General features: G+C 68.1%; 52 protein-coding genes (1 of these 52 cut by a window edge). 16 read left to right on the top strand and 36 right to left on the bottom strand.

Annotated elements, in window-relative coordinates; translation table 11 throughout:
* Both hpnE and DTS01S_RS23465 read left to right on the top strand, forming a co-directional pair.
* Nucleotides 1-202, top strand: partial view of a hydroxysqualene dehydroxylase HpnE gene (hpnE, locus tag DTS01S_RS23470; RefSeq protein ID WP_061289097.1) — the 3' portion only. It extends 1,172 nt beyond the left edge of the window; only the last 202 of its 1,374 coding nucleotides appear in the window; the start codon falls outside the window, past its left edge; its stop codon occupies nt 200-202.
* A 125-nt stretch (nt 203-327) separates the two neighbouring features.
* The gene (locus DTS01S_RS23465; protein WP_016449594.1) at nt 328-1,347 is read left to right on the top strand and encodes a Bug family tripartite tricarboxylate transporter substrate binding protein; all 1,020 of its coding nucleotides are present in this window, start codon (nt 328-330) and stop codon (nt 1,345-1,347) included.
* Nucleotides 1,348-1,392: 45 nt separating this feature from the next.
* On the opposite strand, the gene DTS01S_RS23460 is transcribed toward DTS01S_RS23465, so the two are convergent.
* Nucleotides 1,393-2,076: a GntR family transcriptional regulator gene (locus DTS01S_RS23460; RefSeq protein WP_016454064.1), complete on the bottom strand. Its 684-nt coding sequence runs from the start codon at nt 2,074-2,076 to the stop codon at nt 1,393-1,395.
* 167 nt (nt 2,077-2,243) lie between these two features.
* On the opposite strand from DTS01S_RS23460, the gene pcaC reads away from it, so the two are divergent.
* From pcaC to DTS01S_RS23445, 3 genes are all read left to right on the top strand, one after another.
* Nucleotides 2,244-2,642 (top strand): 4-carboxymuconolactone decarboxylase, encoded by a 399-nt coding sequence (gene pcaC, locus DTS01S_RS23455; protein ID WP_016449596.1) that lies wholly within the window; start codon nt 2,244-2,246, stop codon nt 2,640-2,642.
* 10 nt (nt 2,643-2,652) lie between these two features.
* Nucleotides 2,653-3,516 carry an NAD(P)-dependent oxidoreductase gene (locus tag DTS01S_RS23450; RefSeq protein WP_046240875.1) on the top strand — a complete coding sequence of 288 codons (864 nt, stop codon included), beginning with the start codon at nt 2,653-2,655 and terminating at the stop codon, nt 3,514-3,516.
* Between the two features lie 132 nt (nt 3,517-3,648).
* On the top strand, nt 3,649-4,632 hold the full coding sequence (locus DTS01S_RS23445) for a tripartite tricarboxylate transporter substrate binding protein BugD (RefSeq protein ID WP_061289080.1): 984 nt from the start codon (nt 3,649-3,651) through the stop codon (nt 4,630-4,632).
* A 7-nt stretch (nt 4,633-4,639) separates the two neighbouring features.
* Here the strand turns inward: DTS01S_RS23445 and DTS01S_RS23440 are convergent, their stop codons facing one another.
* Genes DTS01S_RS23440 through DTS01S_RS23425 form a run of 4 tightly spaced genes read right to left on the bottom strand, consistent with a single transcriptional unit; the run spans nt 4,640 to nt 7,152 of the window.
* The gene (locus DTS01S_RS23440; RefSeq protein WP_046240877.1) at nt 4,640-5,230 is read right to left on the bottom strand and encodes a class I SAM-dependent methyltransferase; all 591 of its coding nucleotides are present in this window, start codon (nt 5,228-5,230) and stop codon (nt 4,640-4,642) included.
* 19 nt (nt 5,231-5,249) lie between these two features.
* Nucleotides 5,250-5,462, bottom strand: a complete 213-nt coding sequence (locus DTS01S_RS23435) for a DUF2788 domain-containing protein (protein WP_046240878.1) — start codon at nt 5,460-5,462, stop codon at nt 5,250-5,252.
* A gap of 55 nt (nt 5,463-5,517) precedes the next feature.
* On the bottom strand, nt 5,518-6,351 hold the full coding sequence (locus tag DTS01S_RS23430) for a DUF2189 domain-containing protein (RefSeq protein WP_016449601.1): 834 nt from the start codon (nt 6,349-6,351) through the stop codon (nt 5,518-5,520).
* Nucleotides 6,352-6,381: 30 nt separating this feature from the next.
* On the bottom strand, nt 6,382-7,152 hold the full coding sequence (locus DTS01S_RS23425) for an HAD family hydrolase (protein ID WP_016449602.1): 771 nt from the start codon (nt 7,150-7,152) through the stop codon (nt 6,382-6,384).
* Nucleotides 7,153-7,243: 91 nt separating this feature from the next.
* On the opposite strand from DTS01S_RS23425, the gene hemH reads away from it, so the two are divergent.
* From hemH to DTS01S_RS30955, 4 genes are all read left to right on the top strand, one after another.
* Nucleotides 7,244-8,341 (top strand): ferrochelatase, encoded by a 1,098-nt coding sequence (hemH, locus tag DTS01S_RS23420; protein ID WP_026062182.1) that lies wholly within the window; start codon nt 7,244-7,246, stop codon nt 8,339-8,341.
* A gap of 146 nt (nt 8,342-8,487) precedes the next feature.
* Nucleotides 8,488-9,462 carry a sulfurtransferase gene (locus tag DTS01S_RS23415; RefSeq protein ID WP_017404609.1) on the top strand — a complete coding sequence of 325 codons (975 nt, stop codon included), beginning with the start codon at nt 8,488-8,490 and terminating at the stop codon, nt 9,460-9,462.
* A 93-nt stretch (nt 9,463-9,555) separates the two neighbouring features.
* A complete protein-coding gene (locus DTS01S_RS23410) occupies nt 9,556-10,653 on the top strand; it encodes a YeeE/YedE thiosulfate transporter family protein (RefSeq protein ID WP_017407528.1) in 1,098 nt (365 codons plus the stop codon).
* An 11-nt stretch (nt 10,654-10,664) separates the two neighbouring features.
* On the top strand, nt 10,665-10,838 hold the full coding sequence (locus DTS01S_RS30955) for a hypothetical protein (protein WP_169804702.1): 174 nt from the start codon (nt 10,665-10,667) through the stop codon (nt 10,836-10,838).
* A gap of 19 nt (nt 10,839-10,857) precedes the next feature.
* On the opposite strand, the gene DTS01S_RS23405 is transcribed toward DTS01S_RS30955, so the two are convergent.
* The 10 genes from DTS01S_RS23405 to DTS01S_RS23360 all read right to left on the bottom strand — a co-directional run bounded on the left by DTS01S_RS23405 (nt 10,858) and on the right by DTS01S_RS23360 (nt 22,112).
* A complete protein-coding gene (locus DTS01S_RS23405; RefSeq protein WP_016449606.1) occupies nt 10,858-11,853 on the bottom strand; it encodes a rhodanese-like domain-containing protein in 996 nt (331 codons plus the stop codon).
* A gap of 110 nt (nt 11,854-11,963) precedes the next feature.
* Nucleotides 11,964-12,884: an alpha/beta fold hydrolase gene (locus DTS01S_RS23400; protein ID WP_061289077.1), complete on the bottom strand. Its 921-nt coding sequence runs from the start codon at nt 12,882-12,884 to the stop codon at nt 11,964-11,966.
* 62 nt (nt 12,885-12,946) lie between these two features.
* The gene (locus DTS01S_RS23395) at nt 12,947-15,151 is read right to left on the bottom strand and encodes a 3-hydroxybutyrate oligomer hydrolase family protein (RefSeq protein WP_061289074.1); all 2,205 of its coding nucleotides are present in this window, start codon (nt 15,149-15,151) and stop codon (nt 12,947-12,949) included.
* Between the two features lie 52 nt (nt 15,152-15,203).
* Nucleotides 15,204-16,271 (bottom strand): branched-chain amino acid ABC transporter permease, encoded by a 1,068-nt coding sequence (locus tag DTS01S_RS23390; RefSeq protein ID WP_016449609.1) that lies wholly within the window; start codon nt 16,269-16,271, stop codon nt 15,204-15,206.
* A 13-nt stretch (nt 16,272-16,284) separates the two neighbouring features.
* Nucleotides 16,285-17,277, bottom strand: a complete 993-nt coding sequence (locus tag DTS01S_RS23385) for a branched-chain amino acid ABC transporter permease (protein WP_016449610.1) — start codon at nt 17,275-17,277, stop codon at nt 16,285-16,287.
* On the bottom strand, nt 17,274-18,017 hold the full coding sequence (locus DTS01S_RS23380) for a branched-chain amino acid ABC transporter ATP-binding protein (RefSeq protein WP_046240153.1): 744 nt from the start codon (nt 18,015-18,017) through the stop codon (nt 17,274-17,276). The genes DTS01S_RS23385 and DTS01S_RS23380 overlap by 4 nt, the downstream gene beginning before the upstream one ends.
* Entirely contained in the window at nt 18,014-18,796 is a 783-nt protein-coding gene (locus DTS01S_RS23375) for an ABC transporter ATP-binding protein (RefSeq protein WP_043791655.1), read from the bottom strand. The genes DTS01S_RS23380 and DTS01S_RS23375 overlap by 4 nt, the downstream gene beginning before the upstream one ends.
* A 3-nt stretch (nt 18,797-18,799) precedes the next feature.
* Complete coding sequence (locus DTS01S_RS23370) at nt 18,800-19,993, bottom strand: substrate-binding domain-containing protein (RefSeq protein WP_061289071.1); 1,194 nt, start codon at nt 19,991-19,993, stop codon at nt 18,800-18,802.
* A gap of 337 nt (nt 19,994-20,330) precedes the next feature.
* A complete protein-coding gene (gene msuE / locus DTS01S_RS23365) occupies nt 20,331-20,912 on the bottom strand; it encodes an FMN reductase (RefSeq protein WP_061289067.1) in 582 nt (193 codons plus the stop codon).
* Nucleotides 20,913-21,209: 297 nt separating this feature from the next.
* The gene (locus tag DTS01S_RS23360) at nt 21,210-22,112 is read right to left on the bottom strand and encodes a LysR family transcriptional regulator (protein ID WP_016449615.1); all 903 of its coding nucleotides are present in this window, start codon (nt 22,110-22,112) and stop codon (nt 21,210-21,212) included.
* A 111-nt stretch (nt 22,113-22,223) separates the two neighbouring features.
* Here DTS01S_RS23360 and DTS01S_RS23355 point away from each other — a divergent pair, with 111 nt between their 5' ends.
* The 3 genes from DTS01S_RS23355 to DTS01S_RS23345 all read left to right on the top strand — a co-directional run bounded on the left by DTS01S_RS23355 (nt 22,224) and on the right by DTS01S_RS23345 (nt 25,321).
* On the top strand, nt 22,224-23,198 hold the full coding sequence (locus tag DTS01S_RS23355) for a Bug family tripartite tricarboxylate transporter substrate binding protein (protein WP_047327060.1): 975 nt from the start codon (nt 22,224-22,226) through the stop codon (nt 23,196-23,198).
* A gap of 54 nt (nt 23,199-23,252) precedes the next feature.
* Nucleotides 23,253-24,098, top strand: coding sequence for a substrate-binding domain-containing protein (locus tag DTS01S_RS23350; protein WP_047327059.1), 846 nt, complete (start codon nt 23,253-23,255; stop codon nt 24,096-24,098).
* 119 nt (nt 24,099-24,217) lie between these two features.
* Entirely contained in the window at nt 24,218-25,321 is a 1,104-nt protein-coding gene (locus tag DTS01S_RS23345) for a porin (RefSeq protein ID WP_061289065.1), read from the top strand.
* Nucleotides 25,322-26,023: 702 nt separating this feature from the next.
* Here the strand turns inward: DTS01S_RS23345 and DTS01S_RS23340 are convergent.
* The 3 genes from DTS01S_RS23340 to DTS01S_RS29955 all read right to left on the bottom strand — a co-directional run bounded on the left by DTS01S_RS23340 (nt 26,024) and on the right by DTS01S_RS29955 (nt 28,773).
* On the bottom strand, nt 26,024-27,085 hold the full coding sequence (locus DTS01S_RS23340) for a TraB/GumN family protein (RefSeq protein WP_254788051.1): 1,062 nt from the start codon (nt 27,083-27,085) through the stop codon (nt 26,024-26,026).
* Between the two features lie 62 nt (nt 27,086-27,147).
* A complete protein-coding gene (locus tag DTS01S_RS23335) occupies nt 27,148-27,882 on the bottom strand; it encodes a hypothetical protein (RefSeq protein ID WP_026062403.1) in 735 nt (244 codons plus the stop codon).
* Between the two features lie 213 nt (nt 27,883-28,095).
* A complete protein-coding gene (locus DTS01S_RS29955; protein WP_139223891.1) occupies nt 28,096-28,773 on the bottom strand; it encodes a LexA family transcriptional regulator in 678 nt (225 codons plus the stop codon).
* A gap of 107 nt (nt 28,774-28,880) precedes the next feature.
* On the opposite strand from DTS01S_RS29955, the gene DTS01S_RS23325 reads away from it, so the two are divergent.
* Complete coding sequence (locus DTS01S_RS23325) at nt 28,881-29,567, top strand: hypothetical protein (RefSeq protein WP_017405483.1); 687 nt, start codon at nt 28,881-28,883, stop codon at nt 29,565-29,567.
* 355 nt (nt 29,568-29,922) lie between these two features.
* Here the strand turns inward: DTS01S_RS23325 and DTS01S_RS23320 are convergent, their stop codons facing one another.
* The 15 genes from DTS01S_RS23320 to DTS01S_RS23250 all read right to left on the bottom strand — a co-directional run bounded on the left by DTS01S_RS23320 (nt 29,923) and on the right by DTS01S_RS23250 (nt 49,154).
* On the bottom strand, nt 29,923-31,089 hold the full coding sequence (locus DTS01S_RS23320; RefSeq protein WP_017405484.1) for a DUF4272 domain-containing protein: 1,167 nt from the start codon (nt 31,087-31,089) through the stop codon (nt 29,923-29,925).
* Between the two features lie 96 nt (nt 31,090-31,185).
* Nucleotides 31,186-32,718: a sigma-54 interaction domain-containing protein gene (locus DTS01S_RS23315; protein WP_061289062.1), complete on the bottom strand. Its 1,533-nt coding sequence runs from the start codon at nt 32,716-32,718 to the stop codon at nt 31,186-31,188.
* A gap of 42 nt (nt 32,719-32,760) precedes the next feature.
* A complete protein-coding gene (locus tag DTS01S_RS23310) occupies nt 32,761-33,081 on the bottom strand; it encodes an ArsR/SmtB family transcription factor (RefSeq protein WP_016449629.1) in 321 nt (106 codons plus the stop codon).
* A 140-nt stretch (nt 33,082-33,221) separates the two neighbouring features.
* A complete protein-coding gene (locus DTS01S_RS23305) occupies nt 33,222-35,744 on the bottom strand; it encodes a TonB-dependent receptor (RefSeq protein ID WP_017405486.1) in 2,523 nt (840 codons plus the stop codon).
* Between the two features lie 86 nt (nt 35,745-35,830).
* On the bottom strand, nt 35,831-36,871 hold the full coding sequence (locus DTS01S_RS23300) for a siderophore ABC transporter substrate-binding protein (protein ID WP_017405487.1): 1,041 nt from the start codon (nt 36,869-36,871) through the stop codon (nt 35,831-35,833).
* Between the two features lie 65 nt (nt 36,872-36,936).
* Nucleotides 36,937-37,899 (bottom strand): iron chelate uptake ABC transporter family permease subunit, encoded by a 963-nt coding sequence (locus DTS01S_RS23295; protein WP_017405488.1) that lies wholly within the window; start codon nt 37,897-37,899, stop codon nt 36,937-36,939.
* The gene (locus DTS01S_RS23290; RefSeq protein WP_016454035.1) at nt 37,899-38,903 is read right to left on the bottom strand and encodes an ABC transporter permease; all 1,005 of its coding nucleotides are present in this window, start codon (nt 38,901-38,903) and stop codon (nt 37,899-37,901) included. Before DTS01S_RS23290 ends, DTS01S_RS23295 begins: the two co-directional genes overlap by 1 nt.
* Nucleotides 38,900-40,705, bottom strand: a complete 1,806-nt coding sequence (locus DTS01S_RS23285; RefSeq protein WP_017405489.1) for an ABC transporter ATP-binding protein — start codon at nt 40,703-40,705, stop codon at nt 38,900-38,902. The genes DTS01S_RS23290 and DTS01S_RS23285 overlap by 4 nt, the downstream gene beginning before the upstream one ends.
* Nucleotides 40,699-42,513: an ABC transporter ATP-binding protein gene (locus tag DTS01S_RS23280; RefSeq protein ID WP_017405490.1), complete on the bottom strand. Its 1,815-nt coding sequence runs from the start codon at nt 42,511-42,513 to the stop codon at nt 40,699-40,701. Before DTS01S_RS23280 ends, DTS01S_RS23285 begins: the two co-directional genes overlap by 7 nt.
* Nucleotides 42,514-42,675: 162 nt before the next feature.
* Complete coding sequence (locus DTS01S_RS23275) at nt 42,676-43,758, bottom strand: FecR domain-containing protein (protein WP_061289059.1); 1,083 nt, start codon at nt 43,756-43,758, stop codon at nt 42,676-42,678.
* Between the two features lie 9 nt (nt 43,759-43,767).
* Nucleotides 43,768-44,286: a sigma-70 family RNA polymerase sigma factor gene (locus DTS01S_RS23270; RefSeq protein WP_017405492.1), complete on the bottom strand. Its 519-nt coding sequence runs from the start codon at nt 44,284-44,286 to the stop codon at nt 43,768-43,770.
* Nucleotides 44,287-44,389: 103 nt separating this feature from the next.
* Nucleotides 44,390-45,694, bottom strand: coding sequence for an SGNH/GDSL hydrolase family protein (locus tag DTS01S_RS23265; RefSeq protein WP_017405493.1), 1,305 nt, complete (start codon nt 45,692-45,694; stop codon nt 44,390-44,392).
* A gap of 200 nt (nt 45,695-45,894) precedes the next feature.
* The gene (locus tag DTS01S_RS23260; RefSeq protein WP_016449639.1) at nt 45,895-47,409 is read right to left on the bottom strand and encodes a tripartite tricarboxylate transporter permease; all 1,515 of its coding nucleotides are present in this window, start codon (nt 47,407-47,409) and stop codon (nt 45,895-45,897) included.
* Entirely contained in the window at nt 47,409-47,978 is a 570-nt protein-coding gene (locus DTS01S_RS23255; protein WP_016454030.1) for a tripartite tricarboxylate transporter TctB family protein, read from the bottom strand. The genes DTS01S_RS23260 and DTS01S_RS23255 overlap by 1 nt, the downstream gene beginning before the upstream one ends.
* 216 nt (nt 47,979-48,194) lie before the next feature.
* Nucleotides 48,195-49,154 carry a Bug family tripartite tricarboxylate transporter substrate binding protein gene (locus tag DTS01S_RS23250; RefSeq protein ID WP_016449641.1) on the bottom strand — a complete coding sequence of 320 codons (960 nt, stop codon included), beginning with the start codon at nt 49,152-49,154 and terminating at the stop codon, nt 48,195-48,197.
* Between the two features lie 100 nt (nt 49,155-49,254).
* Here DTS01S_RS23250 and DTS01S_RS23245 point away from each other — a divergent pair, with 100 nt between their 5' ends.
* Genes DTS01S_RS23245 through DTS01S_RS23235 form a run of 3 tightly spaced genes read left to right on the top strand, consistent with a single transcriptional unit; the run spans nt 49,255 to nt 51,944 of the window.
* A complete protein-coding gene (locus DTS01S_RS23245; protein WP_016449642.1) occupies nt 49,255-49,977 on the top strand; it encodes a response regulator transcription factor in 723 nt (240 codons plus the stop codon).
* A 25-nt stretch (nt 49,978-50,002) separates the two neighbouring features.
* Complete coding sequence (locus DTS01S_RS23240; protein ID WP_016454029.1) at nt 50,003-51,490, top strand: sensor histidine kinase; 1,488 nt, start codon at nt 50,003-50,005, stop codon at nt 51,488-51,490.
* Between the two features lie 4 nt (nt 51,491-51,494).
* Nucleotides 51,495-51,944: an RNA-binding S4 domain-containing protein gene (locus tag DTS01S_RS23235; RefSeq protein ID WP_016449644.1), complete on the top strand. Its 450-nt coding sequence runs from the start codon at nt 51,495-51,497 to the stop codon at nt 51,942-51,944.
* A 100-nt stretch (nt 51,945-52,044) separates the two neighbouring features.
* On the opposite strand, the gene DTS01S_RS23230 is transcribed toward DTS01S_RS23235, so the two are convergent.
* The 3 genes from DTS01S_RS23230 to DTS01S_RS23220 are packed head-to-tail and all read right to left on the bottom strand — an operon-like array spanning nt 52,045 to nt 55,638.
* Nucleotides 52,045-53,418 (bottom strand): uracil-xanthine permease family protein, encoded by a 1,374-nt coding sequence (locus DTS01S_RS23230; protein ID WP_026062410.1) that lies wholly within the window; start codon nt 53,416-53,418, stop codon nt 52,045-52,047.
* A gap of 47 nt (nt 53,419-53,465) precedes the next feature.
* Entirely contained in the window at nt 53,466-54,875 is a 1,410-nt protein-coding gene (guaD, locus tag DTS01S_RS23225; RefSeq protein ID WP_017405496.1) for a guanine deaminase, read from the bottom strand.
* Nucleotides 54,876-54,894: 19 nt separating this feature from the next.
* Complete coding sequence (locus tag DTS01S_RS23220) at nt 54,895-55,638, bottom strand: 16S rRNA pseudouridine(516) synthase (RefSeq protein ID WP_016449647.1); 744 nt, start codon at nt 55,636-55,638, stop codon at nt 54,895-54,897.
* Nucleotides 55,639-55,756 lie beyond the last annotated feature (118 nt).

The following is a 55,756-nucleotide window of genomic DNA, read 5'->3' as shown; positions in this document are numbered from 1 at the left end:
GCGCACCGTGATCGACAAGCGCGCCACCTTCGCCTGCCTGCCCCAACTTCAGCGGCCCGGCCTGGAGCTGGGCCACGGCCTGTGGGCCTGCGGCGATCATGTGGACGGGCCGTATCCGGCCACCATCGAAGGCGCCGTGCGCAGCGGCATGCAGGCTGCCGAGGCCGCAGCCGCAGCCCATCGCACAGCACACACCGACTGACCCCCGGGTATCTCCGTAGCCTGCGGACCCCGGTTTGACAGCAGATTGACAGCCGCCAGCGCCACCATCGCTGGCGCCGCATCTGCTGCGGACCATCCACTACAACGATATCCAGGAGACCAGACATGCCTTCGCGCGACTTTCTTCACCACGCAGACCTGCCCCCGCTCAGCCGCCGCCAACTGCTGGCCGGCACGGGCGCCATGGCCCTGTCTGGCCTGCTGCCTGCGGCCGCGCTGGCGCAGGACGCCTGGCCCACACGGCCCATCCGCTTTGTCGTGCCCTTTGCGCCGGGCGGAAGCTCGGAAATCGTGGCGCGCTCCACGGCCGCCGAGCTGTCCAAGACCCTGGGCCAGAACGTCTTCGTGGACAACAAGCCCGGCGCGGCCGGCAACATCGCCATGCAGGAAGTGGCGCGCGCCGATGACCAGAGCACCGTCATCCTGGGCCACATCGGCACCCTGGCCGTCAATCCCTACATCTTCGACAAGCTGCCCTACGACGCGAACAAGGACTTCCAGCCCGTCAGCCTGCTGGCCAAGGTGCCCAGCCTTTACGTGGTCCACCCCGACGTGCCGGTCAAGAACCTGCGTGAACTCATCGCCTATGCCAGGAAAAAACCCGGCCAGCTCAGCTACGGCTCGGCCGGCAATGGCAGCGCCGGGCACCTGGCCTTCGAGTACCTGAAGATGACGGCCGAGATCTTCATGCTGCACGTGCCCTATCGCGGCACGGGGCCGATGATGACGGACCTGATGTCAGGCCGCCTGGACGCCGCCTCGGTCGGCGCCGCCGCTCTGCTGCCCTTCATCAAGGCAGGCAAGGTGCGCTGCATCGCCACGGGATCGACCCAGCGCCTGCCCCAGTTGCCCGATGTGCCCACCGTGGCCGAGCAGGGCTTCCCGGGCTTCGAGATGACCCAGTGGTACGGCATGCTCGCCCCCTCCAGCATGACCCGAGCCCACGTGGACAAGCTGGCCGCCGAATGCGCCAAGGCCGTCAAGGCGCCGGACGCGCTCAAGCGCCTGCAGGGCGATGCGGCAGAGCCCATCGGCAGCACGCCCCAGCAGTTCGCGCAGTTCATTGCCACCGAGCAGACGCGCTGGCAAAAGGTGCTCAAGCGCGCCCAGGTCAAGCCGGACTGAGCGCACACGGACTGACACTCCCAGGTACAGGCGCAGGCCCCGGCATCAGCTGGCCGGGCCAGCCTTCTCGGCCATGGCGCGCAACACGCCCTGGCTGGCCTTTTGCACATGCTCGGCGCTCAGGCGCGCAGCCTGGTCCGCGTCGCCCTGCTCTATTGCCGTCACGATGGCATCCAGCTCGGCCAGCGTCTGCGGCAGGCGCCCGGGCTGGGACATGGAGATGCGCCGCAGCACCGTCACGCGGTTGTTCAGCTGCCGCAGCATCTGGCCGGCCACCAGATTGCCGCAGCCCTCGATCAGGATGTCGTAGAACTGGTTCTTGATCGCCAGCAGGGCCACCTTGTCGCTGGCCACGGCGGGCACGGCCAGCTCGCCCAGCTTGGCGCGCAGCGCGGCGCGCTGGCCTGCCGAGGCATGCAGCGCAAAGCCCCGGCTGGCCAGCCCCTCCAGGCTGGCCCGCACCTCGTAGATATCGCGCACCTCCTGCACCGAGATGTCCGTGACCTCGGGACCGCGGTGCGGAACGATGGTGATCAGCCCCTCGGCCTGCAGGTGCTGCAGCGACTCGCGCAGGCACGAACGGCTCACATCAAGGCTCTCGCACAGTTCGCGCTCGGACAGCTTCTGGCCCGGCGCAAACACGCCATCGAGGATGGCCGTGCGCAGGGTCTGCGTCGTGCGCAGGCGCAGCGACGTTTCTTCGCGGGGGACACGCAGCATCTGGTTCATGGGATGAATCCTACCCGCCAATCCAGGGGCCGGACGGACTGACGGATTGTCATACACACACCTGGCGCGGCAGGCAATCCCGATTTTCATCAAGTAGGATTGTCTGACAATCTGATTAAATCCATTCCACCGAAAGACACCTTCACCGCCTTCCATCAGGAGTTTTCATGACCCGAGCCTACGCCCCCAAGAACCCCGCCCTCTTCGACCAGGGCCTGTCCACCCGCCGCGAGGTGCTGGGCGCCGAGTATGTCGATGCGTCCATCCAGAACGCCACGGACTTCAACATCGACATGCAGGAGCTGGTCACGCAGTACTGCTGGGGCGATGTCTGGAACCGCCCGGGCCTGGACCGCAGGACGCGCTCCTTCCTGAACCTGGCCATGATCACGGCGCTGAACCGCCCGCATGAACTCAAGCTGCATGTGCGCGGCGCCATCAACAACGGCCTGAGCAAGGACGAAATCAAGGAGGTCTTCCTGCAGACCGCCATCTACTGCGGCGTGCCGGCCGCCATCGACTCCTTCCGCGTGGCTTCGGAAGTCTTCAAAGAGATGGACATCTGAGGCACGCAGCATGACCACCATAGGATTCATCGGCCTCGGAATGATGGGCCAGCCCATGGCCCACCTGCTGCACGCCGCAGGGCACGCCCTGGTCATCCGGGACGCCGTGCCCGCTGCCACCGCACGATTCGCGCAGGAACATGCGGGTGTGGCCGTGGCATCCGGCGCGGCCGACTTTGCCAGCTGCAGCGTGGTCTTCACCATGCTGCCCGACTCCCGCATCGTCGATGCCGTGGTCGGCGAACTGGCCCCGCACCTGCCGCCCGGCGCCTGCATCATCGACATGAGCTCTGCCGACCCCAACCGCACGCGTGCGCTGGCCGGCCTGCTGGGCGAGCGCGGCATCGGGCTGCTGGATGCGCCGGTCTCCGGCGGCGTCAAGCGCGCCATTGCGGGCACGCTGTCCATCATGGTCGGGGGCGATGCGGACCTGCTCGCCCAGCACCTGCCCCTGCTGCAGCGCATGGGCCAGGCCATCACCCATGTCGGCCCCGTGGGCGCGGGCCATGCGCTCAAGGCGCTGAACAACTATGTCTCGGCAGCGGCCCTGATCGCCACGGCCGAGGCCATCCACGCAGGCGCGGCCTTCGGCATTGCGCCGGCCACCATCGTGGATGTGATCAATGCCTCCACCGGCAAGAACAACACCACCGAAAACAAGGCCCACCAGTTCATGCTGAACGGCGCCTTCAACTCGGGCTTCTCGCTGGCGCTGCAGGCCAAGGACGTGGGCATCGCCCTGTCGCTGGGCCAGGCCATGCACACGCCCATGGCACTGGCCGAACAGGTCAGCGCCATGGCGGCCGAGGCCTCCAGGTCCCTGGGACCCGCCGCCGACCACACCGAGCTGTACAGGTACGTGGCCCCGGCCTGAGCCTGCGCCGTCTCGTCGTCGTCAAGGGCCGCATGCGGCCCTTGCCTTCCTGCCCCACGCCACCAAACACGCCACCGACAACCGGCCGCACAGAGCCGGCGGCCCCTGCACGCGCCTCCAGGAGACAAACCCATGCGCCCCCTCATCCGCAATCCCCTCGCCCAGACCCTTCTCGCCGCCGCGCTGGCAGCAGCCAGCCTTGCCGCCCAGGCCTTCCCCAACAAGCCCGTCACCATCGTCGTTCCCTACGCGGCCGGAGGCTCCACCGACGTGCTGGCCCGCGTGCTGGCCGAGGCCATGACGCGCGACCTGGGCCAGCAGGTCATCGTCGAGAACCTGGGCGGCGCCGGTGGCACCATCGGCACCAGCCGCGTCACACGCGCCCAGGCCGACGGCCACACCCTGCTGCTGCACAACATGGGCATCGCCACGGCGCCCGCGCTCTATAGCAAGCTCTCTTTCGATGTGAGGCGCGACCTGGAACCCATCGCGCTGGCCGGCGACGTGCCCATGATCCTGGTGCGCAGCAAAGGCTTTGCGCCCGCCACGCTGGTGGACTTCATCGCCCACATGAAGGCCAAGCCGGGCGAAGTGCGCTTCTCGCATGCCGGCGTAGGCGCCACCTCCCACCTGTGCGCCATGCTGCTGCTGCAGACCACCTCCACCGAGGCCACCCTGGTGCCCTACCGTGGCACGGGTCCGGCCCTGCAGGACCTGGTGGCAGGCAATGTCGATGTCATCTGCGACCAGCCCGTGGCCACCGGCCCGCACATACAGGCGGGCATGCTCAAGGGCTACGCCGTCGCCACGCGCGAACGCCTGCCCTCCCTGCCCGATGTGCCCACCTTCGCGCAGGCCGGCCAGCCCGGCTTCGAGCTTGCCGTATGGCACGGCCTGTACGCTCCGCGAGGCACGCCCCAGGCCGTCATCGAGCGCCTCAACAAATCCCTGCGCACCGCCCTGGCCGAACCCGCCCTGGTCAAGCGCTTCACGGACATGAGCGTCATCATCCCGCCCGCAGACCGCCTTACCCCCGACGCCCTGCGCCAGCACACCGCCGCAGAAATCAAGCGCTGGGACCCGGTGATCAAGGCTGCGGGGGCCAAGGCCGAGTAACGCCGCACTACGACGACACCGGCCTGCGGGCCACGACATCAAAGCGATGCCAGTGCTTGGGGCCTCGCATGCTGGGGGCCATGCCATCGAACTCCTTGAAGGCCACCAGCTCCATGCCATCCAAAAGGTGCAAGACCTGATCACGCGAATGAAAGCTCATGGACTGCGAATCGGCCCAGGCATCGCGCGGCCCGAAAAAATGACCGGCGAACACACCGCCCGGACACAGCGCAGAACGCACCAGCGACCAAAACGCATCGAAGCACTCAGGATGGCAAAAGGGCAGGCTCAGTCCAGCGTGGATCAGATGCGCTGCAGGCAAAGAGGAAAGATCCTCGAAACGGCAAGCCTGCAGCGTCAAAGCGCCGGGCGCCGGCGATGCCAGGGGGCGCAAGCCCTCGATGGCCGCAGGTTCGCTGTCGATGGCGTGGACGCGCCAGCCGGTACTGAGCAGCACGCGGCACTCATGGCCCGCGCCACAGCCCAGATCGATGGCCGCTTTATCTGCCGTATCACCCGCCAACGCGTCAAGCGCCTGCACCAGCAGAGGAGATATCTTGCGTCCCCCGGTAAAGCGGTAGTAGTCCGTCCAGCTCATGGGTGTGACGCCTGCGGCGTCATCTCTCCATCCACCACTGGATGACGATCTTGGCGATGTAGCCGACAAAGCCCACGCCCAGGCCCAGGAAAATCACGAAGGTGCCGAACTTTCCTGCCTTGGACTGGCGTGCCAGCTGCAGGATGATGAACACCATGAAGAGGATGAAGGCCCCCACGCCGTAGGTGAGGAAGAAATGGGCGATCTGTTCTTCTGTATACCCGAATATCACGACAACACCGTCCTACCTCCTCCCCTGCAAGTCCGGTCAGGCCGGGCGGTCAGGCTCAGCGCGCCGCAAAGGTCGACGCATCCACCAGGTCGCGGTACGCATGCCAGCTCGCGTGCCCCAGCAGGGGCATCACGGCCACCAGTCCCAGCAGCCAGCTGCCCAGGCCCAGCAGGGTCAACAACACAATGAGGGCGGCCCACAGTGCCAGAGGCACAGGGTTGGCCAGCACGGCCAACCAACTGGTCAGCACGGCCTGGCGCACCGTCACCCGCCTGTCCAGCATCAGCGGCATGGCCACCACGCTGGACGCAAAAATAGGCGCTGCCAGAAAACTGCCCAGCGCCAGCCATATCGCAAACAACTGCCCGTCGCGGGCCAGCACCACGTGCTGCACGAAATCCGCCGGAGTGGCAATGCGCACGGGCGAGAGCACGGTGATCAGCGACGCCGACACCAGCACCCAGCCCGTGGCCGCCAGCGACAGCAGCAGCCCGAACTGCACCAGGCACCAGTAGCCGCCCTGCCCCTCGGCCTTGGCCGCATGGCCGTTTTGCCAGCGCGTCCAGGTACGCCGCACCAGGGACAGATCGGCAGCCTCGCCGCGCTCCAGCGCACGGCTGATGGCGTAGAGGCTGGTCGCCACGACAGGGCCGATGATCAGGAACCCCGACAGGGCCCCGGCCATCAGCCAAAAGCGATTGTGCCCGAGCGTCAAGATCAAAAACCCGATCAAGGTCAAGACCAGGCCATGTGCCAGGCTCAGCCAGGGCGCCCTGGCCATGTCGCGCGCGCCACGCGCCAGCCAGCTCAGGGGGTGTTTCCAGCCGATGCTGCGCACGGCGGGGAGGACGGGGGGGTGGAGGAAAGCTGTGCTGTGGCTGATGGGCATGGCGTGGCGCGGCTTCGCGGGCAGGCAGGGTCAGCTGTCAGCCAGCCCCTGGCACAACTGCGCAAGGCTGGCCACCGTGACGTGGGGCGTGGACCCCTCGTGAGGCCATGCTACGCCCGTGCGGTTGAGCCAGACTGCGTGCATACCCGCATCCATGGCGCCCAGCGCGTCGAGCCGCGCGTCGTCGCCAATGTGCAGCACCTCGTCAGGCGCCACGCCAGCCGCCGCCGCTGCCGCGTGGAAAAAGCGCACATCGGGCTTGGCCATGCCGGCCTTGCTGGCGCTCAGCGCGGCATGGAAATGCTCGCCGATGCCCACCACATGCACGCTGGCGTTGCCATTGCTCAAGGCCACCACGGGCCAGCGCGCGGCCAGGAACTGCAGGGCGGGCAGCGCGTCCTCGTACAAGTCCACGCGCTGGCGCTCGGCAAAGAAAAGATCGAAGGCCGGCTCGGCCAGCGCGCCGTCGTCGCCATTGCGCTGCAGCGCCAGGCGGATGGACTCGCGGCGCAGGCCGCTCAGGTCATGGGCCAGGTCGGGACGATCGCGCTCGATCTGCACGCGGATGGCGCGCACGGCGGCCACGTCGCGCAGCGCCGCGGCCGTGGCCGGCGCATGGGTGTGCAGCCAGTCCAGCAGCACCTGTTCGGCACGCGAGATGGCCGGCCACACAGGCCACAGCGTGTCATCCAGATCGATGGATATGGCGCGGATGCGGCCGCTGCGGCGCAACTGCTGCAAGGCGGTCAGTGCAGGGGCAAAGGAGGATTCGGCGAGGGGAGCGGTGGTGGCTTGGGACATGGTCCGAGCATAGCGAAGGCAGCCGCTGCAGGCTGCCGCCGGGTCATCGGGCTCGCATGGCAGGCCGCCGCGTCCTGCCACAATCGGGGCCATGCCATCCCGCTTTGCGCCAGAACCCCCATTCCGCCACGACCAACCCCAGCGCACCGCCGTGCTGCTGTGCAACCTTGGAACGCCCGACGCGCCCACGGCCCCGGCCGTGCGCCGCTACCTGGCGCAATTCCTGGGCGACGACCGCGTGGTCGAGATCCCCAGGATTGCCTGGTTGCCCATCCTGCACGGCATCATCCTGCGCACGCGGCCGGCCAAGTCGGCTGCCAAGTACGCCACCGTCTGGCATGAGAAGGACGGCTCCCCCCTTCAGCACTGGAGCGAGCGCCAGGCCCTGCTGCTGCGCGGCTGGCTGGGCGAGGCCGGGCACAACGTGCTGGTGCGCCATGCCATGCGCTACGGCAACCCGTCCATCCCCAGCGTGCTCGATGCCCTCAAGGCCGAGGGCGCCACGCGCATCCTCATCCTGCCGCTGTACCCGCAGTACTCGGGCACGACCACGGCCAGCGTGTTCGACGCGGTCTACGACTGGGCCCGCACCCAGCGCCACATCCCCGAGCTGCGCTTCGTCAACCGCTACCACGACGACGCTTCCTACATCGACGCGCTGGCCCAGCGCATCGAGGCCCATTGGCGCGGCAACGGCCGTGGCGAAAAGCTGGTCATGAGCTTTCACGGCGTGCCCGAGCGAACGCTGCACCTGGGCGACCCCTACCACTGCGAATCGCGCAAGACCGCACGCCTGCTGGCCGAGCGCCTGGGCCTGTCGCCCTCGCAATACCTGGTGACCTTCCAGTCGCGCTTTGGCAAGGCCAAATGGCTGGAGCCCTATACCGAGCCCTCGCTGATCGAGCTGGCACGCAGCGGCACCAAGCGCGTGGACGTGGTCTGCCCCGGCTTCACCAGCGACTGCCTGGAAACGCTGGAGGAAATCAGCCAGGAAGCGCGCGAGGCCTTCATGCATGCGGGCGGCGAGCAGTTCGAGTACATCGCCTGCCTCAACGACAGCGCGCCCTGGATCACGGCGCTGAGCCGCATCGCCCAGCAGCACCTGCAGGGCTGGCCCACGCAGAAGGCGCCGCAGGCCGAACTGGACGCCAGCCTGGAGCGCGCCAAGGCCGTGGGCGCACAGCGCTGAGGCCGTCCTGCATCCTGTGCACCGCGCCATATAACCCTGCCTCATGAGCAGAATGCATAAGCGTCTTTGTATATAGATGCTGCAAGCGGGACAATTGCACCTCTGTTGCTTGTCCCGCCGGTCTTCCATGGCCGGCCCCAGCCATCATGACCAAGACCTTTTCCCCTGCTCTGCGCCTGGCGGCCCCGCTGCTGGCGCTGGGCCTTGCCTGCACCGCCCTGGGCACGGCCCACGCCGCCGAACCCCTGCTCACGCCCGCAGGCGTGCAGGCCGCCGCCGGCCAGGACGCCGTGCGCATCATCGACATCCGCGATCCCAAGGCCTATGGCGAGCGCCACATTCCCGGTGCGCTCAACGCTCCCTACGGCAAATGGCGCGGCCCCGCCACCAATCCCGGCGAACTGCCCGAGCTGCCCAAGCTCACCGAACTCGTGCAGTCCCTGGGGCTGACGCCGGCCACCCACGCCATCGTGGTCTCCACGGGCGCTGACGCCACCGACTTCGGCGCCGCAGCGCGCGTGTACTGGACGCTCAAGCTGCTGGGCCTCAAGGAGCTGTCCGTGCTCAACGGCGGCATGAAGGCCTGGAACGAGCAAAAGCTCCCGCAGGACAACGAGGCCGTCAAAGTGGCCCGCAGCAGCTACCAGCCCCAGCTCGACACCAGCCTGATCGCCACGCGCGAGGATGTGGGCCAGCACGTCAGGCTCAGCAACGCCGCCCTGGTGGACTCGCGCCCCGACGCCTTCTACCAGGGCAAGACGCGCGCGCCGGCCGCCAAGCTCTCGGGCACCCTGCCCGGCGCGCAGCAGCTGGACTTCAACCAGTGGTTCGTGCCCGGCACCTCCACCTTTGTCGATACCGCCACGGCCAAGCAGATCGCGGCCAAGGTCAAGCGCGAGCAGGGCCAGGACATGGTGGCCTTCTGCAACACCGGCCACTGGGCGGCCACCGACTGGTTCGGCCTGTCCGAAGTCGCGGGCCTGCCGGGCGTCAAGCTGTATGCGGGCTCCATGGTGGACTGGACGCAGCAGGCCGATGCGCCGCCCATGGCCAACCAGCCCGGCCGCGCCGAATCCCTGGCCTACGACGCCAAGCAGTGGTGGGAAAAAAAGTTCAAATAAGCACTCCCTGAGGCGCTTGCGCGCCTTCCCCCCGTGGCACGGCGCCTCTCTACCCGCTTCGCGGGGGAGGGCGACTGCATGGAGAAAAATGATATGAAACGACTTCCTCTTGCGGCCATCCTGGCCGTTTTCTTTGGCTGGCTGCTGTGGAGCGTCTCGGTGCGCCAGGCCGCGCTGTTCGCCGTGGGCCTGGGCCTGGGCGCGGTGCTGGCCGGCAAGCGCTTCGGCTTCACCACCGGCTGGCGCATGCTGATCGAGGACAAGGACGCCAGCGGCGTCTTCGGCCAGTTGCTGCTGCTGGCGCTGGCCGCCGCGCTGGCCATGCCGCTGCTGGGCCACTATCCCGAACTCACGGCTGCCCTGGGCCCGCCCAGCATCAGCCTGCTGGTGGGTGCCTTCGTCTTCGGCCTGTGCATGCAGATCGCGGACGGCTGCGGCAGCGGCACGCTGTACAAGGCCGGCATGGGCATTCCCATGAATGCGGCCATCCTGCCCGTGTTCGCCATCGGCAGCTTCCTGGGCAGCCTGCACCTGGGCTGGTGGCTGGACCTGGGCAACACCCAGCCCGTGGGCCTGATCACGGCCTGGGGCTGGGCCCCTGCCCTGCTGGCCACGCTGGCTGCGCTGGCCGTGGTCGCGCTGGGCGTGGCCTGGTATGTGCGTGGCGCCAACGTGGCACTCAAGCGCCCCGCCAAGCCGCTGTTCGTGCGCAAGTGGGTGGTGGGCGCCGTGCTGCTGGCCGTGCTGGCCACGCTCAACCTCATCATTGCGGGCCAGCCCTGGGGCGTGGTCTACGGCTTCGGCCTGTGGGCCGCCAAGATCGCCAACGCCACAGGCGCCGTGGACCTGGCCGGCAACTGGTTCTGGAGCCAGCCCGGCAACGCCGCGCGCCTGCACGAGACCGTGCTGCTGGACGTGACCAGCATCACCAACATCGGCATCCTGGGCGGCGCCCTGTGGGTGGCTGCCGCCAAGCCCGTCAATGCCAAGCCGCTCACTGGCACGCAATGGATGGTGGCCCTGGTGGCAGGCCTGGTGCTGGGCTACAGCTCGCGCCTGGCTTTCGGCTGCAATGTGGGCGCCATGCTCTCGGGCATCTCCACGGGCAGCATCCACGGCTGGATCTGGGTGCCGCTGGCCTTTGCCGGCACCATCTTCGGCCTGCGCATCCGCCGCCACTTCAACTTCTGAAAGGACCCGCCATGACACAACAGAACAGCCTGCGCGCGGTCTTCTGGGCCGTGCTCGTCCCCTTCCTGGCCTGGGACCACCTGCACTCGCCTCCCGTGGACCTGCGCTTCGAGGCACCGCTGATCGCGGCCGGCTCGGGCAAAGCCACGCAAGGCGGGCACTGCTCGATGCCGGCGGGCAAATAGACCAAGACCAAGGCCAAGGTCAGGGGACGCTGGGCGCCGGCCCCTCATCCGCGCCAGCCGTCACGGGCAGCGGCGCGGTTTCCACATCGAAGCCGGCCGCCTGCCAGGCCTTGAGGCCGCCCACCAGCGGGCGCACGTTGGCGAAGCCCGCGCGCTGCAGCTGGCGCGCCAGCCGCGCGGCCGAGATTTCATTGGGACAGTCGCAATAGACCACCACCCCGTGGGGATGGTCGTGCTGGGGCAGCAGGTGCGCATGCGACTCGCCGCCATCGCGCGGGCGCAGCTCCCAGGACTGTGCACCCGGGATATGGCCCTGGCGGTACTGCGGCAGGGCGCGCACATCGATCACCGTGGGCTGCATGCCCTGGGCATGCAGGCCCGCCAGCTCGCGCACCGACATGCGCGGCATGCGCAATGAACGCACCATGCGGTGGCGCTGCCACCACTTGCGCACGATGAACAGCCCCAGCGCCACGGCCAGCAGCAACAGGCCCCACTGGCCCAGCGCGGTGAGCACGCCCAGCAGGTCTTCCACCGTGGAGCTGAACAGCGAGCCCAGGTACACGGCCGACCCTACCCAGATCAGCGCACCCAGCCCGTCATACAGCACGAAGCTGCGCAGCGGCGTGCCCATCACCCCGGCCAGCGCGCTGGCGATGGAGGCGAAGCCCGGCACGAACTTGGCCACCAGCAGCGACCTTGCACCCCAGCGGCCGTAGACGGTCTCGGTCTGGCGGATGCAGGCATCGGGTGACAGCGAGATGCGGCAGATGCGTCCCAGCACACGGTGGCCGTAGGCCTTGCCGGCCTGGTACCAGAACAGATCGGCAATCAGCGCCGCGCTCACGGCCACGGCCACCAGCCACAGCAGGCGCACCCAGTCGGCGCCTTCCAGCGCACCGGTCACGACCAGCACCGGGTAGGCCGGAATCGGCGCGCCCAATTGCTCGACGAACACATTGAGAAAGACGATGCCGAAGCCGTACTCGCGGATCAGCTCCACCAGAAAACCCATGTCAGGCCTCTCTTGCCCAGACGGTGCCCGCACCCGAAAAAGAAGGCGAGGCTGCACCCGTCGCAAATGCTAGCGCGGCTGCAACATCCGCGCCCGGCCCGGGTTGATGCTCAGCCGCGCTGCAGATGCTCCAGCACCCATTGCCAGTGCGCGGGCACGTTCAGCGCCGGCGCATGGCCGCAGCCGGGCACCTCCTGCCAGTGCAGCAGGCCGCGCGCGCCGGGGCCGCGCGTGGTCATTTCCCTGGCCACCTCGGGCAGCACCAGGTCCGAGTCCACACCCCGCAGCAGCAGCACGGGGATCTCCAGCGCGTCGTAGTGCGGCCAGATGCCGTAGTCGTCGTCATGGGCAGTGAACTGCTCGATCATGGCCGGGTCGTAGTGCGGCGTGACGCGCCCATCGGGCAGGCGGCGCACGCTGGTTTCGGTGAGCTTGCGCCACTCGGAGTCGCCGAGCCAGCCATAGGGCTGGTAGGCCTGGCGAAAGAACGCCTCCAGCTCGCCCACGGTGTCGAAGGCCGGCGGCTCGCCCGCATAGGCCTTGATGCGCGCCAGCGCTGACTCGGCCAGTTGCGGCGCATTGTCGTTGAGCACCAGCGTCGCAATGCGTGCGCGCAGCGAAGGCTCGAACAGGCCCGAGGCGCAGACCGTGCCGATGGCCCCGCCCATGGACGTGCCCACCCAATGCGCGCGCTCCAGCCCCAGCGCATCGAACAGCCCGCGCGCAATGCGGGCGTAGAAGCCCAGCCGGTATTCCTCGCGCGGCGCGCGGCTCCACTGGCTCAGGCCCCGGCCCAGCGTGTCGGGGCAGACCACGCGCCAGCCCTGCCCCGCCAGGAACTGCGCCAGCGCATCCATGTCGCGCCCCGTGCGTGCCAGCCCGTGCCAGGCGATGACCGTACCTGCAGGCTCCGCGCCGGGCGCAGGCTGCCAGTCCATGTAGTGGATCTCATAGCCCGAGCAGTGCGCGTAGCGGGAATCCGGCACGGCAACAAAAGGGGATGCGGACGAGGGTGATGCTGTGGAAGCCATGGAAGAAATCTCTGTGCAGGAGCGGCCGGCCGCCGTGGCAGCCGGCCGCCCCGGGGCCTGGCTCACTCAGGGATGCGGATCAGCCCGTCGCTGACCTCGATGGTGTTGGCCGTTGCGGGCCGCGTCACGAAGGGCGGCACCTGGGCCGCCGTGATGGCAGGCGCCGCGCCCGGCTGGCCGCCGCGCGGTGTGGTGCGCACCACCTGGCTGGCGGGCAGCGCGGTGCTGCTGCGCAGGTTGGCCCACACGGCATCCATGGCCTGGTTGAAGTACGGGTGCAGCGGCACGAAGCGCGTGTCGAAGCCCGAGAACGGCAGGAAGGCATCGAAATGCTGGGCATTCACCACCTCGATATAGCGCAGCCGCGTGCTGGAGCCATCCAGGCCACGGTTGAGCACCGTGTAGGCGCGCGCATTGTGGTTGACCGGCACCAGCGCATCGCTGCGGCCCGCCACGATGATGGTGGGCTTGCCGCGCAGCCTGCCGGTATGCAGCACCTCGTTGATGCCGGCGCGCACGGCGTCGCTCTGGGCGCGCGTGGGCACGCTGCTCTCGGACAGGTTGAAGCCGGTCACCGGATCGAAGCCCGTCACCAGCGCGTGCTGGCACAGCGCGTTGTCCAGCCCGAAGTCGGCCACGCGCGTGGAGGGCGACACGGCAAACTGCCAGGCCTTGGCCCCGCCCACCGAGTCGTTGTAGACCACCGTGGCGGGCGTGCCGTTGGCCGTGCCATTGGCCGTGGCAAAGCTCTGGGCCAGCGCGGCCCCCGTGGCGGGCACCACGTCGCCCGTGGCATTGGCGGCCGCAAAGCTGGTGCGGCACAGGTTGGCATCCACGCCAAACCGGCCATAGGCCATGGTGTACATGGCCGACAGGATGGGGCCGTTGCCCAGCGCGTAGTGGGCGTTGTGCATGCGGTCGTGGTCACGCGTCCAGCCGTACAGGCGCAGCTTGCTCAGCGCATTGGCGGCGCGGTCGGCCGTGGTGGCGCCGATGACCAGGCCCTTGGCGGCCAGGCTGGTGCAGCGTGCCTCGGCACGCGCCGTCATGGCGGTGAGGCCTATGTAGTTGAAGATGGATGTCTCGGTCAGCGCCGCATCGGGCGCCAGCGCCGCGCAGGGCTGGTAGATGTTGCCGTAGGTGGTGTACTCGGCCAGCGTGCGGCCCGGGTTGGGCATGGTCGCATTGCCCACGGCAATGGTGTAGCCCTGGCGCGTGGGCATCTCGGTCACGGGTTCGGAGGCCACCACGCCGTCGATCAGGCCGTCCGTATCCAGCTCGGCCGCGCGCAGCACGGCCGCGCCGCCGTTGGAGGCCGAGCCCGCCAGCACCAGCGTGTTGTCCTTGCCGAAGGGCACGGGGTCCTGCGTGGTGCCATAGCGGGCATTGAGCACGTACAGCGCATAGCGGGCCGCGGCCAGCGTGTCGTTGCCCCAGTCCTTTTCAGGGTTCTGCTGGGAATGCGCGTGCTTGATGGCAATGCGGTTGGGAAACGCCGCGTTGTAGGCGGCGCGCGCCGCATCGGTCAGCCGTGCGGCAAAGAAGGACAGGCTGCCGGCATCCGTGCGCGTGGCGCGGGTGCCGTCCAGCTTGTTGACGGTGTCGTCGCTCAGGTTGTGCAGGCCCACGCCCTTGCCCGCGTCGGTCAGCGCCACGGCGCAGCCCTTTTTCAGGCCCCACTCGCCCGCCGTGCCGATGGCGCCATACACGCCGCGCGAGCCCGAGGACGGGCCCAGCACGATGCAGGGCCGGTTGCGGTCAAAGCTGTCCGGCACCTGCACGGCCACCATGGTCTGCTTGCGGCCCGTGCCGTCGTCCAGCACGGCCAGGTACTCGCGCCCGGGGATCAGCCCTTCGCCCGCAGTCACCTGCCCGTCTGCCGTGATGTTGGGGCCGTACAGCGTGCCGTAGCCGCCGCCCGCCGTGGGGTCCAGGATGCCCCGGTAGTTGGAGTACAGCGCATTGCGCCGCAGCTCCGCCGCCGTGGGATTGGCCGGGTCCGCGTACAGGGGCGCAGCTGCGGCGCCCAGGCCCGTCTTGCCCAGGCCGCCCGTCAGCAAGTCCTGCGTGGCTGCCGTGGCACCCGTGCCGGTGGCCGTGGCCGGATACACCGTGGCGCCCAGCTCGGTAAAGCCCTTGGGCAGGTCGTTGCTGGGCTCACGCTCGCCGCTGCCGCAGGCCGCCAGCGCGGCCGCCGCCAACGCCGTGACGGCCCAGCGCCACGGGGTTGCAGGAATCGACGACACCATCTCTTCACGCTTCAACATGCCCATCTCCTTGTGGTAGTTCTCTGATGCACGAATGCGCCAGGGGCCCTGGTCAGGCTCCGGCGCGGGAAGAACGCAGACGCCCCACGACGCCCGTGGGGAAATAGTAGACCGACAACACGAACAGCACGCCCAGCCACAGCAGCCAGCGGTCGGGCGACAGCAGCGCGGCCAGCCAGGGCAGGCTGTGCGCGGCCTCGCTGGCCACGCGCAGCAGGTCCTGCAGATAGCTCTGGGCGATGAGGAACAGCACCGAGCCGATCGCCGCGCCATAGATGGTGCCCATGCCGCCGATCACCACGATCAGCAGGCAGTCCATCATGATCTCGAACGACAGCGAGGTATCGGGCCCGTTATAGCGCAGCCACAGCGCCAGCATGGCACCGGCCACACAGGCGAACAGGGCCGACAGCACGCTGGACAGGGTGCGGTACACCACCACCCGGTAGCCGATGGCCTCGGCACGGAACTCGTTCTCGCGGATGGCCTGCAGCACGCGGCCGAACGGGGAATTGACGATGCGCAGCAGCGCCAGCACCAGCGCCACGGCCAGCACGAACAGCAGGTAGTAGGTGATGATGCGCCCGTCGATCAGCACGCCCAGCACCTCGTTCTCGAAGGGCTCGAAGCTGGGCGACAGCCACTCGGGCAGCTTGAAGCTCAGCCCGTCCTCCCCGCCCGTCCATTCCGACAGTTGGGAGGCCAGCGTCTGGAACGCCGCCGCCACGGCCAGCGTGATCATGGCAAAGAAGATGGCCCGCACGCGCAGCGAGAACAGGCCGATGGCCAGCGACAGCAGCAGCGACACCAGCAGCGCCGCGCCCAGGCCCAGCGCCAGCGCACCCCAGCCCGCGCCCATGCGCGACGATGCAATCGCAACGCCATAGGCGCCAATGCCGAAGAACATGGTGTGCGCAAAGCTCACGATGCCGGTGTAGCCCAGCAGCAGATCGAAGCTGGCCACCAGCACCACGAAGATCAGCACCTTGGCCGCCACGTTCAGCGCCTTCACGCCAGGGAACACGAACGGCGCCGCCGCCAGCCCCAGGAAAATCAACAGCAGCAGCACCGCCAGCACGCGGCTGCGCGGCAGGTCGCCGGAAAGCAATCGGTTGAGCATGTCGATCACTCCTTCAGCGGTTCGCCACGGGATAGACGCCCTGAGGCCGCCACAGCAGGATGGCCACCATCAGCGCGATGTTGGAGAACAGCGCCACCTTGGGCACCAGGAACCCCGTGTAGTTGGCCATCAGCCCCACCAGCAGCGCGCCGATCAGCGCCCCGCCCGTGCTGCCCAGCCCGCCGATGATGATCACGATGAAGATCAGCACATTCACCTGCGCCCCCATCTGCGGCACCACGCTCTGCTGGTACATGCCCCACATCACCCCACCCAGCCCGGCCAGGGCCGAGCCCGCCACGAACACGCCCACGAACAGGCGGCGCACGCGGTAGCCCAGGGCCTCCACCATCTCGCGGTCCTGCACGCCTGCGCGGATCAGCAGGCCGATCTTGGTGCGCGACAGCGTCCAGGCCAGCAGGGCAAACACCGCCAGCCCCACCAGCACGGCCACCACGCGGTACTTTTCCACGGCGGCATCGCCCAGCAGCCAGGCGCCCTTCATGCCCTGGGGCAGCGGCAGCGGAATCTGCTGCGGGCCCCAGATGAGCTTGATCAGCTCCTCCCCGATGATCATGCCGCCCATGGTGATCAGGATCTGCTTGAGATGCTGGCCGTACACGGGCCGCACGATGAAGCGCTCGAACGCCAGCCCGATGGCGCCCGCCACCAGCATGGCCACCACCATGGCCGGCAGCACGGCCAGCAGGTTGCGCCACAGCTGGTCCGACCCCGTCCAGTCGCCCATGGCGCCCAGCACGCTGGTGGCCACGAAGGCGCCCAGCGCGATGAACACGCCGTGGCCGAAGTTCAGCACATCCATCAGCCCGAACACCAGCGTCAGCCCCGAGGCGATGATGAACACGATCATCCCCATGGCCAGCCCCGCCACCGTCAGCGTCAGCCAGGTCGAGCCCGAGCCCACCAGCGGCAGCGCCGCCAGGGCCAGCACGGGCACCAGCAGCAGCGGCTTGAAATCCACATCCAGCCTGTTCAGCTTGTTCATAGCGAAAGCCCCAGCAGCGACTGCTGCAACGCCGCGTCTGCCGAGAACTCGGCCATGCCGCCCGCGTGCACCACGCGGCCGTTGTCCATCACCGCCACGCGGTCGCCCAGGCGGCGCGCAAAGCCCAGGTTCTGCTCCACCAGCACAATCGTCGTGCCGCCCGCCTTGAGCTGGGCGAAGGCCGCGATCATGTTCTCGATGATGGCCGGTGCCAGGCCCTTGCTGGGCTCGTCCACGATCAGCAGGTCGCGCGGCTCCACGATGGCGCGCGCCACCGCCACCATCTGCTTTTGCCCGCCTGACAGCTTTCCGGCCGGGTGGTTCCAGAACTTCTCCACGGCCGGGAACATGCCGAAGATCCACTGCAGCCGCTGCGCGTCCATGCGGTCGGCGCGCGAGGCGCCGCGTGCGGCCAGCAGCAGGTTCTCCTGCACCGTCAGGTCCGCGAAGATGCCCATGTTCTCGGGCACATAGGCAATGTTCAGCCGCGCGATCGCCGGCGTGGGCAGGGCCGTGATGTCGGCCCCGCCAAAGGCGATGCGCCCCTGGCTGGCCCGCCACAGGCCCATGATGGTGCGCAGCGTGGTCGTCTTGCCCGCGCCGTTGCGCCCCAGCAGCATGGTCAGCTGCCCGCGCGGCACGGCCAGGTCCACGCCATGCAGGATGTGATAGGCCCCGATATGCGTGTGCACGCCCGACAGTTCGAGCAGGTTGGGGTGGGAACTGTGGTCGAGCGTCATGCGGCCTCCTTCACAGCGCCCTGCTCCGGCATCACACCCAGGTAGGCCTGCTGCACCACAGGCGAGGCAATGACCTCGGCCGGCGGCCCATCGGCCACCAGCGTGCCATTGGTCAGCACGATGATGCGGTCGGCCAGCTCGCGCACCACATCCATCTTGTGCTCCACCAGCAGGATGATCTTGCTGCGGTCCTGCTTGAGCTTGCGTATCAGGTCCAGGATCACCGGCGCCTCGTCATGGCTCATGCCCGCCGTGGGCTCGTCGAACATATAGACCTGGGGTTCCAGCGCCATCAGCAAGGCCACCTCCAGCTTGCGCTGGTCGCCATGCGGCAGCGCGGCCACGGCCTCGTCGCGCCGGGCGGACAGGGCCACCTGGTCGAGGATGTGCAGCGCCCGCTGCGTCAATGCCCGGTGGTCGCTCCAGATGCTCCACAGGTTCAGGCCGCGCCGGTGCGGCCCCTCGTCGCGCGCCTGCACGGCCAGGCGCACGTTCTCCAGCACGCTCAGGTGCGGGAACAGATTGGTGAGCTGGAACGCTCGCCCCAGCCCGGCCCGCGTGCGCGCCGAAGGGGCCAGCCCCGTCAGCTCGCGCCCGCCCAGCAGCACGCGCCCGGCCGTGGCCTTGAGCTGCCCCGAGATCAGGTTGAAATACGTGGTCTTGCCCGCCCCGTTGGGGCCCACGATGGCCGTCAGCGTGCCCGGCTCGAAAGCGCAGCTCACGCCGTTGACGGCCACATGGCCCCCGAAGCGGATGGTCAGATCCTCTGTGCGCAACATTGCTCAGCGGCCGTTGCGGATGGGAACCTGCATCTCCTCGGGCTTGATCTCGCGCACCAGTTCCGGCACGCCCCAGGCCAGCGCCGGGTCCACGCGGATCTTGAAGTGGTACATGCTCTGCAGGGCCTGGTGGTCTTCCTTGCGGAAGGTCATCTGGCCCTTGGGCGTGTCGAAGCTCATGCCCTCCATGGCCTTGATCAGACCGTTGGTCTTGGTGTCTCCACCTGTCTTCTTGAGCGCCGTCACGATGGCCATGGCCGCAGAGAAGCCGCCGGCCGTGAAGAAATCCGGCGGCGTCTTGTACTGCTTGTAGTGCATGGACACCAGCGCCTCGTTCACCGGGTTCTTGGGAATGCCGTAGTAGTAGTACGTGGCGCCCTCCATGCCCGGCAGATTCTTGTAGGCCGCCATGGCGGGCAGGATGTTGCCGCCCGTGGCGATATCGATCCCGTAGCGCTTGAGGTCCAGGTCCGCGATCTTGAACGGATTGCCCGCCCCGGCCCAGACGATCCAGATGATCTTCCTGCCCGGCTGGTCCTTGAGCTTGTCGATCAGCCGCTGCGCCCCTGCCGTGAAATCCGTGGTGGCGGCAGGCAGGTACTCTTCATGCGCCAGCTTGCCCTTCTTGATGGCGTCCTTGAAGGCCTTCACCCCGTCGCGGCCGAAGGCGTTGTCCTGGGCCAGCGTGGCAATCGTCACGCCCGCCCTGTCGATGGCCACCGCATTGCTGATGGCGTCCTGGCTGGAGTTGCGGCCCGTGCGGAAGATGTACTTGTTCCACTTGTCGCCCGTGATCGAATCGGCCACGGCCGGCTCCACCAGCAAAATCTTCTTGTACTCCTCGGCCACCGGCAGCATGGCCAGCGCCACGCCGGACGACGTGGGCCCCACGGCCAGATCGGCCTTGTCATCGGAATACGCCGTGGCCAGCAGGCTCTTGCCCAGGTCGGGCTTGCCCTGGTCGTCCTTCTCGATCACCACCAGCTTTTTGCCATTCACCGCCATGCTGCCGCCCGTGGCGTACTCCAGCCCCATCAGCAGCCCGGCCTGGGTCTGCTTGCCATAGGCCTCCAGCGCGCCGGTCTTGCTGTAGACGTGGGCAATGCGGATCTCGCCCTGCTGGGCCAGTGCAGCAGGAGCTGCAACGGCCATGGCGGCGAGTGCGATGGCGCAATGGAGGAAGGGGCGGCGGTGCATGGTTTGTCTCCTTTGGGGTTTGCGGCTTGATGGCCTGGCTGGGCCTGCCGTTTTGCAAGGGGACCATGCATGCTTTGTGCCAGGCACGCCCAGGCGGCACCAAGACAGGGACGGCCTTGTGCCCCCGGGGCCAGGCAGCCCGTGCCAGGGCCGAAAGTGTCTGGCCATTGGACAGATTCAGTGTCTTTTTCCAAGACAGCTGCCTGAATCCGATACAGGGCAAACCATGAACTCCTGGGATGTTCCCCTTCGCCTGGCCCACCATCACGTCCTGGCCGGCCAGCAGCCTCATGAGTTCAGGAGGCCCATGGGCGTGGAGAGAAAACCGTTGTTTTCTTCAGGCAACAGCCGCTGATTCGGCCAGATGGGGCATGGTGCGCTGCCTCAGTTCGACCAGCGGCAATGCCCGCTGAACCGCCAGCGCGGCCCGCTGTAGCAATGCCTCGTCGTGCAGGCGGTAGTCCACGAAATCCTTGTCGGTCGCGTAGACACCCAGTGGCAGGGTGCGTGCCTGGAAGAAGCTGAACAGCGGCCGCAACTGGTGGTCGATCACCAGGGCATGGCGCTCGCTTCCACCGGTGGCCGCCAGCAGCACGGGTTTGTCGATCAAGGCGTCCTGGTGGACGAAGTCGAAGAAGTGCTTGAACAGTCCGGTGTAGGCGCCGCGAAAGACTGGTGTGGCCACCACCAGCACATCCGCCTGCTCCACCGCCGCAAGCTCACGCTCCACCGTCTCTGGCAACTGCGAGCGCCACACCGCGCCGGCAAGCTGCGGCGCGAGCTGGCCCAGTTCCACCAGGCGTTGTTCGCACGGAACTTCGTCGGCGATCAGATCAGACAGATGCTCTGCCAGGGCGGCAGACTTGGAGGGGCGCTGCAGTCCGCCGGATACGGCGACCAGACGAAGTGGACCTGTCATTGCTGCTCTCACGCAAGATGGCCGGGGTTCAACGCGGGAGCCGGTTGTGGCGACCATGCGGTCCGAGGTGAAGTGATGGCCATGACTGCTTCCCAAAATGCAAACGAACAATGGGAGCGGATGATATGGAGCCAAATCAATGAAGTAAAATGGTTTTATCTCACAATTACATGATTAAAACTCATATAAAGCCTTAAACCTGCCCCGTCGGTGCTGTTCGGGGGACCATCCGGGTCACAAGCGAGGCGGGCATCTGCATCGCGCACAAGCGGGCCGTTGCCGAACCGGCATTCCCGCTCAGCGGCCCGCTTCCTGGGCCTGCACCAGACACTCCCGCAACGCCTGCGCCACAGGCCCGAGCATGCGATCGCGCCGCTGCAGCAGGCCCAGCGTGCGCCACACATCGGGCGCGGTCAGCGGCACGCCGCAGACCTGGGCATGGTCCTGGCGCAGGGCCAGCTGGGGCACGGCGGCCAGGCCCAGGCCCGCTTCCACCAGGGCCAGGGCGCCCGTGACGTGGTTGCATTCGTGCCAGGCCACGGGCTGCTCTGGCAGGCCGGCCATGACCTGGTCCAGCAGCAGGCGGTTGCCGCTTTGGTGGGAGACGGACACCAGGCGCTTGCCCGCCAGCTCGGCCCATTCCACCTGGCTGCGCCCGGCCCAGGCATGGCTGCGCGGCATGGCCAGCACATAGCGCTCGCGCGTGAGCGCCTCAAAGCGCAGCGACGGCTCCTGGCTGCCCGTGAAGCTCAGGCCGAAATCCGCCTCCCCGCGCAGCACGGCCTCCACCACCTGGTGCGCGCTCTCGTCGATGACGTGCACCTGCACATCGGGCTGCTCCACGGCAAAGGATTTCAGTACCGGGGGCAGCAGATTGGTGGCCACCGAAGGCACGCAGGCAACCGTCACCCGGCCACGGCGCAGCTTGACCTGGTCATCCACGCGCTGCACGGCCTCGTCCAGGCCGGCCAGGGCCCGGCGCGCCTCCTGCAGGAATTCATGGCCTACCTCGGTCAGCTTCACTTGCCGCGTGGTGCGCTCCAGCAGCCGCACGCCCAGCACCGACTCCAGGCGCTCCACGCGCCGGCTCAAGGCAGGCGGCGACAGGAAAAGCGCTTCTGCGGCCAGGCGAAAACTGGCCTTCTCGGCCGTGGTCACGAAGGCGATCAGCTCCCCCATGTCGAATTTGATGCGCTGCATGCAACAGTCCCTCCAAAAGTTGCAATTCACAGAATAGCAGCCCCTGCATAGGATGGCGCCCTTGATAACGCTGCCCCCTGCGGGCAGGCAAGACCAACAAACGGAGACGACATGCACCAACGCAGACTGATCGCGGGCGGCGCCCTGGCCGCCCTTCTTTCCCTGGCCGTGGGCACCGCCCAGGCCCAGGACTTCCCCCCCAAGAAACCCGTAGTCATGGTGGTCGGCTTCGCCGCAGGCGGCTCGGCCGACATTGCCGCGCGCATCATCGCCAAGAAGCTGGGCGAGAACATCGGCCAGAGCGTGGTCGTGGAAAACAAGCCCGGCGCGGGCGGCAACCTGGCCCACACGCAGGTGGCCAATGGCCCGTCCGACGGCTCGGTGCTGCTCTTCGGCTCCATCGGCCCGCTGGCCATTGCGCCGCACTTCATGAAGATCGGCTACGACCCGCTCAAGGACCTGGCCCCCATCACCATGGGCGTGAACTTTCCCAACGTGCTCGTCGTGCCGGCCGCCACGGGCATCAAGACCCTGGGCGAATACGTGGCCAAGGCCAGGCGCGAACCCGGCAAGCTGGACTTCGCCTCCACCGGCCCCGGCTCCGCATCGCACCTGGCCGGTGAACTGCTCAACGATGTCGCCAAGATCGACACCCTGCACGTGCCCTACAAGGGCGGCGCGCCCGCCCTGCAGGACGTGCTGGGCAACCGCGTGACCTCCTTCTACGCAGCCCCGCCCACGGCCCTGCCCCACATCGAATCGGGCAAGCTCATCCCGCTGGCCACCACGGGCCTCACGCGCCCGGCCTACCTGCCCAACGTGCCCACCGTGGCCGAGAGCTTCCCCGGCTTCAACGCCACCAACTGGTACGCCTTCGTGGCATCCGCCAAGACGCCCAAGCCCTTGCTGGACCGCTGGAACACCGAGCTGGTCAAGGTGCTGAACACCCCCGAAGTGCGCGACAACCTGCTCAAGCACGGCCAGACCGCCGCCCCGGGCACCCGCGAGGAACTGGGCCAGTTCATTGGCGCCGAGCACGCCAAGTGGGGCCGCATCATCCGCGAGCGAAAAATCACCGCCGATTGATTCCCTCGGCAGCCGTTAGCCGTTCCCCAACCATAAAAAACCAGGAGACAAACCATGACCGCCATCCGTTCCACCCCCCTGCAGTCCTCCGTGCCATCCACCCTGCGCCGCCGCACCCTGGGCGCGCTGCTGGGCGGCGCCCTCAGCCTGGGCCTGGCCCTGGGCGCTGCCGCGCCCTCTACCGCCGCCGCAGATGAAATCCGCGTGGTCACCTCGGGCGGCTTCTCTGCCGCCTACGACCAGCTGATACCCCTGTACGAGCAGGCCACGGGCCACAAGGTCGTCACCTCGCGTGGCGCCTCCATGGGCAATGCGCAGGACTCCATTCCCAGCCGGCTGGCGCGGGGCGAGCAGTTCGACGTGGTCATCCTCGCCGACTCGGCCCTGGACAACCTGGCAGCGCAAGGCAAGGTGGAAGCGGGCAGCCGCGTGGACCTGGCGCGCTCCATGATCGGCATGAGCGTGCGCAAGGGCACGCCCAAGCCCGACATCAGCACCGTGGATGCGCTCAGGCAGACCCTGCTGGACGCCAAATCCGTTGCCTACTCGGCCAGCGCCAGCGGCACCTACCTGGCCAACGAACTGTTCCCGCGCCTGGGCGTGGCCGAGCAGATGAAGGGCAAGGCCACCCGCATCCTCAGCGAGCGCGTGGGCGCCGTGGTGCTGCGTGGCGATGCGGACATCGGCTTCCAGCAGGTCAGCGAACTGCTGCCGTTCAAGGAGCTGGAATTCGTCGGCCCCCTGCCCGATGAAGTGCAGCAGCGCGTGTTCTTCTCCGCAGGCGTGGCCACCGGCGCCAAGAGCCCTGACACGGCGCGACACCTGATCCGCTTCCTGGCGGCCCCCGCCGCCGCGCCCATCGTGCGCAGCACCGGCATGGAGCCGGCGGCCAAGCCCTGACGGCAGGCCCCCGAGCCCTCAAGGCTCTCTAGGCACTCAAGGCCCTCGACACACAGGGGGCCTTCACCCCTCCCCGGTTCGACCTCCATCCAGCGGCGCTGCAACGGCACTGCTGCGGCATGCCGCTGCCCAGCCCTATCACCCTCGCCACACCCATGAACACCAAAACCCTGGTGCTGATCACCCTCGCCGCCGCACCGCTGTCGGCCCTTGCGCAATCCAGCATCACGCTCTACGGCATTGCCGATACCGGCGTGCGCTACACCAGCGGCCTCACCGCTGCCAACGCGGCCAGCAACACCTCGGGCGCCGCGCTGTCCAGCGGCGTCAACACCACAAGCCGCTTCGGGTTTCGGGGCCGCGAAGACCTGGGCGGCGGCATGTACGCCCTGTTCAACCTGGAAACCGGCCTGAACCTGGACACCGGCACCACCGCCAACTCCAGCAAGTTCTTCGACCGCGCGGCCATCGTGGGCCTGGGCGGCAGCTGGGGCCAGGTCACGGCCGGCCGCCAGACCAACCTGCTGGCAGAGGCCATCAGCCCCGTGGACCCCGTGGGCATGCGGTTTGCCTCCTTCAACCCCAACATCGCCACCGCCGCGCTCAGCAGCCACGGCCTGGGCGTGGAATACGGCAGCGCGGGCGCCACCACCGGCTCGTACCGGCTGGACAACTCGGTCAAGTACACCGGCCGCTTCGGCGGCCTCACCGCCCGCGCCATGTACAGCTTTGGCGAGACGGCGCAAGGCGGCTCCGCCCGCTCATCGGCCGGCGCGGGCCTGGCCTATGGCACGAAGACATGGACCGTCTCCGGCGCCTACCAGCGCTTCAAGACCGCAGACCAGTGGGAGCTGAAAGCCGCCACCCTGGGCGCCAGCTACCAATGGGACAAGCTGCGCCTTGCGCTGAACACCGCGCGCAGCGACGGCCAGACCAACGCCACCACCGCCCGCACCGTGCAGCGCGTGCACTCGCTGGGCGCCACCTGGTCCGCCCGCAGCACGCTGGACCTGACCGCCGCCCTGTACCGCGTGGAACGCGAACGCAGCGGCCGCGCCGCAGACGGCTACACCCGCGCCCTGCTGTTTGCGGAATACAAGCTGTCACGCCGCAGCAAGCTGTATGCGGAACTGGACCGCACGCATTGGAGCGGAGGGTTTCAGGGCGGGCAGAACAAGGATGTGGCTACGGGGGTGGCTGCGGGGTTGATGCATAGCTTCTGAGGGGCGCTGCGAGCACTCGCCCCATTGCCAACTCAACCGCCCAGCTTTTTGAATGGCGTGTCGGAAGTGATCCAGCCCTTGCCCTGGGGGCAGATCACTTCCTTGTAACGCAGCTCCTTTTCAAAGCTCCACTGCTGGCCGAATGCGCAAACGTCCCCTGCGTTGAGGACAAATGCCACTGTCTGCGGGTGGCCATTTTTCAGCAGAACATCGACGCTTTGCGTCGCTTCCTACCGGCCACTCGGCGACTGGCTGCATCCCAGAGTTGCCAGCAACGCCGTGATCGCCGCCCTTCGCAGTAGGTTTTTCATCAACTGCCCTTCTTGTAGTTGTCGCGCGAAGACTTTCGAGCGACGGCTTCGGCTGGTTGACGACGTTCAGCGGCGACAACCCAACGACGGCTATCGACCCGTTGCAGTCGTTCGTCGCGGGCCTGTCGGTGTCGGCTTTGCGGCGGTTGCGGTCTTCCAGACTTCGCCGACGAACGCGCACTACCGGCCATCAGCAGTCGTACCCCACTAAGCCGCGAGCGACCGCTGCGGAAAAGAGCCGCCGCACAGGCCGCCTGCTCCGCACAAGCATCAGCGCGCTTGGTGCATCAAGAGACGCGAATCGAGGCTGAATGCTGCGCGGGTGTTGTCTGTTTTCAAGACCGGACAGCAGTCTCGACCAATACACTCGGCGCCATGCGTCCCCGCCAGGTTAAAGCCGCCCCTCCAGATGCTCAGGCGCCGAGATGGTGCGCATCCACTTCACCGACTCCACCTTCCAGCCTGGCTCACGCTGCATGATTTCCATCACGCCTGGCAGATGCGCAGCGCCATACGTGACGTAGATTTTCGGGCGCTTGTCATCCAGCAATTGCCTTGCAAGGTGGCGATTGCGGAAGTCGAGCACCACCGGGTCCAGGTCACCGCCGCCGCCCTGGCCGGAACGGCGCATCACATAGGTCATGAACCCGCGGCACAGTGTGCCGGCGAGCGTGACCTGCCGCTCATCGCCAGACTTCTGCCATTCGATCACACGCGCCACGACGTCCGATGAATCGTCTTCAGCGTCGGTGGCTTGCTGCACTTCACGTTGGCGCATCGCTGCCGCGAAGGCTGGGTCGCTCTGCACCAATCTGTCGTACTCCTGCTTCATCGCTCGCGTGTCCACGTCCATGGTCACGTGCCGTTCGGGGTGGGCCTTGGCATCAGCCACCACCGGCCCAAAGTAGTCGATCTGGTAGGCGAGACCGCAGTTCTGGCCGAGCTCTCGGTAGCTGTCGCCAAGGTCTTTACCCTGGGTCAGGACCTTCTTGAACCAGGCGTCGGCTTCCGGATCGCTGTTGGCCACGCCTTCGTAGGCCAACACATAACCGTCGGCTAATGCCTTCTCAAGGTCGTAGACTATGGTCTTGAAGAACCGCTCGGCACCCACGTGCTGCATGCCTTGCAGCACGACGGTGCGGGGTCCGTTGGACATGGTGACGGTGGGCACGATGGCTGGACGTGTCTCGGTCATGACGGCAAGGACATACACCGGTGCTGCCGCCAATCCGCACAACAAAAACCACAATCCGACGCTGCCATGCAGCCAACTTGCAGCCCAGGACCGTGCCCTGGACGAACGCGAGATCCGCCGCCAAGTCCAGACCAGCGGAACCGCGATCAGCGCGGCCGCCAGTAGCAAAGCAGGCAGCGAGAGCCAACTCGCACCGAGAAGGATCGGCAGGCCCGCCACGAAACAAAGCACAAGCACTGCCCACAGCAATGTGGTCAAGCGGATTGACAGCGTGCTGCGCACAGGGCCGCTGTCGGTTGTAGGGGTGGGGGCCTCCATCTTCAGAACTTGCGGCCCGCGCCCCAGTCTCCCTGGTCGCATTTGCCGACAAAGCCGGGCTTGTCCTTGATCTCGACCATGCCGGTACGCCGGTCGATGTTCACGCTGAGCCTGTTGAGGCCGTTGACCTGATAGCGCGCCGTGATGCGGTCGGGCGACATCTGCACATCCTCCAGCTGCCACCAACCGTCGACGCCGCCGGAATTCAGGGGCGGAATCATCTTGTCGCTCAGGTGGATGCGTCCCCGGCCATCGCGGAACTCGAACTGCACGCCGGTCTGGAACTGCTCGTTCGCAGACTCCACGCGCTGCGTGGGCTCGTAGTGCTTGCGCCTGTCGTTCCACTCGTAGCCCGAGTGGCTGGAGAACACTGCATGCTCGCCCTGACCGTAACAGATGAGTGTGAGCGCGTCCGGCTGGTGCGGGCGCGGCGGTATGTCGCCTGCCACGCCTCCAGGACGACAGTTCTGCTCAGGGATGCGGTTGATCGACGCGTAGCGGCCATCGTCGGTGGAAATCGCCACGCAGGCACGCTGCGCGTCGCTCCACCAGAAGGTCCAGGATTGTTCCCGCACGCGGGTGGCGCGCACCTGCTGGTAGCCACGCGCCTGCATCTGGGTTTCCCCGCCGGCGCCGCGCGCGCCGACAAGATCGGCAAGGTCCGGCGGGGTCTGTGCCTGTGCTGTCGCAACGCACAGCGTCGCAAGAATTCCAACCGTCAATATCCGGCTTGTCATATGTCACTCCGTTCTTTCGGCATGATGCCATTCTCGCCGCAGCGGGTGCGGTTGCTCAATGACAGCAATGTCGCGAGACGGTGATTTACAAAAGCTGGGCGACCGGCCAAGCCGGTTGATCAGTTCCAAGGGAGAGCCAAGCGCTTGGCTCTGCGACTGCCATATCCCAAACGCATGCACAAAGCATTCAAGTGTCCGCGACGGATGAAAGAGTCAGCCACCAAGCAACGACAGACTCAGAGCTTGGCCCCAACCCATATGCCTCTGCACCAGGCCCTCTGCCTTCCCGGCAATGACGATATCCGGGTACTCGCTTTTATCAGCGTTGTCAGCCACTGCATGCCAAACATCGCCCACCCGCTGAAAGCGCCGCACAAGCATCTGCCCTTCCCACGCGAATGCATAGACGCTGCCACGGCGCGGCGTTCCATCCGCACGATTGAGCAAGAGCACGGCCCCATCCCGGATCGTGGGCTCCATGCTGGTTCCTGCCACATGGACGAGGGCCGCGTTCACCGCACTGACACCAACTGAGCGCAAAAAGTCGCGCCGGAACTGCAATGCGCCAAGCTCCGCCACAAGAGCGCTCCCAACATCCGAGTCTTCGGTCACGCCGACGCTGAGTTGCGAGACCTGAACGAAGTCGCTGTGTTCTTCATCCCCGTCAAGGGAATATTTCGGCAGGTTCAGCGCCTCTTCTATCTCCCGCGCCAGCTTCGCGCCTATGGGCTTTCTCCCTCTCAAGCGATCAGACCAATAACTCGATGTCCGGCCAAGTCGATTGATCAACTCCAAAGGGGAGCCCGAGTTGTCGCCCTTCCGATTGGTCCTGCCCAAGCGCAGGCAAAGGGCATTCAAGTTCGCACAACGGATATTTGACGTGTCGCTCATGGGTGTACTTGAGCCCACGAATTACACCAAAGGGTGTTAACAAGAAGCGATTCCAACGATGCAATGGCGATTGATCGTTTCTGTGAATGCACGCTTGCCCTTATTCCATGCACATCACCCACCACTTCACCCCCGGCCTGCGCTTCGCCGCACGCTGGAAGTACGCCGCCCGCGCGCCATCGGGCCGGGCCTGTTGGTCGGGGCAGCCGGATGCGGGCAGGGCCGATCCGCATGGCGCCTGGTGGTGTGTGCGGCGCTGCGCTGCCGTGCTGCGGCGGGAGATGTGGCAGTCGGTGGATCTGCCGCCAGGCATGCCCTTGCGGCCGGGGCCGGAAGATGTGGCGCTGGCTCTGCACGCGCTGATGCCGCGTTGGCAGGTGCAGCTCAGCGCTGGGGCTGGACACATGCCCATGCAGTCCTGCACCCGGGCGCTGCTGGCCGGCGGCGGGGCCGTGCTGCAACTGCAGTCAGAGGCGCTGCACCGGTGCCCACAGAGCACGTTCTGGGCCTGGGTGATTGGTGTGGAGATGCATCAGAGAATGCTGCCCGCGCCGGTGAAGCCATGGCCGTCATGCCGCGCGCCCCGCCCCGTCGCGCTACTCGCCATTCCCTTTGGCTGGAGCATGCCCTGGGCCTGTGGCTATGCGGCGCGGGTGCAGGTGAACCTCGACGGGCATTGCGATGTGGATGGCATTGACGGGCAGTGGCGCGAGTGCCGCTGCCTGGCCGCAATCACGCTGTCGCCCGCGCAACGCGGCAATGCAAAGCCATTGGCGGGGCACGCACCGTGTTGAAGTCCACCACGACAAGGTCCCACATGGATGAGACCACGCACCTCACCCACCGCTTCACCCGAGGGCTTCGCTTTGACGGACTGTGGACCTACTCGGCGCTCACGCCTTCAGGCCGAGCCTACTGGGCACGACTGCCGGCAACCCGGGCAGGCGGCATGGCTGCAGCAGATCCACAGCGCGCGTGGTGGCGCGTGCGCCAGTGCGTTGCAGTGCTCAATCGCAGGCCCTGGCGTTCCGCGCATCTGCCCTCGGGCCTGCCTGCGCAGCCGGAATGTGGCTGGCGTGCATCACGCTGGAGCAGTTGGGCGCGGGTTGAGCTGTGGTCGCGGCAGCCAGGCGCCCTGCGCAGCACGCCTCAGGTGGGCGTGTCCACGTCATCCCAGTCATTGCCCTCGAAGCGCACCAGCCAGTTCAGGGCGTGGTGGCGCTCCATGAGCACGTCGGCGTTCAGCCCCACGGGCGCGGGCTGCTGCTGCACCTGGGCCTGGCGCACGATCCAGTGCAGGCGGTAGTGCTGGTCCAGGGCGTCGAGGATGTCGCTGTCGGGCCGCATGCGTGCGGCATGCAGGGCGCCTTGCAAGTCGCTGGCCTGCAGCAGGACGCGCGAGGTGAGCGGCACGTCGCAGATGGCATCGGGGAACGGCAGCGCATCGACCAGGCCCAGCGCCCATTCCAGCAAGTACGCGGCTTCGTAGCGCCAGCCGAACTTGGCGATGGCCTCTTCGGAGGGCTGGGCAGTGGCCATGAAGTCACGCTCGTTGGGGGTGAGCGCGGCCTGGGCGGCTGGCAGGCGCTGGAACAGCTCGTCGGGCGTGAGCGGTTCGCCACTGTTCATTGCTTCGTTCAGCGATTCGGCGCGCACGGCCACGGCCAGCAGGGCGAAGGCGCGTGCGGCGATCTCGTCGGGCGCGCGCATGCGCAGTTCGGGCTCGGAGATCAGCGGCGGCAGGCTGGCCGCTGGCATGAAGCCGCGCTGCGCCAGCGCCTGCTCGCTGCGCTGCTTGCGCTGCCAGGCCTGCTGCGGATAGGGCAGCGCGGCCTGTTCATCGGGCTCGGCGCCGTTGGCGGCCAGCAGGATGCGGCCCTGCGGGTCGCGGATGCTGCCGTCCGCCAGAAATGCGATGGCGTTGGCGCGCTGCGCCCAGCCGGCAAAGGCATCGAGCTGCTCCGGCGCAATGCCCAGGCTCAGGTGCTGCTGCACGCGCTGGATATGGCGCATGGCGTGGTAGCGGTTGCGCGTCATCTGCCCATCGCCGCGCCCCAGCACATAGCCGACAAAGCCGGAAAGATGCGGTGCCAGCTCGGGGTCCGACAGATCGCGGCGCCCGGCCAGCGTGTGCGGAAAGTCAAGCGCAGGAAGGTCCCAGACGGTGCAGTAGGCGTTGATGAGTACTTCGTCCTTTGCAGCATCCGCCTGGGGTTCCTGCTGCTGGCGCTGGTGTTGCTGGTGTTCCTGTGGGCGAGCGGGCTCGGGTGCAGGCTTGCTGAATGCGGTCTTGAGGCGGGTAAGGAGGTTTTTCATGTTCACGGACTGGGTTCCGGGATGGGCTGCGGGATGGGAAACAGCAGGAATCGCCCTGCCTCTTGGCCACGGTACGGCCTGCAGATGGCGGGTGACTCAGCCCCCCAGCTCCAGCACCGCCATGCGGTCATACAGCGTGGCCCGCGAGATGCCCAGCTGGCGCGCCGTGGCCAGCTTGTTGCCGCTGTTGGCGGCCAGGGTGGCGGTGATGGCCTTGCGTTCCAGCTCGGCCACCTGCTGGGCCAGGGGGCGCAGCAGGTCGGTGTCGGCCGGGCTGTTGTGGGCAGGGGACGGCGCGGGTGCAGTCTCGGGGCCCGGCGCGGGGGCGGCGGGTTCCACGCCTGATGAGCGCAGCACTTCGCGCAGTTGCTCTGCGTTGATGGCGGTGTCTTCGCTGCGCATGGCGGCCTGCTCCAGCACGTTGCGCAGTTCGCGGATGTTGCCGCGCCAGGTCTGGCCGGCCAGCAGGGCCAGGGCGTCGGGCAGCAGTTCGGGCGGGGGCATGTCGTTGCGCAGGGCCAGTTCTTCGGAGAGGACTTCGACCAAGGCCGGGATGTCGCGCCTGCGTTCGCGCAGCGGCGGCACGCGGATGGGCAGCACGTGCAGGCGGTAGAAGAGGTCTTCCCGGAAGCGGCCGTCGCGCACCATCTGCGGCAGGTCGCGCGAGGTGGCGGCGACCACGCGCACGTCAAAGCGCACGAGCTGGTTGGAGCCCAGCGGTTCGATCTCGCCTTCCTGCAGCGCGCGCAGCAGCTTGGCCTGCAGGTTCAGGGGCATGTCGCCGATTTCGTCGAGGAACAGCGTGCCGCCGTCGGCCAGCCTGAATTTGCCGTCGCGCGGCTTGCGGTCGGCGCCGGTGAAGGCGCCGGGGGTGACGCCGAAGAATTCGGCCTCCAGCAAGGCGTCCGGCACGGCGGCGATGTTGACGGTGACGAAGGGGCCGCCGCTGCGGGCCGATGCGGCGTGGATGGCATGGGCCAGCAGCTCCTTGCCGGTGCCGGTCTCGCCCAGCAGCAGCACGGGGCTGAGCGACTGGGCCGCGCGGCGCGCCTGGCGCTTGACCTCCACGGCCGCCGGGCTGCTGCCGACAAAGCTGGCAAAGCTGTACTTGGCGCGGCGCTCGCCCTGCACGGCCACGCGCAGGCTGCGGTTGCGCTGGGCGGCCAGCTCGCGCCGGGCCTCGTCCAGGTCGCGTTGCAGAACGGCGAACTTGCTGATCAGGGGCTGCAGCGTGGTCTCCGGCTGGTCGAACAGCACGATGCCGATGGCACCGATGACCGCGCCCGCATCGTCCTTGAGCGGGATGCGGCTGACCACGAAGGTGCCGGCACGGTTGGTGAGCAGGTCGATGAGCACGGGCTCGCCGGTTTCCAGCACGCGGCGCATGCGGGTGTTGGGGATGACGTCCTCGACCATGTGGCCCAGGAACTCATCCACCGAGGCCACGCCCAGGTCGGGCAGGAAGCGCTGGTAGCCCTCGTTGACCCAGACGATGCGCCCCGCCCTGTCGGCCAGGAACATGCCCTGGCTCATGGTGGAGAACAGCTGGAACATGGAGCGCGCTGCCAGCGCGAGGATGCCGTCGGCATCGAGCGGCAGGGGCTGGACCAGGGTGGGTGTGGGCGGCATGGATGGCATCCTAGCCGAGTCGCCCCTGCCAGGCTGCGGCACTCAGCCCTGCTCGATGGCGACCTGGGTGCAGATGGCGCAGCACATCTGCGCAGCCTGCTCGTTGGCGATGAAGTAGTAGATGCTGACGCCTTCGCGGCGCCGGCCCAGCACGCCGGCCTGGTACAGCGTGTTCAGGTGCTGGGACATGTTGGGCTGCGTGGTGGCGATGCTGGCGAGCAGCTCGGTCACGTTCTTCTCGCCATTGCACAACACGCTGATGATCTTCAGGCGCACGGGCGCCGCCATGGCACGGAACAACTCCGCAGCGCTCTCGAAAACGCTGTCGTCGCTCAGGTCCATGCTGTCATTGCGGCTGTCCATAGGCGTCTGTCATCCTGGTATACGGCGGGAGGGCAAGGGGGCTGGCATGCTTTGCCGCCCGACCGGGCTAGTTTATAGCCCGCAGGGCGGCAGCGCAGGCTCGGTGCGGCTTGATGGACGGCAAGCCGCCCTGTCATCGCTCAGAAATCAACCGTGGCCGACAGCATGAAGGTGCGCGGTGCGCCCAGCCCGAGGCTGGTCCACAGCGGCGTGGCCCAGTAGGCCTTGTTGGCCACGTTGGTGATGCTGCCGCGCAGCGTGAGCGGATGGCCGGCCGCCGTGGTCACGTAGCGCGCGCCGATGTCGAACACGGTGCGGCCCGGCACGGACAGCGAGTTGTCGGCATTGATGTACTGCCTGGACGCCGTGGTGGCGTTGGCCGTCAGCGTCAGGCCCTGCACGGCGGGCAGGTCCCACTCCACGCCCAGCTTGCCCTGCAGCCTGGGCACGCCCGCCGCCAGCTTGCCCTGGTTCACGCCGCCTGCCGTGCGGGTGAGCTTGGGCTGTACGTAGGCAATGCCGCCCATCAGGCGCACGCCCGTGGCCACGTTGCCGAAGAAGCCCCATTCCACGCCCCGGTTGCGCTGCTCGCCGCCGAAGGAGAAGACGTTGGAGACGGGATCGGTGTAGCCGTTGGGCCGCTGGATCTCATAGAGGCTGAAGGTGTGGGCGAAGTCGCCCAGGTCCAGCTTCAGGCCCAGCTCCTTTTGCCGGGACTTGTAGGGCGCGAACACTTCGCCCGCGTTGGCCGCCGTCATGGGTGCGGTGGCGCCCTGGCTCAGGCCTTCGATGTAGTTGGCGTAGACCGAGACACGCTCGCTGGCCTTCACCAGCAGCGCGGCGGCGGGCGTGGTGGCGCCTTCGTCATAGCGCGCGGTGCGCGCGCCCGTGGCCACGTTGAAGGTGTCGCTGAGCACCTGCTGGCGGCGCAAGCCCAGGGTGAGCTGCACGCGGTCCTGCGCGAAGGACAGGGTGTCGGCCACGCCGATGCTGGTCAGCCGCAGTTCGGTGCGCGAGATCGGGGGCGCGTTGAAGCTGGTGGCCGGGCCCCAGATGGGGTGGTAGATGTTGGTGATCCAGTCCTGGGCCAGCACGTTGCGGCGGCCGAACTGCTTGTCGGTATGCGTGTAGTAGGTGGCGTTGAGCGCCCACTGGTGGCCCACGCCGGCCGTGTTGAACTTGCCCTTGAGGCCGGCCTCGGCCGACTTCTTGTCCATCTCGAAGCCCAGGTCGGCCAGGTTGGTGCGGTAGTCGCCGGCCGTGTTGAAAACCTGGATCAGATAGGCGCCCGTGGAGCGGTACCGGGTCTTGCTGGTGCCCACGGCGGCATAGGCGGTGACGCGGTCGCCCAGGTCAAGCTCGCCGCGCACCATGGCGCCCTTGTCCTTGGTGTCGTAGAAGGCCCAGCTGGGGTTGAGCAGGGTGTCGGCCTTGGGCGGCCTGGGCACGGGCAGGCCTGCGGCCAGGTTGATGCCGCGGTTCAGGCCGTCGGTGCGGTCCTCGCTGCTGTACAGGTCGGCCGACAGGCGGGCACGATCGCCGCGCCAGTCCAGGCCCAGCGAGGCCAGCCGGGTCTCTTTTTCCTGGTGGTTCACGGCGCCGTCGCCGTCACGCAGCACGCCGTTGAAGCGGATGCCGAACTGCTTGCGCTCGCCGAACCGCCGGCCCAGGTCGATGTGGGCGCCCAGCTGCGCATCCGACATGAAGGAGGTGGTCAGCCGCGCCAGCGGCTCGTCGCCCGCGCGCTTGGGCACGAGGTTGACCGTGCCGCCCACCGAGCCACCGGGCGGCATGCCGTTGAGCAGGGCCGAGGGGCCCTTGAGCACGTCCACGCGCTCGAACATTTCTGGCGATGCGCGGTAGAACGGCGCCACGCCGAACAGCCCGCCAAACGTGACATCGCCGATGCTGGAGCTGAAGCCGCGAATGGAGTAGTTCTCGCTGATGATGCCGGTCATGCCAGTGCTGAACACGGTAGGGTCGGCGGCCGAGATCACGTCGGTGATGTCGCGGGCCTGGCGGTCGGCGATGAATTTCTCGGTGTAGCTGATGGTGTTGAAGGGCGTCTCCATGAAGTCCTTGTCGCCCAGCAGGCCCATGCGGCCGCCTGTGGAGACCTGGCCGCCGGCATAGGCTTCCGGCGCCTGCTGAGCCTGTGCGCGCACGGTGACGGCAGGCATGAGCACGCCGCCGTCCACGGGCGCTGCCGCGTTGCGGTCGCGGCCCAGGGTATAGCTGCCGTTGGCTTCGCGCAGGGCGCGCAGACCCTGGCCGCGCAGCAGCTCGGCAAAGCCTTCGGCCACGCTGTAGCTGCCCGACAGGCCTGCGCTGCTGCGGCCTTGCAGCAGGCTGGAATCCACCGTCAGCTCCACGCCGGCCGATGCGGCAAAGGCGTTGAGCGCCTGGCCCAGCGGGCCGGCCGGGATGCTGAAGGCGCGGCGGGCCTCGCCGGGTGCCTCGCCGGAGGCGGCTCCAGATGCGGCCCCCTGGGCAGCCGCCTGCGCCAGCGCGGACGGCATGGCCACGGCCAGGCCCCCCAGTGCCAGGCCCGCCATGCAGAGCATGTGCACGGCGATGGCCGTGTGCCTGCAGGCAAAGGCCGGGTGCGGCAGGGCGCGCGATGCGCCGTTGTGCGCGGGACGGGATGGATGGCGTAGTGCCATGCGGGACTCCTTTCGATTCGGGTAGGCGTTGGGTGTTTCACCTTGTCTTCCGAACGAAAACGACAAACCCTCAATCGAGAATGCGATCAATTTGCAACCGCAGCGGCCACCGGGCCCGCGCCCGCTGCCGGCACATCGCCGTAGCCCTTGAGCACGTCATCGACCATGAGCTTCACCGAGGTCACGCTGGCCGCCGTGACGTACCAGGCCTCGGAATCGACGAAGACCACGCGGTTGTTCTTCCAGGCGCTGGTCTGGCGCAGCAGCGGGTTGTCCATGCCGGCAGCATCCATGCCCGGGCGGCGCTGCATGATGGCCGTGCGGTCGATCACGTAGAGGATGTCCGGGTTGGCCTGCTGGATGAATTCGCTGGAGATGGGCTGGCCGTGCAGGTCAGCCTCGGCCGCCGTGCTGGCGGGCCTGACGCCCAGCGCGTTGAAGACAAAGCCGTAGCGCGACTGCGGCCCGAACGAGGTGAAGGCGCCGTTGTTGTGCATGACGATGAGGGCCGTCTCCTTGCGCCCTTCGGTGGCGCGCCGGGCCTGGGCCACCTTGTCGTCCATCTCGGCGGCCTTGGCGCGCGCCAGGTCCTGCTTGCCGAAGATGCGGCCCAGGGTCAGCAGATGATCGCGCACGGTGTCCAGGTGCCGGGTGCCGCTGTTCCTGAAGTCCACGTCGAAATGCACGGTGGGCGCAAAGCCCGAAAGCTCCTGGTAGGCGCTGGCCTGGATGGGCGAGATCAGCACCAGGTCGGGCTTGAGCGCATGCACGCGCTCCAGGTTGGGCTGGACGATGGAGCCCAGATCCTGCACGTTGGCATCGTCCTTGTACCGGGCCAGGAAGTGGGGCACGAAGTCCTTGGGCATGCCGGCAATGGGCACGCCGAGCTGGTCGAGGAAGTCGGCCTCGTTCATGTCCAGCGCGGCCACGCGCTGCGGCGGGCGCTCCACCACCGTCGTGCCCAGCTGGTGCTGCACAGTGACGGGCTTGAACTCGCCGGCGCCCGCCGCCTGCGGCGCTGCAGCCTGGGTCGTGGGTGTGGCGGGCCGGTCGCAGGCCGACAGGCAAAGCGCTGCCGCCAGCGCAAGCATGGGCGCGCGGTGGGGAATGCGGAAAAGATGGGTCATGGGCTTTCTCTCCTGAAAAATGGCATGCATTGCTTGACTGTTTTTTGGTGGCGCCGGTGCTCGGCTCAGGCCCGGCCGCGCCCGCGCACCATGAGTGCAAGGAAGTAGCTGCCGCATACCAGGTTGACGAGGATGCCCACCGAGGTGCGGTAGTTGAAGACATGCTCCACCGCCAGTTGCGCCGCGATGAAGATGGACACGGCCACGGCACAGCCCAGCGGCAGCGTGACCCGGTGGCGCGCCGTGCCCGCCAGCGCATAGCTGATGTGGGCCACGAAGATGCCCATGAAGGCCGTGGGCCCCAGCAGGCTGGTGGACACCGCCACCAGCGCGGCAATCAGCGCCAGCTGCAGGCGCAGCTGGCGCTGGTAGTGCACGCCCAGCGAGATGGCCTGCTCGCGCCCCAGGGCCAGCACGTCCAGCACGGGCAGGCTGCGCCGCACGATCACGCAGGCCACGGCCACGATCAGCGCCGACCACAGCAGCTGCGCGGGCCGGGCGCGGTTGAACGAGGTGTAGCTGTAGCCCTGCAGCACAGAGAACTCTCCGGGGCTGATGCGCAGCTGCACGAACTGCGTGAAGGTGCCTATCACCATGCCCAGCACCAGGCCCAGCAGCAGCAGGAAGTACACGTTGTCGCGCCCCCCGCCCAGCAGCCAGCGGTGCAGGGCCCAGGAGTAGCCCAGCATGCAGGCCACCGACAGCCAGAAGTTGCCGCTGGGGCCCAGCACCACCAGGCTTTGCACGCCCATGGCCAGCACCAGCAGCGCCTGCAGCAGCAGGTAGACCGCCTCATAACCCATGATGGCGGGGGTGAGGATGCGGTTGCCCGCAAGCGTCTGGAAGACGATGGACGACAGCGCAATGCAGATGCCGCCGATGACGATGGCCGACAGCCGCGTCAGCCGCCGTGCAATGACGTAGCCGAAGTCCAGCCCCGAGCCCAGCAGCACGAAGCAGGCCGCCAGCGCGGCCACCACCAAGGCAGCCGCAATCCACGCGGTGGTGTGAGGCAAGGCCTTGCGCATCACGGCCTTCTGCGCAGGATGAGCACGAGGAACAGCACGCCGCCCACGCTACCCGCCGTCAGGCCGATCGGCACCTCGAAGGGGTGCATGATCAGCCGGCCCACGATGTCGCAGGCCAGCAGCAGCGAGGCGCCGCTGAGCGCGACGATGGGCAGGGTGCGGCCCAGGTTCTCGCCGCATCGCATGGCCACCAGGTTGGGAATGACCAGGCCCACGAAGGGAATGGCGCCCACGGTGATGACCGTGGCCGAGACGGTGACCGCCACCAGCACCAGACCCAGCGTGGCCAGCGCCGGATAGCTCAGCCCCAGGCTGGTGGCCATGCCCTCGCCCATGCCCAGCACGGTGAAGCGGTGCGCAAACGCATAGGTCAGCACCACGATGGGCACGATGAGGTAGATGATCTCGTAGTGGCCCTGCACAATGCGCGAGAAGTCGCCCAGCAGCCAGCCCTGCATGCTTTGCAGCAGGTTGTGGCGAAAGGCATGGAACTCGGCAATGGCGCTGAGCACGCTGCCGTACATCAGGCCCACCACGGGCACCAGCACCAGGTTGCGCAGGCGCATGCGGCGGATGATGGCCACGTACAGCAGGCTGGCGCCCAGGCAGAACACCAGCGCGAACACCATGCGCCAGGCCACGCCCCACGCGCCCGAGGTGAAGGCCGAGGCGGGCGCCACCGTCAGCGACACCAGAATGCCCAGCTTGGCCGCATCCAGCCCCCCACAGGTCGCAGGCTCCACAAATCGGTTCTGCACGATCTGCTGCAGCACGACGCCGCACACCGACAGCCCCACCCCCGTGAGCACCAGCGCTGCCAGGCGCGGCAGGCGGCTGGCCGTGAGGGTGAGCCAGGCATCGCCCGACAGCGACAGCAGCTGCCCCCATTCCACCTGCCGCGCGCCGGTGAGCACGGAGGCGCAGCACAGCGCGGCAAACGGCAGCAGCCACGGCGCCAGGCGCGGGACCTGCGTCCCTGTCGTTGGCTTCGCAGGCTCGCTCAACGGAGGTCCTCGCCCATGCCTGTGGCCGTTCCCGTGCGCGTTCCCGCAATGCGCCAGCCCTTGGCGGCGCGCCGCCGCGCCAGAAAGCGCGCATACAGGCCTTGCGCCTGTGCCAGCTGCTGCTGCGTGCCCTGCTCGCTGACGCGGCCCTGGTCCAGCACGATGATCTGGTCGGCCATGGCCACGGTGGACAGCTGGTGGGCAATCACGATCAGCGTGCGCCGGCCGCGCAGCCGCGCCAGCGCCTGGGCGATGGCGGCCTGGTTTTCGGCATCCAGCGCGGCCGTGGCCTCGTCGATCAGCAAAATGGGCGCATCCTTGATGAGCGCACGCGCGATGGCGATGCGCTGGCGCTCGCCGCCCGACAGGCGCGCCCCGCCCTCGCCCACCGGCGTGTCCAGGCCCTGCGGCAGGCGCTCGATGATTTCGGCCACGCCGGCCTGGCGGGCGGCTTCCATCACCTCGGCATCGCTGGCCTGCGGGCGGCCCATGCGGATGTTGTCGGCAATGGAGCCCTGGAAAAGGTAGCTGTCCTGGAAGATCTGGCTGATCTGCCCGGCCAGCCGCTCGCCCGCGATCTGGCGCACGTCGATGCCGCCCACCAGAACGCTGCCCTGCTGCACATCGAAAAAGCGTGCGACCAGCCGCAGCACGGACGATTTGCCAGAGCCCGAGGCGCCCACCAGCGCCGTCATCGAGCCCGGCTCCACGCGCAGGCTCAGGCCGCGCAGCACCTCGGGCTGGCCCGGCGCGTAGCGGAACACCACATCGCGCAGCTCCACCGAGGCATCGCGCGGCGCCTGGGGCACGGCAGGCTCGGGCAGCGGCTGGACCGCGAGGATGTCGCGCACGGCATCGAGCTGCACGCGCGCGGCGCGCAGCGAGTCGGCGTAGCCGGCCACCTCCAGCAGCGGATCGACATGGCGGCAGGCCAGCAGCAGGGCCACGATCACGGGGATGGCGGCTTCCATTCCCATGCCCATGCCCTGTGCTGCAACGCCGCCCAGGCGCTCGTCCAGCCACAGCGCGCCGGCCACCAGCAGGGCCGCAAACACGGCCTGCACGGCCCAGCCATTGAGCACGCCCGACAGCGCCGCCAAGCGGATGGATTGCGCGCCAGATGCGCGCTGCCGGCCCAGGGCCTGCTCCAGCCAGCGCGTGCCGCCGCCTTCGCCATTGAAGGCGCGCAGCACGGACTGCGCCTGCGCAAATTCCACCATGCGCTGGCTGGTGCCGGCCATGCTGCGCTGCAGGCGTTCGTCGGCACGGCGGCCCAGGTGCGCGGTGACCAGCAGCACGCCGGCCAGCAGCGGCAGCGCCAGCAGTGCAATCAGGCCCATGCGCCAGTCCATGGCACACAGCGCGGCCACCACGGCAACGGGCGCCACGGCGCCGCTGAACACGGGCGTGAACACATGGGCCGGCAGCTGGGCCACCTCCATCATTCCCTGCGAAACGACGTGGTTGAGCCGGGCCGTGTTCTCGGGGGTGAACCATCCCACGGGCAGGCGGGCCACATGGTCGCCCAGCCGGTGGCGCGCCACGCGCAGAACGGCGGCGCCCAGGCCCAGGCCGGCCTTTTCCACCTGGCGCTGCCAGGCCCAGCACAGCACCACGCCCGCCAGCAGCACGGCCAGCCAGGCTGCGGCGCCGCGCGTATCGCCTGCCAGCAGGCGCGACGCCACGGGCGCCAGGGCCGTGACGACCAGCCCGCTGAGCAGGCCATGCAGCACGGCCATGCAGGCATAGCGGCGGAAAAGCCGGGCGTCGTCGCCCAGCAGTTGCATCAGGGTCTTCAGCATGGGGGCAGCTCCGGGGCCAGGGCGGGGGTGGAAGGCAGGGATTGGGAGGGCTGTGATTCGTACCCGCCCAGCGCCCACAGCCGTGCGTAGCGTCCGCCCAGCGCCAGCAGCTCGGCATGGCGGCCGCGCTCGCGGATGGCTCCGCCTTCCACCACCAGGATCTGGTCCGCATGCATGACGGTGTCCAGCCGGTGGGCAATGACCAGCAGGGTGCGTCCGGCGGCCAGGCGCGACAGGGCTTCCTGGATGGCGGCCTCGCTCTCGGCATCGGCAGCGGCCGTGGGCTCGTCCAGCACCAGCACGGGCGCATCCAGCAGCACGGCGCGCGCAATGCTCACGCGCTGCTGCTCGCCGCCGGACAACTGGGCGTCTTCGCCGATCACCGAGTCATAGCCGCGCGGCAGCGCCAGGATGCGTTCATGGATGTGGGCGGCGCGCGCCGCTTCTTCCACCTCCTGCGCGCTGGCCGAGGGCCGGCCCAGGGCGATGTTCTCGCGCACGCTGGCGTGCACCAGGCGCACGTCCTGCAGCACAAAGGCCAGGTGGCGGTAGAGCTGTGCGGTCTCGATCTGCCGCAGGTCCACCCCGCCCAGCGTGATGCGCCCTTCGTTCGGGTCGAAGAAGCGCAGCAGCAGCCGGGCGAGCGTGGACTTGCCCGCGCCCGAGGCACCGACCAAGGCGGTCACCGTGCCGGGCCTGAGCGTGAAATCCATGCCCTTGAGCACGTCATGCCCCGCCTCGTAGGCATGGCCCACGCCTTCGAAGCGGACTTCGCAGCCTTGGGGCAGCCTGCATTGATGGGCGGCCGGTTGCTCCAGCACGGGCGTGCGCAGCAGCGCCTGCACGCGCTGGGCGGCGCCCGTGGCGTGGTTGAGCGCATGCAGGTTGAAGCTGAGCAGCTGCAGCGGCGCGCTGATGCCCGGCGCCACCAGGGCAAAGGGCAGCACGTCCACGGGCGCCATCCAGCCCAGGGCCGTGAACAGCGTGCCAAAGGCCAGCACCACCCCCAGCACGGCCACGGGCGCGATCAGCGCATTGGCATTGGCGCGCGCCGACACCAGCGGACGCGCAAAGCCGAGGAAGGCATCGGTAAAGCCATCGACGGCCTCGCGGTAGCTGCCATGGGCTCGGCCGCTGGCGCCAAAGGCCTTGACCACGGGAATGCCGTGCACGAACTCCACCACCGCGTTGTTGATGCGCGCCAGTCCCGCGCCAAAGGCCGGCATGTGGGCACTGCTGGCCTGCATGGCGTGGCGCATCACCAAAAAGAAGATGCCGAACGGCAGGGCCGAGACCAGGGCCATGCGCCAGTCCATGGCCACCAGGTAGACCGCAGAAGCGGCCACCGTGCCCGCGCCGCGCCCCACGGTGGTGTAGAAGTGCGCGGTCAGCTCGTGCAGGGTGGCCACGTCGTCCTGCATGGCCTGCTTGACCTGGCCCGAGGCCCGCTCGGTGAACCAGCCCAGCGGCACACGCGCCAGCCGCTGCATGGCCGACAGGCGCAGCCCGTGGGTGAGGCGGTTGTCGGCCAGATGGGCAACCAGCTCGCCCGCCGACACCAGGGCCATGCCCGCGAACAGGCAGACAAGGCACAGCGCGATGACGCGCCAGGCATCTGCCGCCACCATGCCGCCATCGGCCAGCGCCAGCCGCGCGATATGGGCGATGCCGGCCAGCGGCGCCAGCGCCAGCACGGCGCCCGCAAACGACAGCAGCGCGGCAAGAACAAGCTGCGCGCGGATGGGCTGCAGCGTCTGCGCAATGGGGCCGGGGCCGGCCTGGGCGTCATCGGCCTCGGGTGAGTGCATGGGTTCTCCTGGAAGGCATGGCGGATCAGAAAAGAACAGAAAACAAGGGCTCTTGCCTGTCTTCCGAACGAGAACGCCAAACCCTCAATCCCAGGGGCAGAAAGTTGAATCAGCCGGTAACGGGTTCCGAGAAACGGGGAAGGCGCCGCGATGAAAAAAGCCTCAGCCCGCCGCCTGCACCGTGACCCAGTAGCGCGTGCGCGAGACCACCTGCACGGGCAGGCCCAGGGCCAGGTTGTGCAGGGCGCGGTCGGTGTCGCGCAACGAGAACACGCCCGTGACGCGCAGGCCGGCCACCTGCGGGTCGCAGCGCAGCAGGCCCGTGCGGTAGCGCGCCAGTTCGGCCACCAGCTCGCCCAGCGGCATGTTGTCGGCCACCAGCACGCCGCGCGCCCAGGCGGCGGCACTTTCCTGCGCAGGCACCGGAGCCCGGGCCTGCTCGCCAGTGAAGACGGCGCCCTGCCCCGCATCCACGCGCACCACCTGGCCCGGCGCCCTGGCAGGACGCACCTCCACCGCGCCCTCGAACACGGCCACGCGGGACTGCTCATCTTCCTGGCGCAGCGTGAAGCGCGTGCCCAGGGCCTGCACCGTGCCGTGGCGCGAGCGCACGCGCAGCGGGCGCGGTATGCTTTGCGGATCGGGCGCGGTGGTGACGAGGATTTCGCCGGCGCGCAGCAGGATCAGGCGCTCGGCCTCGTCAAAGCGCAGGTCGATGGCCGAGGCCGAGGCCAGCACCACCTGCGTGCCATCCGGCAGCGTGATCTCTCGGACTTCACCACGCGCCGTGCCATGGCTGGCGGCGGCGACCTGCCATGCATCGGTGCCGCGCACCACATGGGCAATGCCTCCGGCCGTGGCCATGAGGCCCAGCAACTGCATGGCACGGCGGCGGCCCCGGGGCGCCGGCGACGCAGCGGAGGTGTCCGCCAGCGTATGCCGTGCAATGCCGCCGGGCACGCTGCGCAGCTTGTCGTCAAAGGCCTGCAGCCGGCTCCAGGCCAGCTCGTGCCGCGGATGCTCGGCACGCCAGCGGGCGCAGGCGGCGCGGTCTTCGTCGTTGGCGTCGTCAGCCCACAGGCGTGCCATCCATTCGGCGGCGCGCTGGACGATGGCCGGCTCCAGCGGCTCCAGCGGCTCCAGCGGCTCCAGCGGCTCCAGCGGCTCCAGCGGCTCGCTGGCGGACGCAGTTGCGCAGGCGTCAGTGGATGCGGCTGACGCGGCCGATGCCGGAGATGAAGACATGCCGGCCACTCAGCACACGGCGCCGTGCAGCGCCTGGTAGCAGGCCAGCAGGCCAGCAGCGATGTATTTCTCCACCGAGGACACGGACACGCCCAGCTCGGCCGCGATATCTCGGTAGGCCATGCCGTCGAGCTTGCACAGCAGCAGGGCCTTGCGCGCCTTGGGCGGCAGGCCGTTCAGTGCGGCATCGATCTCCACCAGCGCCTCCAGCGCCAGGGCACGTGTTTCTTCGGAGGGCGCCATCTGCTCGGGCAGCAGGGCCAGGGCTTCAAGGTAGGCCGCCTCCACGCGGCGGCGCCGGTACAGGTCGATCACCAGGCCGTTGGCGATCTGGGTGAGATGGCGGCGGCGCTCATCGGCCGGCGGAACACGGCCGGTGCGCAGCAGTTGCAGGTAGACGTCGTGCGCCAGATCGGCCGCATCAAAGGCATTGCCCAGCTTGCGGCGCAGCAGGCCGCGCAACCAGCCGTGGTGATCGGTGTAGAGAATTTCGACTTGTTGCTGAAGCGCAAACTCGGCGGCGGCCACAGTACCCCTCCCTGTGCCCCAGGGCGCAGGCACGCCGGGGACGCATGACAAATGAGAACCATTTGCATTTTATATGGAAGCCAGCCCCCGCCGCCGCGACGCACTAGCGCTGCGGCAGGCCGGGCAGTATGGCGTTCAGGTCTACCGCGTTGGCCATGGCACGGTTGCCTTCGTCGCCAGGATGCAGGTGGTCGCCCGAGTCGAAGCGCGCCGCCATGCGGGAGGGATGGGCGCCATCGCGCAGCACGGCGTCGAAGTCGATGACGGCATCGAAGGCGCCGCCCAACCGTATCCATGCATTCACCTGCCGCCGCAGGTCGTCCTTGCCGTCCTGGTAGTAGTCGTCCAGCGGCGTGCCTGGCAAGGCGCCCTCGAAAGGCGGCAAGGTGGCGCCGATCACGCGCAGGCCGTGGCTGCGCGCCCTGGCAACCAGCTGGCGATAGCCCTCTGCCATGTCCTGCAGCGTGGGGCGCTGCGCCCGCGGCGCAAAGGCCGTGCCGGGCCAGGAAATATCGTTGATGCCCAGCAGCACGATGAGGCTGCGCACACCGGGCTGGGCCAGCACATCACGCTCCAGCCGCGCCAGGGCATGCTCGCCCATGCCATCGGACAGCAGGCGCGCCCCCGAGATGCCGGCATTGACCACCGCCGCGCCGTGCGGCGCAAGGCGCGCGGCCAGGAAATCCGGCCAACGGCTGTCCCTGTCCAGGCTGGCCGTGGCACCGTCGGTGATGGAGTCGCCCATCACCGCTACCACGGGCGCCGCAGCTTCTGCCTCGACCTCTATGCCCGCCAACAGCGGGCGGGCCGTGCTGCTGATTGCGCCAGGGTCCGAAGTCCGCAGCGCCGCAGCAGCGGACTGATCGCCCGCCACGATCCAGCCGGTCTGACGCCCATCCCAGTGAAAACTCTGCACAGGCGTGGCACCGGGCAGGTACAGGCTCACGGCCACCTGCGACAGCGAGGCCAGCGGCAAGGCCACAGGGTCGCTGACCAGGGATACGCCTGCGGCAATGGTGGCTTGCGCGCTGCCGCCAAAGGTCACGGCCTGCAGGCTGCCGGACTCGACGGCGCCTGCCGGCAACGGCTTTGCCACGGTCGCCCTGCCCACGGTCACAGGCTGGCCGCCGTAGGCGTTGGACAGCACGATGCGCAGGCGCGGCCCGCCCAGGCTGATGCGTGCCACCTGGCGCACGGTCTGGTCCTGCAGCACAGCGGGCAGATTGGTGGGAAAGAGGAAATCCGCCCCCCAGACCGGCTGCGGGCTGGCCTGCCACGTGGCAGCCCAGTGGGAGGCTTCAGCCGAACCCGCCGGCGCCGTTGAATCCGCCATGGCTGGCGTGGAAATCACAAGCGCCAGAAGGGCCGCGCCCGAGGCCTTGGAAAGCGATGGAAAGGGTTGCCGCATGCAAGGAATCCGATGTCTGTCGATGGCTGGATCATGGATTCAAGGGCTGCGCGGGACTAGACGGTCTGCTGGAACACCATCTGTGAATGGAAGGCATCAACCAGCTGACGAAAAAAGCCCCTGCCTCGAAAGGCAGGGGCTGTCAGGGGCCCGTGGACGCCATGCGTAGCATCGACGGGCCGGCTAGCAACGGGTTGGCGTCAGCCGGCAGTGGCCTGCGGCGAGGGCTTGGGCTGCAGGCGCTTGAGCACGCGCGGCACGATGAGCACGCAGGCCACGATGATGATCAGCGTCAGCGACATGGGGCGCTGCAGGAAGATCCACCAGCTGCCTTCGCCGATGGACACGGCGTTGCGCATCTGCGCCTCGGCCAGGGGGCCCAGGATCATGCCCACCACCACGGGCGCGGTGGGGAAGTCGAAGCGGCGCATGATCACGCCCAGTACGCCGATGCCGTACAGCAGGAACAGGTCGAACGCGCTCTGGCGCATGCCGTAGGCACCCACGGTGGCGAAGATCAGGATGCCGGCGTACAGCTGGGGACGCGGGATCTTGAGCAGCTTGACCCACAGGCCCACCATGGGCAGGTTGAGCACCAGCAGCATCAGGTTGCCGATGTACAGCGAGGCGATCAGCGCCCAGACCAGGGCCGCGGACGAGCTGAACAGCTGCGGGCCGGGGTTGATGCCGTAGTTCTGGAAGGCGCCCAGCAGCACGGCCGTGGTGTTGCTGGTGGGAATGCCCAGGGTCAGCAGCGGGATCAGCGCGGCGGTCACGGTGGCGTTGTTGGCGGCCTCTGGGCCGGCCACGCCTTCGATGGCGCCCTTGGTGCCGAACTCCGCACGGTCCTCGCCCTTGGCCAGTTTCTTCTCGGTGGCATAGCTCAGGAAGGTCGGAATCTCGGTGCCGCCGGCGGGAATGCAGCCGAAGGGCGTGCCGATGACGGTGCCGCGCAGCCACGCGGGCCACGAACGCTTCCAGTCACGGCCGGTCATGTGCACGCGGCCCATCTTGTTTTGCGTATCGACGACCTTGCCTTCGTACATGGCGGCGTACAGCACTTCGGCCACGGCGAACAGGCCCACGGCCACGAGCACGATGTCCACGCCGTCCAGCAGTTCCATCTTGCCCATGGTGTAGCGCGCAGCGCCCGAGATCTGGTCCATGCCGATGCAGCCCAGCGCCAGCCCCAGGAACAGGGCCGTCATGCCGCGCAGCGCGCTCTGGCCCAGCACGGCGCTCACGGTGGTGAAGGCCAGCACCATCAGCATGAAGTACTCGGGCGGGCCCAGCTTGACGGCGAAGTCGGCCACCGAAGGCGCGAACAGCGTGACGACCACGGTGGCCACGGTGCCGGCCACGAAGGAGCCGATGGCGGAGGTGGCCAGCGCGGCGCCCGCGCGGCCGCTCTTGGCCATCTTGTTGCCCTCCATGGCCGTGACCATGCTCGCGGTCTCCCCGGGCGTGTTCAGCAGGATGGAGGTGGTGGAGCCGCCGTACATGGCGCCGTAGTAGATGCCCGCGAAGAAGATCATCGAGGCGGTGACATCGACCTTGGCGGTGATGGGCAGCAGCATGGCCACGGCCACGGCCGGTCCGATGCCGGGCAGCACGCCCACGGCCGTGCCCAGGGCGCAGCCGACCAGGGCCCACAGCAGGTTGGCCGGTGTGATGGCGGTGGCAAAGCCCGCCAGCAGTGCGTCAAAGATTTCCATTACAGCCACCCCGTCTCAGTCAGGCCCGGCAGGTTGATCGCCAGGAATTGCGTGAAGGCCCAGAACACAGGCGCCGAGATCAGCAGTCCGGTGACCACGTCCTTGGCCCAGGTGATGGGCTTGCCCGCCTGGGCCTGGCCGCCGGCACGGCGCAGGCCCTGCACGGCCAGCACGTAGCAGACGGTGCAGCTGACGATGAAGCCCACGGTGCCGATCAGCACGGCATTGACCAGCAGGCCCGTCGACACCCAGACGAAGGCGCCGATGTCGGCTCGTGGGTGGCCGCCCCCGCAAGAGGCTTCGCGAAAGCCGCCCGTGCGTGCCTCCCAGACCAGCCAGGCGCCGCAGACTGCGAGCACCAAGGCACACAGCCAGGGCAGGAAATTGGGGCCGACGCCGCCGTAGCCGGCATCGCCAGGGATTTGCAGCGCGCCGAAGGCCAGGCCTGCGGCGACAAGCAGCACGCCGGAGCCGACGATGGTCTGCGCGCGTACCGAGGGAAAGCCGCTGGGCTCATCGGCCTGGGCGGCATCCGTGGCAAGTGGATTGGGTTGTGAGGACTCGGACATGGTCAGTTCCTGGCCGCAGCGGGACCAGCGACCGGGCCGGCCACCGCTGCAGACGTGGGGAAAAAATTAAGCCGCCGGGGCCTGCGAGCCGCTGGCGCGGCGCGCGGGCATCTTCCGCTTCTTGAAGCAGGCGCTGCGACTGGCGCCTGCCGTGGCCCGCAGGAGTGCGGGCCTGTTGCTGCACCGGCCCCGCAAGAGGCCGGTGCAGCAGCTCGATCACACCATGCCGGACTTGACCATGGTGGCGCGCAGGCTCGCGAACTCCTGGTCCACGAACTCGCCGAAGGCATCGCCGGCCAGCCATGCAGGCGTCCAGTCGTTCTTCTGCAGCGCCTCGGCCCAGGCCTTGCTCTTGGTGGCCTTCTCGATCATGGCGACCAGCGCATCGCGCTGTGCCTTGGTGATGCCGGGCGCGCCGTACACGCCGCGCCAGTTGCCGATCTCCACGTTGATGCCCTGCTCCTTGAGCGTGGGCACGTCCACGCCCTTCAGGCGCTGGCCCGAGGTCACGCCGATGGGCTTCATCTTGCCGGTGCCGATGTACTCGGCGAACTCGCTGTAGCCGCTGCCGCCCACGGTGACGTTGCCGCCCAGGATGGCGGAGATGGCCTCGCCGCCTCCACGGAATGCCACGTAGTTGATCTTGGAGGGATCGACGCCGACTTCACGCGCAATCATGGCCGCCGCGATGTGCTCGGTAGAGCCGCGCGAGCCGCCGCCCCACTTGACGGAGCCCGGGTCCTTCTTGAGCTGGGCGATCACCTCGGCCATGTTCTTGAAGGGCGAGTTGGCGGGCAGCACGAAGACGTTGTACTCGCTGGTCAGGCGGGCCAGCGGCGTGGCCTGCGTGAGGTTCACGGGCGGCTTGCCCGTGATGATGCCGCCCAGCATGACGGCGCCCATGACCATCATGGCGTTGGGATCGCCCTTGCTGCCGTTGACGAACTGCGCAAGGCCGATGGCGCCGGCGGCGCCGCCCTTGTTGTCATAGGTGACGGAAGCAGCCTGACCAGCGTCCTGCAAAGCCTTGCCCAGGGCACGGCCCGTGGTGTCCCAGCCGCCGCCGGGGTTGGCCGGCAGCATCATCTTGACGGCTGCCGCAGCCTGCGCAGACAGCGGCAGGCTGCCTGCGGCGGCCAGTGCGGCCAGCGACTTCAGAAAAGTATCACGACGCATGGTTTGACTCCTTGTGTTGTAAGGCTGTCGATGATCGGTTCGCTACCTGTCAAATGGCTGTCCAAACCCCTAGGGGAATCCCTAGATCGCTCTCGCCACGATGGCCTGCATCGCGCCCGGTGCTAACGTCCGGCCCATGCAATTGCTGCTCGTAGAAGATGACAACGCCATGCGCACCACGCTGCAGCGCACGCTGATCCGGCGCGGCATCCAGGTGGAGACGGCGGCCGACGGCCCGTCGGCCCTGGCGCAGTGGCTGGTGCGCGAGCCCGACGCCGTGGTGCTGGATTTGAGCCTGCCCGGCCTGGACGGCCTGCAGGTGCTGGAGCGTGCGCGCGGCCAGGGCCTGCGCACGCCCGTGCTCATCCTGACCGCGCGCGGCACCGTGGGCGACCGCGTGCTGGGCCTGAACGCCGGTGCCGACGACTACCTGGCCAAGCCCTTCGACCTCGACGAGCTGGAGGCCCGGCTGCGCGCCCTGCTGCGCCGCAGCAGCGACAGCTTCACGCCCAAGCCGCCGCCCGAGACCATCGCCATGGGTGCGCTGCGCTACGACAAGGCCAGCGGCGCCATCCACCGCGATGGCGAGATCATGGAGCTGACGCCGCGCGAGCTGGCCCTGATGCACGCCCTGCTGGCACGCCCCGGCCATGCCGTGGCCAAGGAGCGCCTGTTCGCGCTGGTGTTTCCCGGCGAGTCGGACGTGCAGTACGAAGCCGTGGAAGTCGTCGCCTACCGGTTGCGCAAGAAGCTGTCGGGCACAGGCGTGCAGCTGGTCACGCTGCGCGGCCTGGGCTATCTGCTCAAGGCCGAGTCGGCCTGAGGCACTCCACCACTCACCGCAGCCCATGCGCGACCCCGGTCTTCCCCTTCCTGCCCCCGCGCGCACGCGCCAGCCCTGGTCGCTGCGCCGCCAGCTGCTGACGGGCATTCTCGTGCCCGTCATTCTGTTCATTGGCTTCAATACCTGGAGCCTGTACCACCAGACGCTGGCTGCGCTGAACACCGCCTATGACCGCACGCTGCTGGCCTCGGCCAAGAGCATCAGCGAGCAGCTGGATGTGACGGGCTATGACGAGTCCGCCCAGCTGCATGCCATCGTTCCCTACTCGGCGCTGGAGATCTTCGAGGCCGACAACCAGAGCCGCATGTTCTACCGCGTCTCCACGCTGGAGGGGGAAATGGTGTCGGGCTTTGGCGAGCTGCCCATGTGGCATGGCGTCATTCCCCAGCGCCCGCCCTACGCGGCCCTGGTCGACTTCTACGACGCACAGTTCCGGGGCCGGCCCGTGCGCATGGCCGTGCTGCTGCAGCCCGTGGCCAGCGCCAAGGGGCGCGGCATGGCCGTGATCCAGGTGGCCGAGACGCTGGAGCTGCGTGAAGCGCTGGCCCTGCAGATCCTGCGCACCACGCTGGCGCGGCAGGCCCTGCTGGTGGCCGCCGTGGCGCTGATCGTGATCTTCGTCGTCCAGCGCGCCACACAGCCCGTGCGCCGGCTCAGCAGCGACCTGCGATCGCGCCCGCGCGGCGACCTGAGCCCGCTGTCGGCACCCTCAGCACCGCGCGAGTTGCAGCCGCTGCTGGAGGCCATCAACCAGCTCATGCTGCGGCTTCGCCAGCTGCTGTCGGACCAAAAGCGCTTTGTGCGCGACGCGTCGCACCAGCTGCGCACGCCGCTGGCCGTGCTCAAGGCACAGCTGCAGTCGGCCCAGCGCGGCGATGTGCCGGCCGAGCAGGCCTTTGAGGAAATCGGCGCCACCGTGGACCGCGCCACGCGCCTGGCCAACCAGATGCTGGCGCTGGCCAAGGTCGAGCAGCTGCGCCAGGAAGACAGCGCCGAGCCCGCATCGCCCGCGCCCAGCCTGCTGGACGAAGTGGTGCGCGACGTGGCCATCGAACTGTCGCCGCTGATTGCGGAGCAGGACATCGACTTTTCCATAGACACGGAGCCCTGCCCCGTTCCTGCCCACGAATGGATGCTGCGCGAGCTCACGCGCAACCTGCTGCACAACGCCATACGCCACATGCCTGCGGCCGGCAGCCTGCACATCAGCGTGCACCAGGCCGGCAGCCAGGCCGTGCTCAGCCTGCGCGACAGCGGGCCGGGCATAGACAGCGAGCTGGCGCAGAGGCTGTTCCAGCCATTTTCGGCCGGCAATGCGCGCAGCGGCTCGGGCCTGGGGCTGGCCATCTGCCACGAGATCGTGCAGACGCTGGGCGGCGCCATCGAGCTGCGCAACATCTACCGGCAAGGCCTGGTCTGCGGATTGCATGCGCACGTGGCGATTCCGCTGCAGCCGGCCACTGGCAAGCACCCCGCGCCGCGCGCACAATAACGCCATGACCGATATCGAATCCATGCGTCTGGACAAATGGCTGTGGTGCGCGCGCTTCTACAAGACGCGCAGCCTGGCGACGGAGGAAATCGGCAAGGGCCGCGTCACCGTCAACGGAGCCCTGGTCAAGCCCGCGCGCGAGGTGCGCTGCGGCGACACCGTGGCCCTGCGCCAGGGCCAGGTCCCGCGCACCGTGGTCATCCGCGGCCTCTCAGGCATGCGGGGCCCCGCCCCCGTGGCCCAGGCCCTGTACGAGGAAACCGCCGAAAGCCTGGCCGAGCGCGAACGGCTGGCAGAGCAGCGCCGGCTGGCTCCGGAGCCCGCCAGCAGCATCGCCAGCCAGCACGAAGGCCGCCCCACCAAGCGCGACCGCCGCCAGATCGACCAGGTGCGCGAGCGCGGCAGCTGGGACAGCCGCTGGAGCGCCTCCATCGACGATCTGGACCGGCGCTGAATCGCACGGCCCTGCCCGCCTCTTCCCGCAAAAAAGGCCATGCGCAACAACTGCGCATGGCCTTTTTGCATGGATTTGCGGGAAGCAGGCCCTGCGGCGTTCAGACCACCTGGTCCCTGGCCGGGGCGTCGTCATCCTGCGCGCGCGGCAGGATGAGGTTCATCACCATGGCGGCCATGGCGCCCACGGTCACGGCCGAGCCCAGCAGGTACTGCAGCATGTCCGGCAGGGTCTGCACCCAGTCCTTGGGGGCCAGGGTGGCAAAGAAGGAGCAGATGATGGGCACGCCCACCACCAGCATGGCACGCTCGTCCAGGCGCACATGGCGCAGGATGCGGATGCCCGCCATGGCAATGGTCACGCAGACCACGGCGAACATGCCGCCGATCACGGGCGAGGGAATGGCCGCGATCAGTGCGGAGAACTTGCCCAGGAAGCCCAGGCAGGCCAGCACCAGGCCGGCTGCAATGAAAACCATGCGGCTGGCCACACCGGTGATGGAGATCACGCCGGCGTTGGTGGAGTAGCCGGTGACCGGCGTGGCACCTATCAGGGCGGCCACGCTGCAGCTCAGGCCTTCGCCCACGGCGCCACGGTCCAGCTGGCGGCTGGTGATGGGCTGGTTGATCACGGCCGAGACCGCGAACCACGTGCCCGTGGTTTCCGCCATGACCACGAGGTAGATCACGACGAAGGTGAGCACGGCGGGCAGCGAGAACTGCAGCGGATAGTCGATGCCCGCCAGCTTGGGCAGCGTGAGCCAGGGCGCATCGGCAATGGGCTGCCAGGCAAACAGCCCCATGCCCCAGGCGACGGCCGTGCCGCCAGCCAGCGCGATGATCACCGACGACAGGCGCATCCAGCGGCCCAGCCGGTTGTCGAAGCGCAGGCCCAGCATCATGGCCGCAATCAGCAGCGCCGCCGATACCGATGCCAGCGCGATGGACTGGTTGACCGTCATGCCGCCGTGGACCGCGAACACGTTGGCGCTCAGCGCAATCGGCAGCAGCGACAGCCCCACCACGAGGATGATGGTGCCGCCGACGATGGGAGGCACCAGCCAGCGGATCACGCGGTGAAACCAGCCCAGCGCACCCAGCGCGATGACGATGAGCGCGCCCGGAATCAGCGCGCCATAGACCGCTCCCATGCCGCCGAAGCCGCCGCCCGCGCCAAAGGCCACGGCCAGGATGGCACCCAGGGGAATGTAGGAAGGCCCTTGTGCCACGGGCATGCGCATGCACCAGGCGGTCTGGATCAGCGTGCCCACGCCTGCGGCAAGAAAGGTGGACTGGATCATGGACGCCGCGTCGGCCTGCGACAGCGCCAGGGCCGAGGCAATGATGAAGGGCACGACATACACGTCCATGGCCATCACATGCTGCAGGCCCAGCAACAGGGCCTGGGAGAGCGTGACGCGGTCGTCAGGGCGGGCGATCAGGCGCCCTTCGTAGGAGGAGGTCGGTTCGGTCATGGAGCGGAAAACGCGGGAAACAGCCAGTGCGCAAACGCAGCCGGTCTTCAGGCGGGGCTGGCCGCCTGGCGCCGGTGCACGCACGCGCCCTGCACCCAGGTGCAGGCCACATTGGCACGCGTGGCATGGTGGATGATCTTCTGCAGGATGTCGGCCGGGCCGTCCTGCTCGGGCCAGATCTGCACATTGGAGTCCGGCGCCAGGCAGTCGACGGCCAGGGCATCCATGGCATGGCCGGGCTCGATGCGGCCAATGGGAAGGTCCAGCGCATCGCCACCCGCCGCCGTGGCCAGCCACAGTGCAAAGACGTGGTCGATGCGGGCCTGCACGCCCTGCCCCGCCCTGCCCCGCCGGGCGGCCGTCTGCGCCGGATCCACGCCTTCGTGCAAGGCCAGCGAGGCTGTCATGGCATGGCGGCAGGCGTCGAACATGCTGGGGCTGTAGCCCCCCGAAATGTCCGTGGCCAGTCCCATGCCCAGGCCCTGCTCGCGGCCGCTGCGCGCGGGGAAAACGCTGTTGGCGAAATAGAAGTTGGATAGCGGGCAATGCGCCACCGAGGCGCCCGTGCGCGCCATCAGCGCCACGTCATCGGCCGTGAGGAAGTTGGCATGGGCCACGACCGTGCGGCGCGTGAGCAGGCCGAAATCATGCAGCGCATGCGCATCGGTGCGGCCCTGGCGTTCCAGCACATGGGCGTGGGCCCAGTCGCTCTCGGAGCAATGGGTTTGCACATGGGCGCCGGTGCGTCCAGCCAGGTCGCCCAGGCCGCGCAGCAGCTCGTCGGTGCACGAAGGAATGAAGCGCGGCGTGATCGCCGGCAGCACGCGCTGCTGCGCGTTGTCCGGATGCTGGCGCAGCCAGTCGATGAAGCGCGCCGTCTCGGCAATGCCTTCGGCGGCGCTGTCGTCCTTGTAGTACGGGGGGCATTGCGACGGCTCGTCCATGGCCACCTTGCCGACCAGGGCGCGCTGGCCCAGGGCCAGGCAGCGTTCGGCCAGCACCTGGTTGCCCACGGCGTGGATGGTGCCGAAGTACATGGCCGTCGTCGTGCCATTGGCCAGCAGCGTACGCACCACGCTGTCGTAGACCGATGTGGCAAAGCCGGCATCGCCGTAGCGCGCTTCCAGGGGAAAGGTGTACTCCTGCAGCCAGGTTTCCAGCGGCACATCCAGGGCCTTGCCGCTTTGCGGCCATTGCGGGGCATGCACATGCAGGTCCACCATGCCGGGCAAAAGGTACTGGCCCTCGGGCAGGCGCTGCAGCGTGCCTGCGGCCGCATGCGCGGCCTCCAGAGCGGCGCGGCGGGGATCACCGCGCTCCAGCACGGCATCGATCATGCCGCGGCCATCCACGACGATCAGCACGTCCTGCCGGATGCGCAGCGCGTGCGGCGTGGGGGCATCGAAGGCCGTGCACAGCAGGGCCCAGCCTGGGCGCGGCTCAGAGGAATTCATCATGGGAAACGACAAGAGAGCTTCACTTGGCCTTGAGCTTGGCCAGGTCCTCGGCCGACAGCCAGCGCCACTGGCCCGGCTGCAGGTCCTCGGTGAGCTCCAGCTCGCCAATCTTCCAGCGGTGCAGGCCTTCGACGCGGTTGCCAACGGCGGCGATCATGCGCTTGACCTGGTGGTACTTGCCCTCGGTCAGCGTGAGGTCCAGCACATGCTCGCTCACCTGCTCACAGGCAGCCGCCTTGACGGGCTTGGGGTCGTCATCAAGCACCACGCCCTCCAGCAGGCGCTGCACCTGCCGCGCATCCACGGCATGCTTGGTGGTCACACGGTAGACCTTGGGCACATGCTTCTTGGGCGAACTCATGCGGTGGATGAACTGGCCGTCATCGCTGAGCAGCAGCAGGCCCGTCGTGTCCTGGTCCAGCCGGCCCACGGCCTGCACGCCCTGCACGGCACCCTTGTTCGGGCGCTGGCGCAGCGGCATGGGCAAAAGCGAGTAAATGCTCGGATAGGTTGAAGGCTTTTGCGAGCACTCCGTGCCCGCCGGCTTGTGCAGCAGCACATAGCCCAGCGCGTGATAGGCCCACTCCACGCCCTGTACGCGATAGCGCAGGCCTTCAGGATCGATGTCCTGCGTGGAATCGAGGCAACGCACCCAGTCGTTGGCCTCGGTGTCCCACAGTTCCACCCAGCCCTGCTGGACCAGGCCCGAGCACACGCGGCGGATACCGAAGCCTTGGGAATACAGAATGTCTTGCAGTTGCATGTTGGTCTTTCAAGCCGGCGCACCCACCATGGCGCACGCAAATCGCGCAGGGCCGGAACAGGTATTCTGCGCAAACAAGCAAAAAACCCCGTAGCTTTAGGCTACGGGGTTTCTTGGG

Origin of the sequence: Delftia tsuruhatensis NBRC 16741 (genome assembly GCF_001571325.1) — a bacterium.
Taxonomy (GTDB): Bacteria; Pseudomonadota; Gammaproteobacteria; order Burkholderiales; family Burkholderiaceae_C; genus Comamonas; species Comamonas tsuruhatensis.
This window is presented reverse-complemented; position numbering and strand designations above follow the sequence as displayed.

Coding starts and splice junctions, on each gene's coding strand:
- DTS01S_RS23465 (WP_016449594.1), top strand. CDS start 328: ATGCCTTCGCGCGACTTTCTTCACCACGCAGACCTGCCCCCGCTCAGC.
- DTS01S_RS23460 (WP_016454064.1), bottom strand. CDS start 2,076: ATGAACCAGATGCTGCGTGTCCCCCGCGAAGAAACGTCGCTGCGCCTG.
- pcaC (WP_016449596.1), top strand. CDS start 2,244: ATGACCCGAGCCTACGCCCCCAAGAACCCCGCCCTCTTCGACCAGGGC.
- DTS01S_RS23450 (WP_046240875.1), top strand. CDS start 2,653: ATGACCACCATAGGATTCATCGGCCTCGGAATGATGGGCCAGCCCATG.
- DTS01S_RS23445 (WP_061289080.1), top strand. CDS start 3,649: ATGCGCCCCCTCATCCGCAATCCCCTCGCCCAGACCCTTCTCGCCGCC.
- DTS01S_RS23440 (WP_046240877.1), bottom strand. CDS start 5,230: ATGAGCTGGACGGACTACTACCGCTTTACCGGGGGACGCAAGATATCT.
- DTS01S_RS23430 (WP_016449601.1), bottom strand. CDS start 6,351: ATGCCCATCAGCCACAGCACAGCTTTCCTCCACCCCCCCGTCCTCCCC.
- DTS01S_RS23425 (WP_016449602.1), bottom strand. CDS start 7,152: ATGTCCCAAGCCACCACCGCTCCCCTCGCCGAATCCTCCTTTGCCCCT.
- hemH (WP_026062182.1), top strand. CDS start 7,244: ATGCCATCCCGCTTTGCGCCAGAACCCCCATTCCGCCACGACCAACCC.
- DTS01S_RS23415 (WP_017404609.1), top strand. CDS start 8,488: ATGACCAAGACCTTTTCCCCTGCTCTGCGCCTGGCGGCCCCGCTGCTG.
- DTS01S_RS23410 (WP_017407528.1), top strand. CDS start 9,556: ATGAAACGACTTCCTCTTGCGGCCATCCTGGCCGTTTTCTTTGGCTGG.
- DTS01S_RS30955 (WP_169804702.1), top strand. CDS start 10,665: ATGACACAACAGAACAGCCTGCGCGCGGTCTTCTGGGCCGTGCTCGTC.
- DTS01S_RS23405 (WP_016449606.1), bottom strand. CDS start 11,853: ATGGGTTTTCTGGTGGAGCTGATCCGCGAGTACGGCTTCGGCATCGTC.
- DTS01S_RS23400 (WP_061289077.1), bottom strand. CDS start 12,884: ATGGCTTCCACAGCATCACCCTCGTCCGCATCCCCTTTTGTTGCCGTG.
- DTS01S_RS23395 (WP_061289074.1), bottom strand. CDS start 15,151: ATGTTGAAGCGTGAAGAGATGGTGTCGTCGATTCCTGCAACCCCGTGG.
- DTS01S_RS23390 (WP_016449609.1), bottom strand. CDS start 16,271: ATGCTCAACCGATTGCTTTCCGGCGACCTGCCGCGCAGCCGCGTGCTG.
- DTS01S_RS23385 (WP_016449610.1), bottom strand. CDS start 17,277: ATGAACAAGCTGAACAGGCTGGATGTGGATTTCAAGCCGCTGCTGCTG.
- DTS01S_RS23380 (WP_046240153.1), bottom strand. CDS start 18,017: ATGACGCTCGACCACAGTTCCCACCCCAACCTGCTCGAACTGTCGGGC.
- DTS01S_RS23375 (WP_043791655.1), bottom strand. CDS start 18,796: ATGTTGCGCACAGAGGATCTGACCATCCGCTTCGGGGGCCATGTGGCC.
- DTS01S_RS23370 (WP_061289071.1), bottom strand. CDS start 19,993: ATGCACCGCCGCCCCTTCCTCCATTGCGCCATCGCACTCGCCGCCATG.
- msuE (WP_061289067.1), bottom strand. CDS start 20,912: ATGACAGGTCCACTTCGTCTGGTCGCCGTATCCGGCGGACTGCAGCGC.
- DTS01S_RS23360 (WP_016449615.1), bottom strand. CDS start 22,112: ATGCAGCGCATCAAATTCGACATGGGGGAGCTGATCGCCTTCGTGACC.
- DTS01S_RS23355 (WP_047327060.1), top strand. CDS start 22,224: ATGCACCAACGCAGACTGATCGCGGGCGGCGCCCTGGCCGCCCTTCTT.
- DTS01S_RS23350 (WP_047327059.1), top strand. CDS start 23,253: ATGACCGCCATCCGTTCCACCCCCCTGCAGTCCTCCGTGCCATCCACC.
- DTS01S_RS23345 (WP_061289065.1), top strand. CDS start 24,218: ATGCCGCTGCCCAGCCCTATCACCCTCGCCACACCCATGAACACCAAA.
- DTS01S_RS23335 (WP_026062403.1), bottom strand. CDS start 27,882: ATGACAAGCCGGATATTGACGGTTGGAATTCTTGCGACGCTGTGCGTT.
- DTS01S_RS29955 (WP_139223891.1), bottom strand. CDS start 28,773: ATGAGCGACACGTCAAATATCCGTTGTGCGAACTTGAATGCCCTTTGC.
- DTS01S_RS23325 (WP_017405483.1), top strand. CDS start 28,881: ATGCACATCACCCACCACTTCACCCCCGGCCTGCGCTTCGCCGCACGC.
- DTS01S_RS23320 (WP_017405484.1), bottom strand. CDS start 31,089: ATGAAAAACCTCCTTACCCGCCTCAAGACCGCATTCAGCAAGCCTGCA.
- DTS01S_RS23315 (WP_061289062.1), bottom strand. CDS start 32,718: ATGCCGCCCACACCCACCCTGGTCCAGCCCCTGCCGCTCGATGCCGAC.
- DTS01S_RS23310 (WP_016449629.1), bottom strand. CDS start 33,081: ATGGACAGCCGCAATGACAGCATGGACCTGAGCGACGACAGCGTTTTC.
- DTS01S_RS23305 (WP_017405486.1), bottom strand. CDS start 35,744: ATGGCACTACGCCATCCATCCCGTCCCGCGCACAACGGCGCATCGCGC.
- DTS01S_RS23300 (WP_017405487.1), bottom strand. CDS start 36,871: ATGACCCATCTTTTCCGCATTCCCCACCGCGCGCCCATGCTTGCGCTG.
- DTS01S_RS23295 (WP_017405488.1), bottom strand. CDS start 37,899: ATGCGCAAGGCCTTGCCTCACACCACCGCGTGGATTGCGGCTGCCTTG.
- DTS01S_RS23285 (WP_017405489.1), bottom strand. CDS start 40,705: ATGCTGAAGACCCTGATGCAACTGCTGGGCGACGACGCCCGGCTTTTC.
- DTS01S_RS23280 (WP_017405490.1), bottom strand. CDS start 42,513: ATGCACTCACCCGAGGCCGATGACGCCCAGGCCGGCCCCGGCCCCATT.
- DTS01S_RS23275 (WP_061289059.1), bottom strand. CDS start 43,758: ATGTCTTCATCTCCGGCATCGGCCGCGTCAGCCGCATCCACTGACGCC.
- DTS01S_RS23265 (WP_017405493.1), bottom strand. CDS start 45,694: ATGCGGCAACCCTTTCCATCGCTTTCCAAGGCCTCGGGCGCGGCCCTT.
- DTS01S_RS23260 (WP_016449639.1), bottom strand. CDS start 47,409: ATGGAAATCTTTGACGCACTGCTGGCGGGCTTTGCCACCGCCATCACA.
- DTS01S_RS23255 (WP_016454030.1), bottom strand. CDS start 47,978: ATGTCCGAGTCCTCACAACCCAATCCACTTGCCACGGATGCCGCCCAG.
- DTS01S_RS23250 (WP_016449641.1), bottom strand. CDS start 49,154: ATGCGTCGTGATACTTTTCTGAAGTCGCTGGCCGCACTGGCCGCCGCA.
- DTS01S_RS23245 (WP_016449642.1), top strand. CDS start 49,255: ATGGCCTGCATCGCGCCCGGTGCTAACGTCCGGCCCATGCAATTGCTG.
- DTS01S_RS23240 (WP_016454029.1), top strand. CDS start 50,003: ATGCGCGACCCCGGTCTTCCCCTTCCTGCCCCCGCGCGCACGCGCCAG.
- DTS01S_RS23235 (WP_016449644.1), top strand. CDS start 51,495: ATGACCGATATCGAATCCATGCGTCTGGACAAATGGCTGTGGTGCGCG.
- DTS01S_RS23230 (WP_026062410.1), bottom strand. CDS start 53,418: ATGACCGAACCGACCTCCTCCTACGAAGGGCGCCTGATCGCCCGCCCT.
- guaD (WP_017405496.1), bottom strand. CDS start 54,875: ATGATGAATTCCTCTGAGCCGCGCCCAGGCTGGGCCCTGCTGTGCACG.
- DTS01S_RS23220 (WP_016449647.1), bottom strand. CDS start 55,638: ATGCAACTGCAAGACATTCTGTATTCCCAAGGCTTCGGTATCCGCCGC.